The organism is Bombella pollinis, assembly GCF_026385485.1.
In the GTDB taxonomy this organism is placed as follows: Bacteria; Pseudomonadota; Alphaproteobacteria; order Acetobacterales; family Acetobacteraceae; genus Bombella; species Bombella pollinis.
Map to the genome: position 1 here is coordinate 114006 of NZ_JANIDX010000006.1, position 57074 is coordinate 171079.

Genomic DNA, 57074 nt, shown 5'->3' on the forward strand with positions numbered 1-57074 from the left:
GATGGTTTGGCCTGTAATGGTTTTGAGCGATGAAGGCAGTTGAGCGGGGACATCATGATCCATCCCATCGGTAAGGAGGAGGATACCAGCAGGGTTGTTGAGGGTCAGGGTGGCACGGTCTATGGCCTCAAATAAGCGTGTGCCTTGCCCATTGCCGCCTGCAACATCAATTTGATGGAGTGTTAACCCATGGAGGGCCTGCCCTTGTGCGAGCAGCTGGCTGCGGGCGCGCTCAATGAGGGCACGGCGCGTCCCAACCTCCATAGAGGGGGAGAGGTCCACCACAAGGAGGGCATCTTGGGGTTGGATTTGTTTATGTGGGTGCGTTTGCTGTGGGTTAGCCAACCATAAAAGGCCGATGATGATAGCCCCAGCGCGCCATAATAGACCACGAGCATGGCGGATGAGGCCATAAAGCCCCATGATGATGCTGAGTCCTGCTACGGTAAGAAGGAGCCAAAGGGGAAGGACAGGCATCCAGATGAGAGATGGTAGAGGGAACATCATGGGGCCTCGCCTTCATCTGTTGGGCCTTCCATTGTGTCATCAGCACTATTTTTGAGGCGTTTGAGCATTTCGGGATAGTGGCGTTGGTCGTTTTTATAATTGCCTGTTAGCGCGTAGATGATGGTGTTGAAGCCAAAGCGATAGGCCAAGGTGCGTTGTGTTTCACTATCGGGAATGACGGCAAAAGGATGTTCGCCATGGCTATCCACCGCCCAAGCATGAGCCCAATCGCCATTACCGATAATAACGGGGCTGACGCTCTCACTCTCATCATTTTCCTCTTGGCGGGCGACATAAACAGTTTGGCCTGCAATCCGTCCGGGGAAGTCATGCAAAAGATAGAATGTGTGGGAGAGTGTATGTTGCTCCCCCAAAGGCATGAGGGGGGGGATAGGCAAACCAGATGTTGCGGCTTTGAGGGCCGAACGGGTGGCGTGGCCATCGCTCCCATCAAGGGGGCTTCCTGCACCCATTTCATCAATTAGAATCATACCATCATGTTGAATATAGTTGCTGAGGGCCTGACGGCCCGCCTCATCAAGTTGCGTGCTGGGGAGGATGGGCCAGTAAAGCAATGGGTAAAAGGCGAGGTCATCACGCCCCGGCACCACCCCGACAGGGCTATCCAAATGGGTGGTGCTGCGTTGGTTGAGAAAGCGCGTTAAGCCTTCTAACCCTTGCTGGACGGCGTCATCTGTTGCGGCATCGCCTGTTTGGATATGCGCAAGGCGAATGGCAAGGGCGGCCGGGGGGACGTTTTGCTCTGTTGGGGGGGCGGCATGGCTTATGGGGGAGAGGCTAGCAATGAGCAGGCTAAGCCCTATGGTAAGAATCGTGCCTCCCCGGCGAGGAAGGCGGAGGATACCGGCGCGGGCGAGGGATAAAAACATATCGAGGAGGAGGAAGCCTATGGCAAGGAGCATCAAACCCGGCCAGAAGGGGCGTTCAACCACGGCACGACCTGCTTGTTGGAGGGAGCCAAGGGCGGGTTCTTCCGCTAGAGGGGGCTGATGGTCTGCTAGATTTAGGGGGTGCCGTTGCGCCGCCCCACCATAGAAGCCAACAGGATGAAGGGCATCGGCGGTTTGTTCTGCCGTAGTGAGGAGAGGGCGGACGGTTGTGGGCGGTGTTATGAGGGTTTTCTCTGCATCTAAAAGCCGCCATGGGGCCAGAGTATCGGCCGAACTATGCGCTGTTGTATCATGATGTTGTATGAAAGGCGTACGCGTGATGAGGCGTTCCATCATCTGCGGGAATAGGCCAGAGAGGGGAAGGCTGGACCAATCCGCTGTCGCGGTGATGTGGAAGAGGATGAGCAGCCCGTTGCCCTCTTGCCGGGCAGTGACGAGGGGGGTGCCGTCTGTCAGCGTGGCCCATACATGGCGGGAGAGGTCATCTGTCGGTTGGGCCAGTAATTGGCGGGATATTGTGGCATCATGCGGGATGGTAAGCCCTGCAAATGGCGTATTGGGGGGAAAAGGTGCCAGTGGTTGAGGGTTCCCCCACGACATGGGGCCGCCGAGTTGACGCATCCCAGAGAGGAGCGGCACAGGTAGGAGGGCCGCCGCATCGCCCTGTATCCCTTGTTGGTTTTGATGAGCGAGGTCTGGCCCTGCAAAGCGGATGAGGATACCGCCCTCCCGCACCCAATGGAGCATATCGTTGAGGGAAGCTTCTGGAAGGCTCCCATCCGTAGCGATGATGATGGTGGGATGTTGGGGGAGGAGGCTATCGACTGTCCCTTCTTGGTACGGGGTGATGTCGTGGAGGGCATGTTCTAGGTAAAAGCTGCCCCCTGTTAAGGGGCGGTCATCCCCATTGAGATGCAATAAGCCGACCCGTCTTTGGGCGGCTGTGCCGGGGAGCAGAACCATCCCCGCCGGGCCTGCAATAGCCGGGAGAGAGAGCGCATCATAGGCTATATTATGTGGTAGTTGTGTGTTGAAGGGCCGAGGCGTGTTGGTGGGGATAAGCGTACTGGCTTGGAGGGCAAAATGCCCGTTGGGGGTGAGCTTCATGCCCATTAAATGGAGCATTTGTGGCGGGCAGCTGGGTAAAGTTTCGGCGAGGATTGTGGTGGGGGTGCCATGTTGGAGGGAGAGGCGTGTTAGCGCACAACGGGGCCAGCGTATATCATGACGGGACGCCGCATCTTGTAAGGCTGTGCGTAAGGCGTCATCGCCCGGTTGGGCTAAGCCATCGGAGAGAAGCATAACGCTTGCTGTACGCAGGATGTCGTGCATCGCTGGGTTTTGTAACTGCCGAGCCAGAGCGAGCCGGTCACTAGGCCATAGCTGTGGCTTTAGGGTGGCTAAGCTTTGTTTAAGGGAGGCTGGGCTACTAGGATGGAGCGGGCTTGGCATATGCCCATCAGCCTCCGGTGCACTGAGGAAGAGCGTAATCCTCCCCCCAGCGCGTAATGTTGCTTCCCCTAAAGCGAGGGCTTGCTCTGTACGCTCTGCCCAATGTGTTGTAGCGGCCCAGCCATTATCAAGAATGAGTATGAGGTTATGGGGCACATGGCTGGAGCGCGGCGGAATATAAAGCGGGCGGCTAAAGGCAAGGATGAGTAGTGCCAAAGCTGCCAAGCGGAGCAAGAGCAGCCAGAGCGGCGTATGAGCGGCATTCTGCCGGGTTGTGGTTAATTGACGCAGCAGAATCAGGGAGGGGAAGCGTTGCTCACGCGGTTGGGGAGGGATAGCCCGGACGAGCCACCATACCCCCGGTAGAATGAGCAAAAAGAGCAGAAGATAGGGGGAGAGAAGGGTCATGCGCGCCCCCGGAGGAAGTGATGACATTCAGCCAAGACCGGGCGGGCAGGCTGGCTTGTGATATGGAAGCGGAAGAAGGACCGTGCCCCCCCAAAGCCTTGTTGAAGCTGCGCGAAATGCGCCTTCAAGCGTGTCTGATACGCATCATGAAGGCTCTCAGTGGCGGGGAGGGTGAGGTTAGGCTCTGCCTCGCAGCTGGTAAAGCGGATGGAGCCGTGGAAGGGGATTCGTTCCTCTTGTGGGTCTAAGATGGCCAGTAGGGCAGTTGGGCCGGGATGGGTAGCTAAAGCGGTGAGGCATTGGTCCATCATGGCATTATCCCATAAAAAATCACTCACCAAGAGCAGTGGTGCATGGGGGGGCAGGCCCGCAAAGGAGGGGAATGTCTGCATGGTATCGGCAGGATTATGCGGTGCATGATTTATGAGGTTATGGGCCAGTCTTGGTAAAGCTTGCCGCCCGTTAAAGTGGGATTTTAAGCCGAGGATACCAACATCCTCCCCCCCTAAGAGGGCCGCTTGGCCGAGGGCGAGGGCATCGGTAAGGGCTGTGTTATATTTGCTGGGGAGTGTTTTGGTTGATTGCCAGCGCATGGAGGCTGAAGAATCCACCCATAGGAAAAGCGGGCGCGGGGCATGTTGCTCTTGCTCGCGAACCCATAGGAGGTCTGGCGAAGGGGAGCGGGCAGATTGCTTCCAGTCGATGAGGGAAGCAGGCTCGTTGGGTTGATGGGGGCGGAACTGCCAAAACTCATGCCCATCTCCTGCGCGGCGGTTGCCATGTGGGCCACTACGCAGGCTTTGTGCGAGGGCTTGTGCGGCGATTATCAGCTCCGGCAAGGCCGGCGGTTGAGCCGGTGCGTCTTGCGCCTGAGCGGGCTTAAATAAACGCTGGAAGAATGATGAGGCCATATCCGTACCCAAAACCGCCAAATGATGGCCTAGCGGAGGCGTTTTAGCTGGTCGGCAATCAGGCTTTCAGCCGTTATGCCCTGCGTTTGGGCGGTAAAGCTTATGCCAAGACGATGGGCGAGGCTTGGCTCTGCCACATGGTGGAGGTCCTCCATAGAGGGGGCTAAGCGACCATGCAGCATAGCCCGGGCGCGTGTTGCAATCATCAAAGCCTGTGCGGCACGGGGGCCGGGGCCGTAATCAAGCGCATGGCGGACCTCCTTACTGGCGGTCTCATCTTGGGGGCGGAGGCTGCGCACAAGGGTGAGGATGGCGTCTAGGATGGTCTCTCCAACAGGGAGGGTACGGACCAATTTTTGAGCGGTGATGAGCTCTGAGGCAGAGAAAAGACTCTCGGCAGTTTTATGTGTTGCGCCAGTTGTTTGGAGGAGCATATGACGCTCAGCTTCCCGCGTGGGGAAGGTGAGGGGGATACGCATCATAAACCGGTCGAGCTGCGCTTCTGGCAGGGGGTAGGTGCCTTCTTGCTCAATGGGATTTTGTGTAGCAAGCACATGGAAAGGCTTTGGTAAGGCCCATGTCTTGCCCCCTTGGGTGACGTGCCCTTCTGCCATAGCTTGGAGGAGGGCAGATTGTGTGCGTGGGCTGGCGCGGTTAATCTCATCAGCAAGGACTAATTGGCCAAATAGCGGGCCGGGGAGGAAGCGGAAATGCCGTTGCCCATTTTCATCTTGCTCAAGAATCTCAGCCCCGGTGATGTCTGAGGGCATGAGGTCTGGCGTAAATTGGATGCGGCTATCACCAAGGCCCATAACCCGCGCACAAGTGGTGACAAGCAGTGTTTTCCCAAGGCCCGGTGCCCCCAATAACAAGGCATGACCTGCCCCTAAAAGGGTTGTGAGGACATGGTCGATGACGGTCTCCTGCCCGAGGACGATTCGGCCAATTTCTTGCTGTAGGGCTTTTAGCCGGGGGGAGAGAGCATCAAAATGGCGCATAGTGTCTTCATGATGGGAGAGGTCTTCTTGAGAGGCAGGCTGGGGTGCCGAGGAGGAATGTTGAGTCATGATTCTGTTTTAGAAACGCAGGCTAGGGGGTTTTAACAGGCCAAGTTCATCCCCAACTTTGGGGTGGATAGCCCAAGCTATCATGTAAATGGTTCCTTTAAAACGGACCATCGCAGGAAAGTAGCGAGGATGTTATGAGCATCGAGCCTTATGAGACCTTAGCCCCCTCTCCCATAGGGCTAGATGACGTTGCATTATGTGATGACGAGGCTGCTCTGCCGCATTTGCCCTTTCATATTCAGCGCGATGGAACGTGGTTATATCGGGGGACGCCTATTCGCCGTAAGGCTATGTTATGCTTGTTTGCTTCTTGTTTGGATCGTGACCAGCAAGGTCGCTATTGGCTCCAAACACCAACTGAAGCCGGAATCATTGGGGTGGAGGATGTTCCCTTCCTCGCGGTGGAGTTGGATTTTAAGGGCTGCTCCCAACGTGACCAAACGCTTTGCTTACGGACAAATTTGGATGAGGTCTTTTGTATAGGAGAGGATCATCCTTTGCTGTGTGAGTGGGACCGCCCCGCAGATGTAGCGACCGTTCCCTATATTCATATGCGTGCAGGGACAGGCGGGCAGCCTATCATGGCGCGTATTAGCCGGGCTGTGTTGTTCGAGCTTGCTGCACTTGCCGTACCTGGTTGTGTAGCGGGGGAGCCGTGCTTAGGGGTGTGGAGCCGGGGCATGTTCTTCCCCCTCTCACGCTTGCCGGAGGAAGGATGTGCCGAGGCTGAGGGGGTATGTGGGTGAGTACGTCCCTAAAAGAGGCTGTTGAAAAACTTCCCGGTTATGAGGGGTTAGAGCGTATTTGGGCGGCTATACCACAAACACGGCTTGTGGGGGGCTGTGTGCGGGATGTGCTGTGCGGTCATAATGTGCATGACCTCGACCTCGCCAGCCCTTTACCGCCAGAGGAGGCGCAACAGAGGCTAGAGGCGGCTGGGGCGAAGGTCATTCCCACAGGGTTGGAGCATGGGACCATCACAGCGGTGATAAATCACCGGCCTTATGAGGTGACCACCTTGCGGCGGGATGTCAGCACGGATGGCCGTCATGCTGTTGTGGCATGGACGGATGATTGGCAAGAGGATGCCCAACGGCGTGACTTTACCATCAATGCGTTATCGTTGGACCAAGAAGGCAGGCTTTACGATTATTTCGGCGGGGAAGAGGATTTACGCGCGGGGCGGGTGCGTTTTGTAGGGCGGGCAGCACAACGTATTGAGGAAGATGCTCTACGGTGCTTACGCTTCTTCCGCTTTTTTGCGCGTTATGGGCAAGGCACGCCAGATGAGGAAGCCTGCCAGGCCATCACGCAGCTTAGGGAGAGGATGACCCGTCTTTCTATCGAGCGTGTGGCGATGGAATTATTGAAGATTCTTGCAGGGCCACAGCTCTTGCGCACGATGAAGTTAATGGAACAAACAGGCAGCCTTGCTGTTTTATTGCCTCATCATGCGCCGCTTTCGGCTTTAGAGCGGTTATTAGCGTGCAAGGACCCGGCCGAGCCATTGCACCGCTTAGCTGTGTTGTATCCCCCCGGTGGGGGTGATGGGCAGGGTTTTGATGATATTGGGGCGCATTTAAAGCTCTCTAATGATAATCGCGCCCTTTTAGCCGCTTTTGCACGGCCAGAGCCGTCTTTAGCGGTCACAATGGATGATGATGCGCTAAGGCGGGTGCGGTTTGTACAAGAGTTGCCTATTTTGTTAGGGCGCAGCTGGCTGATACAGGCCCGCCAATTAGGCCGCCCTGATGCTGAATGGAGCATGTTGCGCCATCGTCTGGCAGAGATGGCCCAACCGGTTTTCCCCCTCGCAGGGCGGGATATGATGGCTCTAGGTGTAAAGCCGGGGCCGGAGATGGGGCGGTGGTTAAAGCGCGTGCAACAATGGTGGTTGGAGCAAGGCTGCCGAGCAGATGGGGCGGCTTGTCGGGCGTGGCTTTTGGCGCAACTTCCCCCTTGTTAAAGAGCCTGCTAAGACGGGGGAATGACACATCCCACCGCCAAACAGCCTGACCCTAAAGCACGCGAGGCCAGCCTCTCTCTCATGCGGCGATTATGGCGGGAGGATATTGCTCATAATAAACTCCAGCTTTTAGCGGTGTTGGTGTTGACCCTTGCTATGGCCTTGCTGACAGCGGCTTATCCGCTCGTCATCAAAAAGGCGATTGACATGTTCACCGCGCATGATCGCCGTATTCTCTACCAAATCCCTCTTTTGGTGGTTGTGGTTACGGGGGCGAAGGCTCTTGCCCAATATGGGCAGAATGTATGTGTGCAAACATTAGTGTTGCAGATTGTGCGGCGGTTGCAGGAGCGGATGTTTACCCATGTTCTGGGGGCCGATATTGCACAGATAGAGCAAGACGCCCCCGCCCGTTGGGCAGCACGTTTTACAACAGATGCTTTGGCCATGCGGGAAGCCTTAACACGCTCGGTCAACGCGTTGGGGGATGTGGTGACCATCATCGGGCTTGTTGCCTCGATGATTTGGACGGATTGGGAGTTGAGCGTTATCGCTGTTATCCTCTATCCGCTGGCGATTATCCCGGTGCAGAAATTAGGCCGGCGCGTGCGGCGTGCCTCTGGGGGGATGCAAGAGCAAGTGGGGGATGCTGCTGCCCTTTTGACAGAGAGCCTCTCTCTGGCGCGGCAAATCCGTATTTATCGGATGGAGGGGCATGAGCATCGCCGTATCGGCAAAGCCTTGGACCGGCTGCATGATACATTCCTGCATATTGCGTGTTATCGGGCGCGTCTGGACCCGATGTTGGAGGTTATTGGCGGGGTAGCGATTGCCTTCGTGCTGGGTTTTGCGGGCTGGCGTGCGGCTATGGGTGGGGCCAGTTTGGGCGATTTTACAGCCTTTATCGCGGCGTTATTCGCTGCGTCTCGCCCTTTGCGGGCATTAGGGTCGCTCAATACCTCCATGCAGGAGGGACTAGCGGGGTTAGGGCGTATTTTTGCCGTGTTAGATGAGCCTATCAAGATAAGCGATGCCCCCCATGCGCGTATGTTACCAGAGGGGCCGGGGCATCTCATTTTTAAAGATGTAGCCTATCGTTATGCTGATGGTCATTACGGGGTGCAGCATATCACGTTAGAGATTCAACCGGGTCAAAGCGTAGCTCTTGTAGGGCCAAGCGGGGGGGGGAAGTCCACCATGTTGGCCCTTATCCCGCGGTTATTTGATGTCACAGAAGGGGCTATCACCCTAGAGGGTGTGGATATACGCGGCTTAACTTTGGCTAGCTTGCGGGACCATGTGGGCTATGTCAGCCAAGAGACATCCTTATTTGATATGAGTGTGCGGGAGAACATCCATATCGGCCGCCCGTCTGCCACAAAAGCGGAGCTTGATGCGCTTTGCCAAATAGACGCGTTGGATTTTGTGCACCAGCTTCCCCAAGGGTTAGAGACGGTCATCGGCCCCGGTGGGTTGAGGCTCTCTGGTGGGCAGCGGCAACGTATCATGCTGGCACGGGCTTTGCTGCGTAATCCGCGCTTGCTTTTGCTGGATGAAGCCACAAGCGCGCTGGATTCCGAGAATGAGGCCCGCGTGCAACACGCTTTAGCTCAGCTTCGGCAGGGGCGCACAACGGTGATGGTGGCTCATCGTCTCTCTACCGTGCAAACGGCGGATCTTATCGTGGTGATGGACCAAGGCCGCATCATAGAGCAAGGAACACATACCCAGCTTATGGCTAAAGCCGGACTTTATGCCCGGCTTGTGAAGGCTCAAATGTTAGAAGATGCCTGATAAAGGGCAAGTACATCGGGTAAGAGACGCTCATAAACCTCTTTTTTAAAGCCCAAATTATACTGGCCGCTTAGAATATCCTGCGGGGGCACCCATCGCCATGTGGTGAACTCGACCTCATCAAATGTATCAAGCTTGATGTCGCTGTCTTGCCCGGTAAAGCGGAATAGGAACCATTGCTGCTTTTGCCCTCGATATTGCCCGCCAAGGGCTTTACCGATGAGATGGTCGGGAAGGTCGTAGAGGAGCCAACCATCCCGTTTGCCAAGCATAACGGCCTTATTCGTGCCGATTTCCTCTTTCATTTCGCGCCAAACGGCTGTCTCGGGGCTTTCCCCTTCATCAATCCCCCCTTGGGGGAATTGCCAAATCCCCTCCGCAAGGTCAGCGCGACGGCCCATAAAAATCTCGCCCTTATCGTTAAAAAGGACAATGCCGACATTAGGCCGATAAGCGAGGGCGTCTCTGTTAATCATGATGCTCTTTCCCCGGTTTGGCAGCGTCATTTTTAGCCGTTGGTGTGGCCTCATGCGCTTGAGCAGGCACTTGCGGGTGGGCTAGCAAGCTAGCCTCATGGGCGGCATCGGCCCCGCCAGCCATCGCATTGAGGAGATGTAGGGCTTGCTGAAGCTGGAAGTCCGTCTCTGGTTTTGTGGGGTCAAAACTCGGCCATTTTGCGGGGGGCAGTCGTTCGACTGTCTTCGCAAGGGCGGGGAGGTCCGTACGGGGGGTCTCTTTGGGTAATTTGCCATCTGTGTTGGTGATGGTATGGGCGAGGTCTGCCTCATGGAAGGTGAATAGCGTATCATCATCCCGGCTGGCTAAAACGGGGATATCTGGCGTAATGCCCAACCCCTGAATCGAGCGGCCAGAGGGTGTGTAATAACGCGCTGTTGTCAGGCGGATGGCCCCTTGGTCGGCAATAGGGATGATGGTTTGGACGGAGCCCTTCCCAAAGGTGCGCTCCCCCATGATCATCCCACGATGATGGTCTTTTAACGCCCCAGAGACAATCTCACTGGCTGAGGCCGAGCCTGCATTGGTGAGGACGATAATCGGCAAGCCGTGGGTAATATCTTTACCCACACCATCCCAATGCTGGTTCCCCTCTGGATGGCGGCCACGGATGGAGACAATCTCCCCATCTTTCACAAAATCGCGGGAGACGGCAATGGCTTGGTCGAGCTTCCCACCAGGGTCGGAGCGGAGGTCTAAAATCAGCCCGCTTAGTGTTTTACCGGGTGTTTTAGCAACGGATTGTACGAGCTTTACATAGGCTTTATGGAGCTCTTTTTCCGCATCATCATCAAACTCACTCAAGCGGATATAGCCCACGCGCCCATAAAGAGCAGAGCGGACAATCTGGACATGAATAATCTCTCGCTTAAGGGTGATGGTCTGCACTTTGCCCGTTTTGGGGCGCAAGATGGTGAGGATAATTTGCGTCCCTGGTTTACCGCGCATCTTGCGGACGGCTTGGTCTAAAGTGAGGTCGGCAATGCTTTTATTATCCACCATGGTGATAACATCGCCTGATTGAATCCCCGCCCGTGCTGCAGGTGTATCATCAATGGGGGAGACAACGCGTACATGCCCCGCATCCCCTTGGACTTGCAAGCCGAGGCCGCCAAATTGACCGGACATCTCATCCTGCATGTCTTTAAGCTGCTGTGCATCCATGTAGGAGGAGTGAGGGTCGAGGTTGCTAATCATCCCATCAATGGCATTGCGGATGAGCTTCTTATTCGGCAAAGGGGTGACATATTCGGAATGAGCAATATCCATCACCGTGCCGAGTAAGGTCAGCATACGGACTGTCTCAGCATTGTTGGAATCGCTGTTACTCGCGGCGTTGGAGGCGTCTTTATGGGCACTATCTTCCGCCCATGCAGGGGGAAGTAGGGCTGGACGGCTGGCAAGAAACACGCCAGAGGCAACACCTATTGTCGAACAGGCAAGACCTAGCATAAGGCCAGCACGGAAGTTCATGGTCGGTCTATTCCTTTTAAGTCGTAACGTAACCATCATGTTGGGACGTCGCAGTGTAAGGGTGCTACGCCCGAAGAGAGTGTTAATAACCTTACAGTGTTTTGCGTTATGGTGAAACTCCCAAGAGGGGCTTCCGTTACAGGAGGGTTACCGTCTTTAGAAAAACGCTGCTGGGTTGATGAGCTTCGTCCCATGGCGGAGTTGGACAAATAACAAAGGATGTTGTGTAGGCATATGCCCAATAAGCGCACCTTGCTGTACGGCCTGCCCTGTATGGAGGGCGATTGTCCCTAACCCTGCGAGGACAAGCCGTTGTTTTTGCCCACAATCTAAAATCACCATTGGCCCAAAGGAGCGGAACGCCCCTGTAAAGAGCATCTGCCCTGTGCAGGGGGCTATAACTGGGGCAGAGGGGGCAGTTTGATAGGTTAAGCCTGTTGCAGGGCCAGCCTCGGTTGGTTGGGCCCATTGGGTGACGATGCGGCCTTGAACAGGGGCATGAGCGGCCCCGTGCTGCAAGCCTTTACCGGGGTTGGATAGGGTGCGGGTTTGTTCATCCACCATTTGTTCTTTATGATGTTGATGCAGCTTATGGAAATGCTGTTTCTCCGCTTTTAAACGGCGGCGTGTGTTGGCCTCTTGTTGGGCTAATTTTGTGATGATGGCTGTAAGGGCCTCCGTACTTTGGCGTGCTTGTGTGAGGAGGGCTTGTTGGCGCAGGAGAGCTTGTTGGGCTTGCTCTGAAAGTTTTTCAGCATGTTGGGTGCGATTTTCTGCCAGAGTTTGGCGGGTTTGGAGGCGGCCTTCCTGCACGGCCATGGTGCGGCTTTGGGTGGTTAATGTTTTTTGTTGGTCATGAAGTTGCGCTTCTTGTTGGAGGGCATGGGTCATGGCCTCTTGGTTTTGCTGTTGACGCAGCGTGAGAAGCGCGAAAGGGAGGGCGGGGTTATCTGCTGGGCCATCTGTAGGCATAAGCAAAGCGAGTTCGGGCGTTGTATCAAGCTGCCGTAATGCGGGCAGGCGTGTGGCTTCATCGGCTAAAATGGCATGTTCTTGGGCTTGGATATGCGTCTCTCCCGATGTGAGTTGAGCCAGCTGTTGCGAGAGGGCTGCTAAACGAGCCTCCACACGGGCATGTTGATGGGCTAGGAGAGCTTGTTTTTGGCGGAGTTGGGCCAGTTGACGGGCTGTTAAATGCGCTTGGGTTTCGGCTTTGCGGGTATTGTCCTCCTCTTGTTGGAGGAGGCGTGCCTTACGGGCAAGAAGCTGCTGCAAAGCTTGGCGTTTAGTTTGTATCGCGCTGGTGGAGGCCCGCACTGCCTTGGAGGCGGCTGCATGGAAGGGACAGCACATTATGATTGCCGCGAAGCCAACCAGCCAGAAACGGGAGATGTATTTTAAAAGCATAGCTCTGCGGAGTTTATCATAGGGCTTGTAAAAGTAAGAATGCGTTATGACATCATGCCGGTGATTATGGAGCAGGTAGCTCTAATCTGGTGGAGGCGGGTTGGTCTGTCCAGAGTATGGGGGAATGAGATTATGAAAGAGCATAACAAGACTTCGGCTCATCATTGTGGTTGTGGCCCGTTAAGTGAGGCGCAGAAGCATATTTTGCATGAGCGCGGCACCGAGCCTCCCGGCTCCAGCCCGTTGAATGATGAAAAACGCCCCGGACATTATGAATGTGCCGCCTGTGGGGCTCGGCTATTTAACGCGAACACAAAATATGAGAGCGGCTCTGGTTGGCCCTCCTTCTTCCACGCAGAACCTGGTGCCGTGGGGGAACGAAGCGATTTTAGCCTAGGGATGCAGCGGGTCGAGATTTATTGCACGGGCTGTCATGGTCATCTCGGCCATGTTTTTCCCGATGGCCCCCAACCAACGGGATTACGTTATTGCACAAACGGCTTAGCCCTACATTTTGTGCCAGAAGCGCAATAAGGAATCCCGTGTTATAAAATGCGTGTGGGGAAGGGGTTAATCCCGCTCCACATGATAATGGCGGGAGAGTTCACGCTCAATCTCGAGAGCATGTTCTGTATCCCGGGCTTCAATCATCACAACGAGTTCCGCTGTCTGCACAGAAGGGGCAGCAAAGAGGCGATGGTGGGAGACCTCAATGATGTTGCCGCCATAGCTGCCAATCTTCTCGGAGATAGCGGCAAGGAGGCCGGGGCGGTCGGGAATTTGGAAGATAAGCCGCAGGATGCGCCCTTCCCGCAGGAGGGAGCGGAGGATGACATGGGCAAGAATACGGGCATTGATGTTCCCACCAGAGATGGGGAAGCCGACCCGCTTGCCTTTAAAGAGGTCATGATGGGCTAAAATCGCAGCGAGGGGAGCCGCGCCAGCCCCTTCGCCCACTTGGCGGGCTTTTTCGGCAAGGGTGGTGATGGCCCCTTCTACTTGGAGCTCATTAACAACAAATACGCCATCAATATGTTTGCCGATGACATCCAAACAATGGTTGCCTGGCTGCACAACAGCGATCCCTTCTGCAATGGTCGGGCCACCGGGAACAGAGCGTAGTGGGGCAGGGTAGGCCCCAAGGGGGGAATATCCCTCTACCTGTACGCCATAAAGCTTGGTGTTGGGGCTGAGTTGCTTGAGTACGGTGACAAAGCCTGCCATGAGGCCACCACCACCAATAGGCACGACAATAGCATCAAGCGGAGGGGCGTCCTCAATCATCTCCAAAGCGCAGGTGCCTTGCCCTGCGATGACGGCAGGGTCATTGAAGGGATGGACGAGCGTTTGGCCTTCTTCGTGGCGAATTTTTTCTGCCGTTTGTACGGCTTCATCAAAATTATCACCGGCTAATACAACGCGTGCGCCCCAACTTTTTGTGGCGGCGACTTTTGTGGCAGGGGTGAAGCGCGGCATCACAATGGTCGCTTGGATGCCAAGCAAGCTGGCTTGCCGCCCCACACCCTGAGCATGATTACCCGCCGAGACGGTGATAACCCCGTGCTTGCGCTCTTCCTGGGTGAGGAGGGCCATGCGGTTTGCGGCCCCGCGCTCTTTAAAGGAGCCAATGGCTTGGAGGTTCTCTAGCTTGATAATAATCTCTGCTTCTGTCAGCCGGGAGAGTGCCACATTGCTAATGGTGGGGGTACGAGCAATGGTGCTGGCAATGCGCTTTTGGGCGTCTTGGACGTCAGTAAAGCTGAGGCTGGGATGAGAAGCAGAGTCCGGCATTATTTATACGTCACTTTCAAAACTTCGTAAGTGCGGTCACCCCCCGGTGCGGGGACGGAGACGCTCTCCCCAACTTCCTTCCCAATGAGGGCTTTGGCAAGGGGGGAGGAGATAGAAATACGGTTCTGCTTAATGTCAGCTTCGTGAGCACCGACAATTTGATAGGTTTTTTCTTGGTCGGTTTCCTCATCCACAAGCTCTACTGTGGCACCGAACTGGATGCGGTCACCAGAGAGGGTGGATGGGTCGATCACTTCTGCGGTGGAGATGAGGCTCTCTAGCTCCAACACCCGGCCTTCGATAAAGGATTGACGCTCGCGCGCGGCATGATACTCGGCATTTTCGGAGAGGTCGCCATGAGAGCGAGCCTCAGCAATGGCACGAATGACAGCGGGGCGTTCTTCAGATTTTAATTGGCGTAATTCATCCTCAAGGCGTTTTAATCCTTGGGCGGTCATAGGGCTTTTCTGCACGGAGGGTATCCTCACATTAGGGTCAATTTACAATGAATGGCACACCGCCCCTTCCATCACGCGGGAGGAAAGGGGCGGTGTACGCTGTAAGAGGTAGGATAAACAGCAGGGCGGGCGTGCTGCAAGCCTTCTCTTGCGATTAAAAGCTGCTATGGAAGTAAGATTGCAGCGGGGCTACATCAGCTTCCTTCTGTTTTAGGACGGAAATAGCATAGGTTGCTGCTCGCGCCCCCGCGATGGTGGTGTAGTGGGGGATGTTCATCGTCAAAGCCGAGCGGCGGATGTCGAAGCTATCGCGCACGGATTGCCCACCTTGTGCGGTATTGATGACCATCTGCACCTCGTTAGAGTGGATGGCATCCACACAATGAGGGCGGCCCTCCAACACTTTATTAACCTGTGTAACGGGGATACCAGCCTCTTTTAAGCGGTCTGCCGTGCCGCGTGTGGCAAGGATGGTAAAGCCCATCTCCACCAATTTACGCGCAAGCGGCTGCACATGGGCTTTATCACTCTCCCGTACGGAGAGGAACACCGCCCCCTCCCGTGGGAGATTTACCCCAGCGGCAAGCTGTGCTTTAGCAAAGGCCATCTCGAAGTTAGCATCCAGCCCCATGACCTCCCCCGTAGAGCGCATCTCTGGCCCAAGGATGGTATCAACCCCAGAGAAGCGGCTGAAGGGGAACACAGCTTCTTTCACCGCAACATGCGGGGCGACGGAGCGGCCCTCAAGCGGGAAGTCGGCTAATTTTGCCCCAGCCATGATGCGCGCACCAATCTTAGCGACAGGCACACCTGTGGCCTTAGCCACGAAGGGCACAGTACGGGAGGCGCGCGGATTGACCTCTAGCACAAAGACTTCATCATCCTTGATGGCGAATTGCACATTCATCAGCCCACGGATGCCGAGCTCGCGCGCCATGGCTTCAGTTTGTTCCCGCAACTCGGTGACGAGAGCGGGGGAGAGGGTATAGGGCGGCAATGAGCAGGCAGAATCACCGGAATGAATCCCGGCTTCCTCAATATGCTCCATCACCCCGGCGACATAAACATCTTGCCCATCGGCAATGCAGTCCACATCAGCTTCGATGGCGTCATTGAGGTAATGGTCTAACAGGACGGGCCCCGTAGCGACCTCCTCGCCCGCAGCGCGTAGCACGGTGTTGAGATAATGGGAGAGGCCTGCCTTGTCATAAACAATCTCCATCGCACGGCCACCTAATACATAAGATGGACGCGCCACGACGGGATAGCCGACCTCCTCAGCAATCTTCAAAGCTTCATCAGGATTGCGGGCGATGCCGTTGCGCGGCTGGCGTAGGCCCAGCTTGCGGAGCATAGCTTGGAAGCGTTCCCGGTCCTCGGCCCGGTCAATCGCATCTGCGGGAGTACCGAGGAGGGTGATGCCGGCTTTCTCCAACGCGCGGGAGAGTTTAAGGGGGGTCTGCCCCCCATATTGCACGATGCAGCCCAGAACGGTGCCGTTCGTCATTTCCGTTTTTACAAGGCTGATGACATCTTCAGCCGTCAGCGGCTCGAAATAGAGGCGGTCGGACGTATCGTAATCGGTGGAGACAGTCTCCGGGTTGCAGTTGACCATGATGGTCTCAAAGCCAGCTTCCCGCAGGGCGTAAGCGGCATGGACGCAGCAATAGTCGAACTCAATACCCTGCCCAATACGGTTGGGGCCACCACCGAGGATGACAATCTTCGTTTTGTCAGTCGGGCGGCTTTCGCATTCTGGCGTGCCGAAGCCGCCTTCATAGGTGGAGTATAGATAAGGCGTATCGGAGGAGAACTCCGCTGCGCAGGTGTCAATCCGCCGATAAACGGGCAACACGCCGAGCTTGCTGCGCAGGGCGGTAACATCCTCTACGCTTTTGCCGCTGAGGCGTGCAAGTTGCCGGTCGGAGAAGCCTTGCGCTTTGACCTGCCGTAGGGCGATGGCCTCTTGTGGCAAGCCGTTTGCTTCGATGTCACGTTCCGTTGCGATGATGGCTTCTAGCTGGCGGAGGAACCATGGCTCAAAATGGCATGCCTTTTGAATATCCTCTAATGAAAGCCCAGCCCGGAAGGCCTGCGCTGCCATGAGGATGCGCTCCGGCCGCGGCTCGGAGAGAGCAGCGCGGTAAGCATCTGGAGAGCCATCACCGGGGGCTTCCACAGGGTCGAGACCTGTTAGGCCTGTCTCCATAGAGCGCAGACCTTTTTGGAGGGATTCTGCAAAGCTACGGCCCACAGCCATGGCTTCCCCAACGGACTTCATAGAGGTGGAGAGTAGGGCTGGCGTGCTGGGGAACTTCTCGAAGGTGAAGCGCGGAATCTTCGTGACGACATAATCGATGGTCGGCTCGAAGCTGGCGGGGATGGTGCCGGTGATGTCGTTTGTTAACTCATCAAGCGTATAGCCAACGGCAAGTTTGGCTGCGATTTTAGCAATCGGGAAGCCGGTGGCTTTAGAAGCCAGAGCAGAGGAGCGCGATACACGGGGGTTCATCTCAATGACGACCATGCGGCCATCTTTTGGGTTCACGCCGAACTGCACATTAGAGCCACCCGTCTCCACCCCAATGGCCCGCAAGCAGGCGATGGAGACATCACGCATGCGTTGATATTCTTTATCCGTCAGCGTCATAGCTGGGGCAACGGTGATGGAATCCCCCGTATGGACGCCCATCGGGTCGATATTCTCGATGGAGCAGACGATGATGCAGTTATCGGCTACGTCACGGACGACCTCCATCTCATATTCTTTCCACCCGATGACGGATTCTTCAATCAGCACCTCAGTGGTAGGGGAGGCGTCCAAACCGCTCGCGACAATTTGGGAGAATTCCTCACGATTATAGGCAATCCCGCCGCCAGAGCCGCCCATGGTGAAGGAGGGGCGAATGATGGCCGGTAAGCCGATATGCTCCAGAGCCGTACGAGCCTCATCCAGCGTGTGGGCAATGGCACTGCGGGGGCTTTCCACCCCGATAGCATCCATGGCCTCACGGAACTTTAGGCGATCCTCAGCACGGTCAATCACATCAGCCCGCGCACCAATCAGCTCCACCTTATGCTTGGTAAGGAAGCCGGATTTATCCAACGCCATCGCCGCATTGAGGGCCGTTTGGCCGCCCATAGTGGGGAGGATGGCATCGGGCTTTTCTTTGAGGATGATGCGCTCAACAAACTCTGGCGTGATAGGCTCGATGTAAGTCGCATCGGCCAAGCCGGGGTCGGTCATGATGGTGGCGGGGTTGGAGTTTAGCAGGATGACGCGATAGCCTTCCTCCTTGAGGGCCTTACAGGCCTGCGCGCCGGAATAGTCGAACTCACAAGCCTGCCCGATGACAATCGGACCAGCACCAATGATGAGGATGGAGCGGATATCTGTGCGTTTGGGCATGGTTCAGGCTCCTGCCTTGCTGGTTGTGCGGGCTGCGGCGCGGCGGTCCATCACAGCGACAAACCGCTCAAAGAGGTAAAAACTATCAGTCGGGCCGGGGCTGGCCTCTGGGTGATATTGGACGGAGAAGGCTTCCTTCACAGTGGAGGCTAGCCCTTCATTAGAGCCATCAAACAAGCTGACATGCGTCACCTTCACTGTATCGGGTAGGGATTTCTCATCCACAGCGAAGCCGTGATTCTGGCTGGTGATTTCTACCCGGCCCGTTGTGAGGTCCTTAACTGGTTGATTAGCCCCACGATGGCCACGCTCTAGCTTATAAGTCGTCCCGCCCAAAGCGCGGGCGAGGAGCTGATGGCCTAAGCAAATCCCAAAGACAGGAATATCAGCTTCCATCACCGCTTGGATGGCCGGGACAGCATAAACAGCCGTAGCGGCGGGGTCTGCCGGACCATTGGAGAGAAAGACGCCTTCAGGTTTTAAGGCCAGGATTTCCTCACCCGTGGCCGTGCCGGGGAGGACATGCACCTCACAGCCAGCGGCTACGAGGCTGCGGAGGATGTTATCCTTCGCGCCGTAATCCAGAGCCACGACACGGCGTTTTACGGCGCGTTCTGGCCGGGTATTGTGCCATGTGGTTTTCGTCCAGCTGCGTGCGGGTTGGGCGACTTCCTTTACAAGGTCCATCCCCTCCAAGCCGGGCCATTCTGCGGCTTTTTTGCGGAGAGAGGCGAGGTCAAATTGGCCATCTTTTGGGTAAAAGAGCAGGGCATTTTGTGGCCCCTTATCCCGCAATAGCCGTGTAATACCGCGTGTATCGACCCCACTAATGCCAGCGCGCTTATGGGCTTTTAACCACTCTTGTAACGCTTGAGTGGACCGCCAATTTGCCGGAGCGGTAACATCTTCCTTTACCACAAGGCCGAGGGCTGCCATGGTAGGAGCTTCATCATCATCCCCATTCGTGCCGACATTACCAATATGAGGGAAGGTGAAGGTGATGATTTGACCGGCAAAGGAGGGGTCCGTCAATGTTTCTTGATACCCCGTCATCCCGGTGGAGAAGCAGAGTTCCCCCACGGCACCCTCATTAAAAGCCCCAAAGCCACGGCCCCAGAAATGGGAGCCATCTGCTAGTACGAGGACGGCTGTTGCCCCTTTTGGAGGTGTATCATCAGTCGGATGGGTCATGGCGGATGTCTCCTCGGAGGTCTCATTTAGGTCGGCTAGGGTGATCCCCGGCACATGGAGCAGGGCAGGCCAATGCTTGGTGGGTACCATACCAGCTTGCCGCCATTTGCGCACGGCCTCGGTCGTGACACCTGTAAGCTGGGCAATTTCAGCCGCACCGCCCGCTTTTGTGATGAGTGAATCGATGTTCATGCGTTGATACTCCGGCACATGCCTTGCGCGTTATGACATTATCATAAGCGAGTTGGAGCGTAATGGGAAGTTTTTTCCCATTACGGAGATGAGGAGGTGGCGACTGTGATATTGGGAAGTTTTTTCCCATATGTGGCTCTAAGCCTTTCAAAATGGCTCTTATCGACAGGAGAGAGCGAGACTGATACCAGTTAACACCCCTTTTGGGTGATTAGAAACTCATAATTAAGAGAGGACCATCATGACACTTCGTACCCGTATCATGGATGATCTCAAAGCCGCGATGAAGGCTGGCCAGTCTGAGCGTGTGGCGCAGATTCGGGCCATTTCTGCCAAGATTAAGGACCTCGATGTTGCTGCTCGTGCCAAAAGCGGCGAGGTGAGCGAGGATGATATTCTTCTGGCGTTGCGCTCTATGATTAAGACACGCACGGAGTCCGCAGCGATGTATCATCAGGGCAACCGCCCAGAACTTGCCGCAAAGGAGGAAGCCGAAATTGAGACGATTCGCTCTTACCTCCCTGCTGAATTGTCAGAAGATGCCCTCAAAGCTGCGATTGTTGAGGCCGTGAAGGCAACAGATGCTCAAAGCATGAAGGATATGGGCAAGGTTATGGGCGTGTTGAAAAGCCGTTTCGGCGCGGCTTTGGATGCGGGCCGGGCCAGCGGCCTTGTTAAGGCCCATTTAGGCTGAGAACTTTGCCCTTTATAGGCATTTTTACATCCCCGTCCGTTCATAGCGGGCGGGGGTGTGTTTATCAGTGGTAGGAGTGGGACGCTTCGTTGTTTTTATGGGCCCGGACGCATGCCAGAACCCCGCTGACAGAGAGTAGGAAGGCCGCCGCCTCCCACAGGGTGGGCAGGCGTTGCTCCCATAAGAAGCCATAGATGAGCGAGAATAATGTCTCAAAAAGAATCATCTGCCCTACCATGGTGAGGGGGAGCAGATGGGTCATGCGGTTCCAGAACGCATTGGCAATGGTGGAGGAGAACAACCCTACACCGCAGGAAATGAGGAAGAAGCGCACCCAACCTGTTGTCGGTAAATGAGCAGGCCAGAAGAAGGCCGCAGGCAGAAGGATGAGGAGCGAGAGTGCCCCAGCGACCACGCCGGTCAGTAAGTTCCATTCATCACTCGTAATATGCTCAAGTTTTTTCAGCCAGTCGGAATTAATGACATTAAACAGCGTCCAACCTAGCAGGGAGCCAATAGCCATGAGCAAGCCGACAGCTTGAAGGAGGGGGCCGGTATGATGCAAGGCGGAGCCGATGAAGAAGTTCTGCCATGAGATGCAGAGGATGCCCGCCGTGCTGAGCAGGATGGAGGGGATAAGCTGGCGGAGTGTGACTACAGCATTATGGCGGCAGATACCGGCTAATGTTACCGTTACAGGGATAAAGCCGATGATGAGAGAGGGCATTGCCACGCCACTAAGCTGAATGGCGACACCCATCATGCTGTAATAGCCTACGCTGCCGAGTATCGCGAGCAGCACAAGAGCCCGAAATGCCGCCCCGTTAATGTGAGGGAGCAGCTTACCCAGCCGTGGGAGCAGGATGAGCAGGGAGACGATCCCGAAGGTTAGATAACGTAATGTTGCCAGTTGGAAGGGCGTGAAGGGAGCGACAAGCTCCGGGGCAAGGAAGGTAATACCCCAGAAGGCTCCTGCCATGGCACCATAGGCGGTGCCAATGAGAATGGACCGTGTCATGCAGGCTCGTTGTTATGTTGTTAATATGTGAGTTGGGCCTGTGTTGTCGTAACGGGTCTTCTGCGTCAAGAGGGGTGGTGTGATTTACCCATGTTTAGCAGGGCCATGGGCACGCACGCAGGAGATGACCCCACTAATGGCCAGAATAATGGCACAGCCCTCCAACAAGGTGGGGAAACGCTGCTCCCAGAGGAAGCCGTAAAAGAGGGAAAAGAGTGTCTCAAAAAGGATCATCTGCCCTACCATGGTGAGGGGCAGCAAGCGTGTCATATTGTTCCAAAACGCATTGGCGACAATGGAGGCCAATAAGCCCATCCCACACGCAATGAGGAAGAAACGCCCCCAGCCTGCCACTGGCAGATGATGGGGCAGAAGGAAGGCAAGTGGGAGCATCAGCAACGCTAGCCCGCCAGTGACGAGACCGGTGAGGAGGTTCCAATCATTATGGGAGAGCGGGGCAATGCGTTTGAGCCAATTAGCGTTTTTAACAACAAAGCCTGTCCAGCTTAGCAATGCCGCTGTTGCCATAAGCAACCCGCCAAGCTGAAGCCATAAACTATTATGATGCTGAGGAGAGGCGTTATGGAAGTTCTGCCACGCAATGCAGATAATCCCCCCCGCACTGAGCAGCATAGAGGGGATAAGCTGGCGAATATGCAAGGCGGAATCCGCTCGCAAGGCCCCTACGACTGTAACTGTTACAGGGATGAAGCCGACAATAAGGGACGGCATCGCCACCCCGCAAAGCTGCACGGCTGTGCTGAGCAGGCTATAATAAATGATATTGCCCATCAGGCTAAGGCCCAGCAGCCCGAGCCACTCCGCTTTGCCAAGATGGGGGAGGAGCGTCTTTAAGCGTGGGGCCAGCAAGAACAGGGCAATCACCCCATATGTGACAAACCGCACCGAGGCGAGTTGGAGCGGAGCAAAGGGGCCAATAAGTTCTGGCGCGAGAAGGGAGAGGCCCCATAAGGCCCCCGCTGCTGCACCGCATGCAATACCGCTGATTGTGGAACGTGTCATAAAAGGCCCGCTCTTTGCTTTGGAAGAACTGAAAAGATGCCTTTGTGTGTTGAGGCTCTGGCGGCTTTCGTCAAGGGGGAATCGGGAGGTATCTTCCCTTTTAAGGGGGGGGATGTCAGAGTAGTGCTATGGCTTTAGATACTGCATTTTTGGATGAGCTGCGCCAGCGTACATCCCTTACGTCACTTTTTAGCCGGCGGAATAAGCTTGTCCGCTCTGGGCGGAACTGGAAGGCATGCTGCCCTTTTCATGGTGAGAAAACGCCATCCCTATATATTTATGACGACCATTATCATTGCTTTGGCTGTGGCGCACATGGCGATGCGATAACTTATGTCATGCAAAGTGAGGGGGCTAATTTTCGTGAGGCGGTAGAACGTCTTGCAGGGGAGGCGGGGATGGACATCCCCGCTGATGACCCCCAACAGGTGGAAAAAGCCCGCGTCAGGCAAACGCTTTATGATGTGATGGAGGCTGTACAAGCCATTTATCGCCGCAGGCTCTACCAGCCAGAAGGGCGCGCTGGGCTTGATTATCTACAAAAACGGGGGTTAAGCGCGGAGACGCTGGAGCGTTTTGGCCTTGGCTGGTCTGGTGATGGGCGGTCCCTTCTCAATGCGTTAGCCGCGCAGAATATCACAGCGGAGACGCTGGTGCAGGTCGGGCTTATGCGGGTGGATGAGGCAGGGCGTCCTAAGGGAGAATTATTCTTTAACCGTGTGATGTTCCCCATTCGGGACCGGAAGGGGCGCATCATCTCCTTTGGGGGGCGTGTGCTGGGGGATGGGCAACCTAAATATCTGAATGGGCCGGAGACGGATATTTTCTCCAAAAGGCGGACGCTTTTTAACATCGACCAAGCCCGCCAAGCCATTCATAAAGGGGCTAAGGCCGTTGTGGTGGAAGGCTATATGGATGTCATCGCGATGGCACAGGCTGGCTTTGGGGGGGCCGTAGCTCCCTTAGGCACAGCCTTGGGAGAGGAGCAGATGGAACTCCTCTGGCGGATGACCGATGGGCCTATCATCTGTTTTGATGGTGATGGTGCAGGCCAACGTGCCGCCTTGCGTTCTTGCGAGGTGGCCTTACCGTTGCTCAAAATAGGGCGAACAGTGCGCTTTTGCCGCTTAGATGGGGGGGATGACCCGGACTCCCTCATCCAGCGCGAGGGCGCAAAGGGGATGGAAGCGCGTCTCGCCCAAGCCCGCCCTATGGAGGAGGAATTGTTCAGCCTGCTTACGGCGCAGGAGAGCAACCCCACGCCAGAACGCCGCGCCGCTTTGCGGGAGAAGCTATATGCACTCGCGCGGATGATCCCTGATAAATTGCTCGCTGGTGAATATCGTAGCACCTTTAGCGAGATGTTTTTTGCACGCTATCGCCGCGTTAGAGGCGGGCGTGGCGGGTATGGGCAGCGTAGTACGGAGTATACATCTGTCGTCCCCATAGCAGGGGAGCGGCAGGTCGAGGAAGGCAGTAAAGAGCGGTTAAACCTGCTAACACTCCTTCTTTTACGCTATCCAGAGATATTACCGGGGGTTGATAAAGATTATAATACCCTTTCCCTCCCCGCGCCTTTGGCAGATATCCGCACAGCCTTGCTTAGTTGGATGGATGAATGGACAGGCCCTCTTACAGCGGAGGCGTGTCAGCAATGGATGGATGAGCATGGGTTAAAAGAGACTATTACGCAGTTGCAAAACAGCCCTATGCCCCGGCAGATTAAGGTAGAGGAGGGTGAAGACCATTTGCAAATGGCCATGACGCTATGGTGGCATTTTTATGCTTTGGAGACTCTGAAATCCTTACAAGAGAATGTAGAGGAGGAGGTCCGCAAAACCGTGGAGTTTTTGTTGAGCGCACCTGCCGACTCGGACGAAGCGACCCAACGGGCCCGTTTTGCGGCTATGAAAGCCCGGCAGGCTGTCCTTTTTGCTTTGCGCCGAGGGGAAAAACCTGTCTTAGAGGGTGATACCTAGTGCAGTTTATATGGTAGAAGACCCAAAAATGGCTGAATAGAACAAGGAATTGTAAGTTTCTCGTGTTCAGTCCTTGACTTGGGGAGCAGGATTAACCAATTCCATGCTGCCCCATTACTGGCTTTACGAGTAAAGTTGACGGAGAGACGCATGGCCATCAAATCAGCCTCTGGATCAGACCGGAATGCACCAGAGCAAGATAGCTCTCCGCTTGATGTGCAGTCTGTCGCTGTTAAGAAGCTGATTGCTAAAGGGCGCGCTGGCGGGCACATCACATTTGATGAACTTAATGCTGTCCTCCCACAGGATAAGATGTCCTCTGAGCAGATTGAGGACATTATGGCCGCATTCTCCGAGATGGGGATTCAGGTCGTTGAGAGTGCGGATAAGGATGAAGATGGCAATAGCGAGGAAGGCGACAGCTCTGCCTCTGAAGATTCGGCAGAAGATGACAATGCGGGCGGTAATATTGATGCCGTAGCAGCAAGCCGTACCGATGACCCCGTGCGGATGTATCTGCGCGAGATGGGAGCTGTGGAGCTGCTTTCCCGCGAGGGGGAAATTGCCATTGCCAAGCGCATTGAGGCTGGGCGTGGGGAAATGATAGGCGGTTTATGCCGCAGCCCGCTGACCTTCCAATCTATTTTAGGGTGGTATGAACAGCTAAAGAATGAAACGCTGCCTCTGCGTGAGGTGATTGACCTTGAGGCCAGCCAAAGCGACCCCGAATCTCCCGAAGATATGGAGGATCTCGCCTCTGAGGAGGACGATGATGATTCCGAGGATGACGCTGAGGATGGCGAAGGCGAGGGTAATGGCGGTGAGGGCAGCGGCCTCTCTCTCTCTGCGCTAGAGGAGAAGCTGCGCCCAGATATTATGTTGATGTTTGAGGCTTTTGAGCCGCTATATCAAAAGCTGGTCAAGATGCAGAGCCAACGTCTCGCTGCTCTGATGGAGGGGCGTGAGGCTTCGGCTACGGATGAGAAGAAATATAACAAGCTACGGACAGAGCTTGTCGCCCTTGTGGAGCGGATGCATCTGCATAATAACCGTATTGAGGAGCTAGTTCAGTCCCTTAAAGCTCATGTGCAGAAGCTGAACACTGTTGAGGGGCGGATGCTGCGTTTAGCAGAGAGTTGTAAAATCCCGCGTGAGGATTTTATGAATCATTATCGTCATCATGAGTTGGCCCCGGATTGGATAGAGAGCATCTGCCAGCTGACCGGTAAGGGATGGAAGACTCTGACCGGCAAGCATCTCTCAACACTTGAGAAAATGCGTGGAGAGGTCGCTGCTCTCTCTAAAGAAACAGGGTTGCCTGTTGGTGAGTTCCGCCTTGTGTATCAGACCATTTCGCGTGGGGAGCGTGATTCCACCCGCGCGAAGAAGGAGATGATTGAGGCTAATCTGCGTTTGGTGATTTCGATTGCCAAGAAATATACAAATCGCGGGTTGCAGTTCTTGGATTTGATTCAGGAAGGCAATATCGGGCTGATGAAGGCGGTTGATAAGTTTGAATATCGCCGTGGTTATAAGTTCTCCACCTATGCCACATGGTGGATTCGGCAGGCGATTACACGCTCTATTGCTGACCAAGCCAAGACCATCCGCATCCCTGTCCATATGATTGAGACGATCAACAAGTTGGTGCGGACATCACGGCAGATGCTCCATGAGATTGGCCGTGAGCCTGCCCCGGAGGAGTTAGCCGAGAAGCTTGGCATGCCGCTGGAGAAGGTGCGGAAGGTCCTCAAGATCGCTAAAGAGCCGATTTCTCTTGAGACCCCCATTGGGGATGAGGAAGATAGCCATCTCGGTGATTTTATTGAGGATAAAACAGCCGTTATCCCGCTAGATGCAGCGATTCAAACAAACTTGCGGGAGGCCACAACGCGCGTTCTGGCATCTTTGACCCCGCGTGAGGAACGAGTGCTGCGTATGCGCTTCGGTATTGGTATGAACACCGACCATACGTTGGAGGAAGTCGGCCAGCAGTTCAACGTGACGCGCGAGCGTATCCGCCAAATTGAGGCGAAAGCTCTGCGTAAGTTGAAGCACCCAAGCCGTAGCCGTAAGCTACGTTCCTTCTTGGATGATTAAGTCGTCACTTGCTTTTAAGCGGTTTTTATGGTCTAAGGCCGCTTTCCCTGCCGTGCGCTATGGCGGCGCAACGGCTATACCCGGCATTGCCCTATAGGGGTGGTGTGTTCAGGCCAGCACTGGGTTGGTCCGGGTTGACCTTATCCGAAGGGAGTTTTCATGCCACTTTATGAGACCGTGTTGATTGCACGTAATGATGTCTCTCAGGCTCAGGTTGAAGCCTTGGTCGAGACCATCTCAACACTTCTTGGCGAGCATGGCGGCACAATCCGCAAGCGCGAGTTCTGGGGCCTGCGGACCCTGGCTTATCGTATCAAGAAGAACCGTAAGGGCCATTACGTCCTGCTGGGGATTGAAGCCCCGGTCGAGGCGATGAATGAGCTGACACGTCAAATGGGCCTGAACGAGGATGTTCTCCGCCTGATGACGCTGCGTGTGGATGAGATTGACGAGACGCCGTCTCCGATTCTGTCCCGCAAGGATGATCGCGGTGGTGAGCGTGGGGCCCGTGGGGGTTCCCGCAGCGGTGGCCGTTATGAGAGTGGCCGTGGCGGCCGCCGTCAGAACGAGTCTTCCGAGGCGCGTGATCACGTGGATGAAGCGGAGTAAGAGAGCATGTCAGAAACAAACACGACACAGGCCGTTAACCCTGCGACACGCCGTTTGGCTGTGGGGGCACGCCGTCCTTTCTATCGCCGCCGTAAATCCTGCCCGTTCTCCGGGGCGAATGCACCGAAGATCGATTATAAGGATGTACGCTTGCTGAGCCGCTTCCTTTCCGAGCGTGGCAAGATTGTCCCCAGCCGCATCACGGCAGTGTCGGCTAAAAAGCAGCGTGAACTGGCGCAGGCGATTAAGCGCGCCCGCTTCCTCGCTCTGCTCCCCTATGTTGTAAACTGAGGAGCGCGACATGTCCCAGACATCATTGATTCTGCTTCAACGTGTGGAAAATCTTGGCCAGATGGGCGATGTCGTCCATGTGAAGCCGGGTTATGCGCGTAACTTCCTGTTGCCTAAGGGTAAGGCTCTGCGTGCAACAGAGGCTAACCGTGCGCGTTTTGAGACAGAGCGCGCTCAGCTGGAAGCTCAGAACATCCGTAAGCGTGAGGAGGCCGAGCGTCTTTCCGAGCGTATGCACGGCTTGAGCGTGACGTTGATCCGTCAGGCAGGTGATAGTGGCAGCCTTTATGGCTCTGTTACCCCGCGTGATATTGCAGCCGCTGCTACAGCAGCTGGTTTGACGGTGTCCCGTCAGCAAGTTGTGTTGGATGAGCCCATTAAGGTGCTTGGCCTGGTAGAGGCACGCATTATCCTTCACCCAGAAGTGTCCATTCAGGTGACTGTTAATGTGGCACGCTCTGAGGAGGAAGCTGAGCGTCAGGCACGCGGTGAGGTTATCGGTCAGGAAGAAGAAGAGGATAACATCCTTGGTGAGCTTCATGCCGAGCAAGCCGCTGAAGAAGCTGCCGCTGAGGCCGCCGAAGCTGCTGCTAAAGCCGCTCAGGGTGAAGTGGCAGAGGGCACAGGTCACGAGGGCTAATAGGCTTTCGGCTCTTTTAAGAGACCTTATAGAAACCCGGCAGAGTTCATTCTGCCGGGTTTTTTAGTGCGCGGGGATGGTAAGGGGGGCTTGTTATCTCCCCATATTGTGCAAATATTAACATCTAGAGGTGGCCATTAGGTCCCTACAAAATAAACCTATTTTGAGCCATGTTGGGATGGAATAGCGCGATGAAGTCGGTTCTTGATGCCTTACTAAAGCGGTTCATCTATTTTGGGAGCTTAACCGTCACTTACAGTGATGGAACACAACGCTATTATCCCGGTGAAAAGCCCGGGCGTAAGTCGGCTATTCGCATCCTCTCATCAGCGGCGGAGCGCGCTCTTGCTTTAAAACCGGCCCTAGCCTTTGGGGAAGAATATATGAATGGGACGGTTGTCCCTGATGGTTGTTCCCTAGAGGATGTGATGTGGACGCTCATGCCGAATATTGAGCGTGGCGGGCTATTGAGTGAGGATATTAGTGGTAAATTGCGGTATGTTAGCCGCGTTTTGCGCCCTCTTAATTCGCTAAAACGCTCTCGTACAAATGTGGCGCATCATTATGATTTGAATGGCAGCTTATATGAGCTGTTTTTGGATAAAGACCGGCAATATTCCTGCGCTTATTTTGAGCATGATGATATGTCGCTAGATGACGCACAAATTGCTAAGAAGCGTCATATCGCCGCAAAATTGAAGCTCGATCATGCCGGGCTGGAGGTCTTAGATATTGGCTGCGGTTGGGGTGGGATGGCCCTCACGCTTGCGCGTGATTACGGTGTGAAGGTAACGGGCATTACCCTCTCAGTTGAGCAACTGCAAGTAGCGCGGCAACGGGCGAAAGAGGAAGGGCTAGAGGGCTTGGTCTCTTTCGAGCTGCTGGATTATCGGACGCTGAATAGGCAGTTTGATCGTATCGTCTCCGTGGGGATGTTCGAGCATGTGGGGGTACGGCAGTACGAGAGCTTCTTCAACCATATCAAGCGGTTATTACGACCAGAAGGTGTTGCGGTTATTCATTCCATCGGGCGGATGGATGGGCCGGGTATGACCAATCCGTGGATTACGAAATATATCTTCCCCGGTGGTTATTCTCCCGCTTTAAGCGAGACGCTTGCCGCGTTGGAGCAGACAGGCTTGTGGCTGACAGATTGTGAGGTCTGGCGGTTGCATTATGCGAAAACACTCGCTCATTGGCGTGTGCGCTTCGAGACGAATAAGGACAAGGTGCGAGCCTTATATGATGAGCGTTTTGTGCGGATGTTCGAGCTTTATTTGCTCGCCAGTGAGCTTGCTTTCCGCATTCAAGGCCATATGAACTTTCAACTTCAAATCACACGGGATATTGAAGCCGTGCCTCTTACGCGGGATTATATGTTTGTAGCCGAGCAAGCCCAGCGAGCAAAGGACGAGGCTTAAGCGCGTGCCCTCCGGTTTAGGAGGGGCCTTGTTGCTGGCGTAAATGGCAGCGGGCGAGTGTGTCAAACTCGGCAATGGTGAGGGTTTCGGCCCGGCGTGTTGGGTCGATGCCTGCTTCTTCTAGCAAGATGCTCCCTTTGATGGGTTTGAGAGCCGCCCGTAGCATTTTGCGCCGTTGGCCGAAGGCAGCAGCCGTTACTTGCTCCATGGCTTTAAAGAGGGCGGGTGCGGGCTGCTCAGCATGGGGGATGATGAGGGCCACAGCAGAATGAACCTTTGGCGGAGGGGAGAAGGCCCCCGGCGGCAATGTCAGCGCGATGGAACATTCTGCGCACCATTGGGCGAGTACGGCTAACCGCCCATAAGCGGCACTGCCCGGCGCGGCGCAAATGCGCTCTGCGACCTCTTTTTGGAACATCAAGACCATGCGTGACCATTGCGCGGCTTGGCGTAGCCAATTTACTAAAAGGGGTGTGGCGACATTATAGGGTAAGTTAGCGATAATTTGCCGTGGTGCGGGGGTAAGCTGGGTAGCATCTAGCCTTAGGGCATCTTGCCGGACAATATGTAGCTGCTCAGGATAATGGGCCTGTAGCTCCTCAAGGAGAGGCCAAGCGCGGCGGTCAATCTCTACAGCATGAACACTTTGTGCGTTGGAGTCTAGCAACGCACGGGTCAGCCCACCGGGGCCGGGGCCTACCTCTATAACATGCGTTTTGGCGAGGTTACCCCCCAAAGCCGCAATACGCATACAAAGGGTCGGGTCGAGCAAAAAATGTTGCCCTAGCGATTTAAGAGCATCCAACCCATGATGGCGGATGCTCTCGCGTAAGGAAGGGAGCGCGGTTGGTACTGCCATCAAGGAGCGAGGACAGTTTTAGCCGCCGGGCGGATTTTGATGATAGCTGTCCGGCGTAATGCGCGTTGGAGCTGCTGGGAGGCTTGCTCAACACGCTCATTCATCAACTGGTCCGCAATTTGACCAGGAGTTTGCTGGGCAAGGTTGCGTTGCTCGCGAGAGCAGACCATGAGCAAAGCAATGCCATCTGGGGCGACAAGAGGGTGGGATGAATGGCCCGTGGCGATTTTATCAACAACAGCCTTCATTTGGGGGGCGAGACGCTCCTCAACTTGTAAACCCGGATTGCTAGGGCGGCTATTGCCCAATGAGGTGTTGAGAGCCTCCATCTCCTCGCATGTTTTGATGGTCTGTGATTCATGAATCGCTTTCTGCAAAGCGAGTTTTTGTTGGTCCGTGGGGTTGGAGGGGTCTAGCTGAGTGCTGAAGGGGAAGAAGGCCTGCCGCATATTGAGGATTGTGCCCATTTGCTTACCAATCGTCCGGCGGTCCAGAACAGTCACAATCTCATAGCCCCCCGGTACTTTAATAGGGTTAGAGATAGCATTCTCCGGCATTTTTTGAACGATAGGGAGGACTTCTGGCTCGATATTATCTTCCTGCATCCAACCGCGAGAGCCGCCTTGTAGGGCGGATTGGTCTTGGGAGAACTGCGCCGCTACAATCGCAAACGGAGCCCCATTACGCAGTTGATTGATGATAGTTTGGGTAAAGGCCAGCTCTGTAGCGTCATGGCGAGGGTCATTCACAGGGACGAAGATCTCGCTGATGAGATATTGCGGACGTCCAGCCTCGCGTTGCAGAGCTTCTTCACGCTGGGTGATTTGCAGTGGTGTAACGCGGCTGCGTGTCCCGAGCTCCTCACGCAGTACTTGCATCCAGCCAATTTGGACGCGGATTTGGTCGATTAAGGTTGTAAGAGATACGCCATCAGCTTTAAGCCGGTTGCGAAGGGCGTTTTCTGGCATGCCATTGCGCGTCTCGATGGTGCGGATGGCTTCGGCAATTTGCTCTGGTTCGACATTGATATGTCGGCGGAGGATTTCCTGCATTTTCAGCCGCTCGTTAATGAGCTGCTGGATGAGCTGCCCACGTAGACGCTCCATAACTTCTGCATTAGGGGTCAGACCGGTGGAGATGACAAAAAGCCGAGCGCGGTCTTCAACATCGCGTTGGGTGAGGATTTGCCCATTCACGATGATAATAATCTGGTCTTCCGTAGCGGGGGTATTTGCTGCTTTTCCATGTTCATGAGGGGTGGCGGCTGGGATATGCGATTTCGCCATTGCCTGCCCTCCGACCATAAGGGCGGTGCATGTTGTTAGGGAAAATAGTGCAATGCGCGAGAGACGAGAGTAAAAAGCCATAACCAGATTAGTTTCCGAAGGTACCAAGAGAATTGAACGTGACGCTGAAGCCAACCGTTACGTTAGGCCGCCGACCGCCGATATAGGTGTTCTGACGTGAGGCGTAAACATTGAGGGTGAAACATTCATTAGAATACCCAACTGTGCCCCCATTTGCCACAAATTGCTTACGGGCAATGCTACGGCGCGTGTAATAAGCGAAGGAATATTCTTTCCACCGCCCAGTCACTCCGCCGGTAAGCTCGCTGACTTTACCAAGGAAGGGGTTGTTGACGCGAGACTGGTCCATGCGGTTTGTATGAGGGGTATAGTAATAGTAATAAGGGGTTCTAGGCTCATACACATAGCCTGCCATGACACGGAAGATGGGTATCCCCGCCGAGACGAGCCCCTCACCATAGTCAAAATGTTTACTATAAGGGTTAAAGCGTCCGCGCGCCGTGACATCAACAAAGCGAGAGGGCGTCATCTGAATGCGGCCGACAGGGTCGGAGAATGTATGATTAACGCCGGAATAGCGCATATAAGCCGGCCCCCCACGGTTGGGATGCTGGATGAAGCTTTCCCCAATGAGAACATCTACCGAGCGGCCATTCCAGCTCCAATTTTGATGCAGGCCTACATTGGCGCGTAAGCCACCATCAAGCCTGTCCGTCCCCATATAACGATTGAGGGAGAAAAGTGTCGCATCAGTAAACTCGTAAGCGAAGCTATCCTCATTAGGGAGTTGTCGATGCAGAGCACTGCCTGTGTTGGGGGCAGCAATCAGCTGAATGATGGGCTCAAAAATCTGCGTGGCATGGCCTTTGGCAAAGCTGCGGAGGAAAGGCCAGTTCATCTTTAATGCAAGGGTTGGTTGGACTTGCCCACTTACATGCGATCCAGATTCCTCATAGAGAGGTTGCTCATGCATACGTGTGGCATGATACACCATAGAATCAACACGGGCGGTTAAAACCCATTGTTGGCCCCAATTATTGGTCCAAGGGCGATCCCATTGGAAGGCAAGTTCCCCGCGTTGGTCATTCGCACCGCGATCGCGCAGAATGACAAAATCGGTCGTATGGACTGTGAGACGCCCGCCTAAAGCATCTGGCTCACCTTGGAAGTCATATGTAAAACGAGGGAGGGAGTAGGGGAGGTCCTTATTGTTAATAATACCTTGGTTAAGACCCTGATAAATCTGGGTATCTAAGCGTAGGTAGGAGCCAACACCAAAGCCCTCTAAATAGGCATTGGTATTGAGCGCATCACTACCATATCCCGGCACACTATAGTCACGCATATAGTTTGCTGCTGTTGTACGGTTAGCATTAAACCCAACGCGCCAATGAGGTGAGAGGTTAAATTCGCCTCGGCCTGCAATATAGGCTTGGGCACCATGCTCCTTCCCACCATAGCTGGGCTCACCAAAGGCATTATAGAAAGGTTGGTTACGTAGTGAGTCGTAAGCGACAGCACCGGTGAGGTTTAAATAACCGTTATTGAAGCGATTGCGGTAATTAACTGTTAATTGAGGTCCGGATTTTGTCCCTACGAGGGGCGTAAAAGTAGCGTCTTGATGGCCATCAATTACCCAAAAATAAGGGATGCTAAAGACCGTACCAAGATAATGGTCATGGGGTTTCGCATAGAAATTAAGAAACCCACTATGACGTTTTGAGCTGGGGTCAGTAATCGGCAAGTAGGGGAAATAGGCGACAGGCACCCCTAAGATACGTAACCACGCATGATTAAACTCAAGATTTTGATTATCTTTATCTTGTGTCGCATTACGCGCCGTTATGGACCAAAAAGGTGCTCGCTCGGGATGCTGTGCGCAAACAGGGCAGGCTGTATAAACAGCGTTGGAGAAATCTGTCACGCGGCCATTGTTACGCCGCGTCCCGCTGCTGGATATTTTGACATTATTTTTCATACGGGCATAAGAGGCCGTGCTAACATCATCCTTCATTCCGTGGGAGAACTCGGCCCGCTCTGTATAAGCAATTGTGCCATCTGGTTGGGTGAGCGCGACATGATGAAGTGCTGTGATTGTACCAGCAGCGCGGTCGTAAATAACCTTATCAGCCCGCATAGCTTGGCCACCCTGCCAAATACGGACATTGCCTTCTAAGACAAGAAGGCCTGTTTTATCATAGCTCTCATGGTTGGCGAGGTAAGTAACAGGCTCAGAGTCTGACACGCCGCCATTGGAGGATAGGTTGGGCGGTGTACCTGCGGGGAGAGGGCGAGCATTAGCAGGTGGTTTTGGCGCGTTAGAGGGAGTCTTTTGTGTATCTTGTGGGGGCTGCTGCGCGGGGATGGTTGTAGGAGCGGCTGTGGCGGGAACAATTTGCAAAAAGGCCCCTAGCGCACTCCCGGCGAGGGCTTGGCTTAGCAGCGACCAGGGCTTTCCAACACGGTGTGGCTTAGCCTGTAATGGCCCAGCGCGTAACGGAAAGTCAGCAGACAGTGGCATTAGCCATCCTCCAAATGCAACAACAAGGCCGCCGCGAGACATAACCCGATACCTGCTGGTGCCCAAGCAGCAGGCAACGGGGGTAAAGCACCAGATTTTCCCAGTTGCTCAGCGATTTTAGAGACCGCGAACAAAGTAAAGCCTGCTGTTACACCAATGCCGAGCATCCGCGCAATGCCACCACGCCCTGCCGGACGAATGGAAAAACCGGCCGCAACGAGCACCATAGTAACCGCAAGCATGGGAAGGGCTAAAAGCCCTTGAAAGTGGAGTTGATAGGGTATCGTAGAAAAACCGGAATGATGCAACAATTTAATGATATGAGGCAGGGCCCAAAGTGAGAGTGTATCGGCAGGGATAGCCCGCCGATTGAGGATTTTTGGTGTAAAATCAGACGGTAAAGTAAGGTCATGTGGTGTATGAGGCATGCGCGTATTAGAGAGGGTAAGCGCGTTATGGATGTTCCAATACCCATGGGAGAGAGTGCCTTCTGGGGCTTCAATCCGTTCTAAAAGATTCATAGCGCGGTCTAGTCGGAAGATGGTCAACTGTTGCGCTATCAACACAGTATTTTGTTGGTGGAGTGTCCCGATATGGAAGATAATATCCCCCCCAAGGCCGGGAATATTATCGCTACTGCGAAGCCATAAATCGGTAAAGAGCGTGCGTGGCTGGGGGGTAGGGCCTTGTAGCCACTGGGCCTCTAATGCGACAGCATGGCGGTAGCTTGCGGAGGATAGGGGCGACAAAGCAGCACTCATAAAGGCCCCTAAAAGGGCTGCACACAAGCTCGGGCTGAGGAGAAGTTGCCATACGGAGAGGCCAGCGGCACGGGTTACCACAAGCTCGGAGGAGCGCGCCAGGCGAGAGAAGCAGATCATCCCGCCCAATAAAACGGCAAAGGGAAGGATGTAGAGGCTGTAATAAGGGATGTGAAGTGCGGCGATGTGTAGAACAGGTTGTATGCCCGCCTCTGGGTGGGCCGCGGCGCGGCGGAGGAGGTCGATAAAATCAAAGAGGGAAATGAGTCCGGTGAGGGCGCATAGGGTCAGTATTGTGGTGAGGGTAAATGCCCGCCCTACATAACGGGCTAATGTGGTGGAAAAGCCAGTATGAACCATAAAATGCCCTACCTAGCCATGGAGGTGGATGGGGTTTTATGGCGCATACTCGCCCATAAGAGGCTTCCCCCGCCCATGAGGCTAGGGAGTAGAACCTCAGCCCATAAAAGAGGCACAAAAGCAGGATTTCCCTCTGCAAGATGTTTTAGGATGAGGGAGAGAATCATCAATAACATCACAATGAGGACAGCGAGCGTGGGACGAAGGAATGTCGCATGACGGCTGAAGCGGCTTTGTAAGACGCAGAGGAGGGCTATCATAGCATAAGAGAGGCAAGCGAGCGGGTTTGTCAGGCGCGTCCAACCCTCAATGAGCAATTTATTACGGCTATGGCGGGAGAGATTACCTTGTGGGAAAAAGAGAGCCGAGAGGGGAAGCTCTGCGACATCAGGGGCAAAGGTTTGATGATGAGCAGACCCAATATCGACTGTTTCGAGCTGGAAATAAAGTGTGCTGATCTGGCCTGTATGGCGGTTTAGCGTATGGCGAGACCCATTATGAAGGACTAAGCGTAAAAGGTCGCCTTGTGGTGTGGTCAGGCCATCTTCAGCGAGAATAGTGACGGGATAAGCGGGGTTACGGTCATCCTCAATCATAATGCCGTCAAAGCTATCATCGCTGCGGCGTTCATGGATATATACGGTCATCCCCTTACTTACGGGGGTAAAGACGCCTTCCTCCAGCAAGAAAGCTGCTGCGCGATTGCGGATTTCTAGCTCATAGCGGTGGAAGTGATGATAAGCGATCGGTGCGGCCCAAAGGCTAAGCCCGTACCCGGTGAGGCAGGCCAGCCCCGCCCCAATTAGTCCCGGCCGGGCGAGGCGGAGGGGGGAGAGGCCCATAGCCTGCAAGACGGTGAGTTCCCGGTCTCCTGCGAGCCGATGGTAGAACCATAAGGTGATAAGAAATGTCGTGACGGGGAGAATGACACTGATGAAGGAAGGCACCATTAGGAGGGTGAGATGCAAAAAGGCGAGTAGGGAAAGCCCATGTTGCACCACCATACCGATAAAATGGAGCGATTGTGTTAGCCAGATTAAAGCTGTGGCCCCGCCCGTGAGGGCAATAAGCCCCATGAGGAGATGATGGAGGATGTAGCGGTCCAATAACGCTAAGGATGTAACATGGCGAAATAGGGGGGGTGGAGTGTGCTGTAGGGCCATGTTTTAGGCAGGGCGCGGGGCCGCAGCACGTTTAAGCCTATCCTGCAAAGCACGGCCTAACCCATCATGCGGCAGGGGAGCTACAGCGATGGCCGTGAGGTTATGGCGTGCAGCAGAACGATCTATCTGCCGTAAGGCTGCAAAGAGACGGTGAGCGGCTTCTTCCACATTACCTTCTAGGCTGAGATTGACGTTAAGAGCTGGGGCGGCTCCCTCGGCTATATAGTCGCCAAAGGTAAGAAAGGCCTCACCCGGGGAGAGATGCGTTGCATTTAGGCGGACTGGTAAAGAGGGGGCATAATGGGACGCTGCTTGCCCCGGCGCGTTGGGCTGGCTGTGTGCGCTCATATGGTCCGCTACGTTAATTGGGCCACAAAGGCCCTCTAAAGCTTCTAAGGTGATGCCACCGGGGCGGCGGAGGATGGGTTGTGTGCCGGTAAGGTCTAGCACGGTGCTTTCTATCCCCACAGCGCAAGGGCCAGTATCCAAAACAGCATCAATCCGGCCATCCAGCTCTTCCAAAACATGCGATGCTTGGGAAGGGCTCACTCTACCAGAGCGATTGGCAGAGGGTGCAGCGATAGGCTGCCCAACATGTTGGAGTAGCTCCTCCACCGCACGGCCTTTAGGAACACGAATGGCCAGAGTCTTTAAGCCCGCTGTGGCAGCAGGGCAGATGCGGCTTTCTGCATGGCGGGGGAGGATGAGGGTTAGCGGGCCGGGCCAGAAGGCTTTGGCGAGTGAGCGAGCCATTTCATAAAGAGGGGCTGTCTCATCAATCTCTGCAAATGCGGCATCAGCAGTGGCAAAATGGCAGATAAGCGGGTTAGAGCTTGGCCTGCCCTTGGCTTGGAAGATGCGCTCTACCGTATGAGGGGAGGTCGCAAGCCCACCCAGCCCATAGACGGTCTCCGTCCCGAAGGCGACAAGCCCCCCTTGTTGTAACAAGCGGGCAGCACGGCGGATGCCGTCATAATCATGGTCGAGCCGTTCTGTCGTGTGGGAGGGGGCGTGAGGCATAGGCATAATATGTGGTACCAAGATGTAAGAAAGGGCGGGGATTAATGTGGGGTATAGCCTGTACAGAAGAAGGGTGGGTTCAACCATCCTTTCTTCCCATAACGGAGGGGTTGGCCTGTTTCATCCAATAAATGACCGCCCGCAGCTTCTAAAATCGCGTGCGGGGCAGCGGTGTCCCATTCCATCGTAGGGCCAAACCGGGGATAGAAATCCGCTTTCCCCTCGGCAATATGGATGATTTTTGCCGCAGAGCCTAACCGTGTGATGCAATGAATGTGACGGCCATCTGACCATTTACGCAATAGGTCTTCTGATGTATGGTGGGAGGAGGCCATAACGCGTAAGCCTTCTTTCCCCACTGGGGCCGTTTTAATGGGGTGGCGTTGCTCCCCAATAAGTTGAAAAGCCCCTAAGCCTCTGCCCCCACCGTAAATCCCATATTGAGCAGGCAGGGCAACCGCCCCAAGAACGGGCTGATGGTCGCGAATCAACCCGATATTGATGGTAAAATTATGGCCCCCAGCGGCAAATCCGCGCGTGCCATCTAGCGGGTCTATCAACCAATAGCTGTTGCCCGGCTGGATATGCGTGCCTGCGGCATGTTCTTCTTCAGCAATAGCGGGGATGGTGGGGCAGGCATCCCGCAACCGTTTGAGAATATGCGCCTCGGAGGCTTTATCAGCCTCTGTTACAGGGGAGGAATCCTCTTTTATATCGGTCTGAAACCCACGCGCGCGGACATCACGCACAATCGCGGCGGCTTCATCAATGACCTCTAGGGCGAGGTTTAAGAGGTCATAATCTTGCGGGACAGGGGCGGAGGAAGCGTTCATGTGGGTGATAGTAGCGTATTATTGCTCATTCGTCACTTCTCCTCTTCTCTGATATAAGAGGGGAATAAGGGTCTTCGTCCTAGTCTCATAGGGGGCAGGCGGGCCAGTTTTGAGAGATAATGATTTAGGTAGGGGCATGATGTTTACTATTTCTTTCACCACAAAGCGACAAGGGCAGGATAAAGCCGGTCTTTCTGCGTTGTTATTGTGCCATGGGGCAGAGTTTACCAAGGGCGCGTTATTTCAGCATTATGATAAGATGTTAGGCGGGGCTTTAGCGCGAGCGGCCTCTTTGCGGGCATTTGCGGGGAAGGTGGGGGAGAGTGTTAGCCTCATCGCCCCAGAAGACTCGATAGCGCAATTCCATCTCATCGGTTGTGCCCCGTGTGATGATGAGCCTCAAACAACAGCGCAGGCGATGCAGTTGGCAGGAGGCAATGCGCTGCGTCTTTTAGCCCATAGTAAAATTAAAGCGGATAAGGCCAGCTTGTTGGTCGAGGCAGAGCAAGCCTCTCTTGCTGCGGAGCTTGCTTTAGGTGCTCGTTTGGGGGGGTATCGGTTTGACCGTTACAAAACAGTGAGCCAAAAACCGCAAAGCCTTAAGGTACTTCACATCGTTGTGCCCTCCACAGGGGCGATAAAGGAGCTTGAGGCACGTTGGGCCGAGCTGGAAGGCTTAGGGGAAAGTGTGTTCCTTACGCGTGACCTCGTTAATGAGCCTGCAAATCGTTTAACGCCGGCCGTGTTTAAGGACCGGATTCAGGAGCTCTCCGCCCTTGGTTTGGAGATTGAAGTGCTGGACCGCGCACAGATGGAAGCCCTCGGCTTTGGGGCTTTGTTGGGTGTAGCACAAGGCAGTGAGCAACCGCCCTTTACGGTGATTATGCGCTATCAGGGGGCCGCTAAAGCAGAGACGGCACCGCTGGCTTTTATCGGTAAGGGCGTGACATTTGATTCTGGCGGTATTTCCATCAAGCCTGCAGCGGGGATGGATGAGATGAAGATGGATATGGGCGGGGCTGCTGCCGTTGTGGGTGTGATGAGCGCATTAGCCCGCCGTAAGGCCGCAGTGAATGCCATTGGGGTTGTTGGGCTGGTGGAGAATATGCTCTCCGGTGCGGCGCAACGTCCGGGTGATATTGTTAAAAGCCATAGTGGCCAGACCATTGAGGTGCTGAATACGGATGCAGAAGGCCGCCTTGTTTTAGCAGACCTCCTCTCTTATACGCGCCAAACTTATAAGCCTGCGCTGATGGTGAATCTCGCGACCCTAACCGGGGCCATCGTTGTAGCGTTGGGGAATGATATTGCCGGCTTATTTAGCAATAATGACCAGCTTGCTCAGGCTTTAACGAAAGCAGGGGATGAAACAGGAGAGGCTTTATGGCGTATGCCGATGGGGCCTGCTTATAACCGGCGTATTGATTCCGACATTGCCGATATGAAGAATATCGGTGGCCGGCCGGGTAGCTCTAGCTTGGCAGCGGAGTTCCTCAAACGCTTTGTCGGTGAGACTCCTTGGGCGCATCTGGATATTGCCGGTACGGCATGGGCTGAAAAAGCAACAGCCTTAACCCCTAAGGGGGCGAGCGGCTTTGGGGTGCGTCTGTTGGACCGCTTTGTTCAGCTTTACAGCGATACAGCGTCATAAGGTAAGGGACGCGTTATGGAGCATCAGGCGGAGGGGATGGGTGAGAGCGCACCGTCAGAGCGTGCGATGGTCGGGTTCTACCACCTTACCCGCACCACTTTGGAGGAAGCCTTACCTGCTTTGTTGGAACGCACCTTAGAGAGCGGGGCGCGGGCGGTTGTGCGCTGTGAGGATGCCGCTCAGGTTAAGGCCTTGGATGAAGTGTTGTGGAAAGTCCCTCCCTTGATGTGGCTCCCGCATGGTTATGCAAAAACAGGCCAGGCACATCGCCAACCCATCTGGCTTACAGAGTCTGACGAGCGACCGAATGAAGGGACGTTCCTCTTTCGGCTCAACGGGGCGTGGGATGGCGATTTGGTAGGTTTTCAACGTGTGTTCGACCTCTTTGATGGTCGTGATGAGCAAGCGGTTCAGCAAGCACGCCAGCGGTGGAAAAGCCTGAAACAAGCCGGTTACGGCATGACCTATTGGCAGCAGCAGGCCAAAGGTTGGGCGAAGAAGGGGTAGAATAGTCTATGCCGTTTCATGATCCCTTTTTGCTCTGCTTGCTGGCATTATTAGCCCTATTGCTTTGTGGTGATGGGGCTGTGCGCGTGTTTGTCCGTGGGTTATGGCGGTCTGTTCCTGTTGTTACATGGCGGCAAGGGGGCTGCCATATGGCGGGGTTCCTCATGGCCTTTGCCGCTTTGGGGGTGGTTGGGCATGCGGGGGCTGCGGCGTGTTTGGTGGCTCTAGCCCTGCTCTTTTTTGGCGGCGGGGCGGCTTTTCGCCCTATATGGGGGGTACCTGCGTTATTAGGGTATGGTCTCTCTCCAACCGGGCTAGGCGGACTGGGGTTGATGGCCTTGTGCCTTTGGGCGGCAGGCCAAGCGCAGATGAGCCGGGTAGGGCAGGTTGTAGCGATAGTGCTGCTTATAGGGTTGGGTCATGGGGGCGCATCAGCTCATCCATTATTATGGCTGGGTGGGAGTGTTGCCCTCGTAGCGATAGGCCTTTTAGTAGAATTAGGGCGCGATTGGGAGGTTTTGTTACGCTCTTGCCGTTTGCTGCGGCCGTTAATGCTTTTAGGTCTTATGGAAATCTCCCGCCAGCAAGGCCTATCAATAGGGGTAGAAACAGCATTTTGCGCCTTGCTGTTGGATGTAACTTGCCAAACTATCGCGGCTATTTGGCCATTTGCTGTGTGTTTGAGCATCCCCGCTCCACCCTTGCCGGGCTTTGTTGTTGGGTGGATGGGGTTGCATACCGCATTGGGTTTGAGCGGAGGAACCGAAGGCTGGGCAGTGATAGGGTGTATTCTAGCCATTATGGTGATGGGCTTATCATTAGGGGATGGTATGGTTAGCCTCCGTGAGGCTGCCTCTATTCAACCATGTAAGCGGGTGGAATGGGGGATAGGCCTTATCATAGCGGCTCTTTTACCATCCCTATGTGGGTTTGTGACGCAATGGATGCCCGGTGCAGCAGGTCATAGAGGGGCGTGGTTTTATCGCCTCCCCGGTGGGGATGGGAGCATGATAGCCCTCCCTCTTTTCTGGCTGGCATTATTTGTGGTGTGGCGGGGCCTCTCACGCGGGCATGTTAAGACGTGGCAGTCGCGTATTAGGATGGACGTATTAGCGGTAGGTATGCAGGCTCCCCCGCTGCGTTTATGGCCTATAAAACGCTTGGTCGTGCGAGGGCAGCAGCATATAGGCGTGGTGCAATCATCTGGCCGCGCACTTTTATCATCTCTCCCGTTGCGGGATTCTAGTGCTGTCTTTTGGCTGGTCTTTTTGGGTGGCGTTTTGGTTATGTTGGGGCTTGCCCAGTGAAGAACGCTATTATGCCATACTTTATAGATGGCGTGCGCCTAGGGTTAGAGCTTGTGTGCCAAAGTGTAGCATTGCTTGCAGTAGTGCCACTTATGGTTTGGGTGATGGAGGATGTTCCAGCCTTTTTGGTAGGGCGCGCAGTAGCCCCATTGGGTAGTCGTTATCGGCGTTTCGGGCATTTTGGGCGGGAGATTTTACGGCACGGTATTGATGTAGAAAGCGGGTTGATGCTGACGCTTGCCCTGTTAGCCCTTCTTATTTTGGCGGGGATGTCTTTTATAATGCCCTCCTGCTTAGGGCTGGTAGGGGCATGGCTTGCAGACCCGCTTTTGGTGGGGAGCCTTATTTTAACGGGGGCTTTATGGGCTGCGCCTTCTTATTTTGGGCAAGTGGTGCGGTGTTGGTTTGTTCTGTGCTTGATGGAATCTTTCCTCGTCCTTGCTGCACCGGGCGTGACGGGTTTTTTGGGGGTGCATCATCTCCTTATTGCCGCCCCTGGCTCTAGTTTGGCAGGGACAGCTTTATGCTGTGCTGTGGCATTGGCGTTCCTCACCCCTGTGCCGCGCCGTGAGGTTCTGGTTGCTGAGATGATAGAGCAGGCTTGGCCGCCTAGCCGTGCAGAGCGTGACCAAAAACAGAGGATTTTAGAGCTTTATCGTCTAGGGTGGGTGCTGCTTGTGGGGGATAGTCTTTTACCGGTGCTATTCGGGCTAGAAGGGCTGGGAAGTGTGGCCGGTTTCATTGGGCGGTTTATGGGCGGGGCAGCCCTTATCATCATAGGGCGGGCTACGGGGCTGAGCCGATACCGTCATTTTGTTGCGTTATTACTTGGCCTAGCAGGCTTAATGGCTTTGGCGGGACGATTTGCCGTATGATGGCGGGATTTGCATGCGCTTTGGTCTTGTTATTGATGTCGCTAGGGCGGGATGGTCGCTGGTTGCCGCTTTATGGCGTTGTATGTGCGGCGATTGCTGGAACATCAGGGACGGGATGGATCGCTGGGTTAGCTGTTATAGTTTTACCTGTCGCGAACCTATTGCTATGGGGCGTGATATGGCATTTTACTGTTGGGCAGCGGCGTGTTTCTAACGGTGGGCGTGAGATTTTGCCTGTGGTGCTGACGCTATTATTGCAATTTGTATTGGCTTTTTTTGGAGCAGGATTGGGTTTGGTCCCCACATTTGGCATCGGGCTGGTCCTAGCGGGGTTATGTGCAGCGGTATGTGGAGAAGCTCTGTCCCAATTTTGCGGGCTTGCTATGGCGGTGGATGGGCTGTTGGTTATGGCGAGTCTTTTGTCGTCTTGGGGCGTATTTGTAACGGGGTTAGCCCTGTGGGGTGTATTGGTGTTTTTGGCTCTGGTCCTGCTGCCGCGTTTAGCGTGGTGGCGTGTGGGGGATGATTAATGGCCTTCGCCGCTGCGGCCTTTGCGCCGGGCTTATTCGCCTCACCTATTTTATTAGGGTTATTTTGTTGGCCTTTTCTGGTGGTGTGGGTGCTTTGGGCCGCAAAACGACCAGAGGAAGCTGGGGCCATGGCGTGGCTTGGCGCGGGGTTGAGTACGCTAGCTTTGCTAGGGTGCTCCTCCCATATAAGCTGGGGGCAAGCGGTTTGTTTGGGGCTGGAAGCCTGCATAGCTGTCATTATTTTGGCTGGGCGTAAGGGCGAGGCGCACTCTCTAAATGATCAACATAGCGCGTCTTTTCGTGCGGGGATGGAGCAGTATGTCCCCCTCTTGGTGACGGGTTGTATTTTTATGGCGTTATTATTGCGCCCGCCTTTAGCTGCGCTGTTTTTTGATGCTGCCGGGACGGTCTTACTTGCATGGTGGGATGGGCGTGCCACGCGGCGCGCTATGCCTGCATGGGAGGTGGTGCGCTTACGGCTAAGTGGTGTGGTGCTTGCCAGTGTGGGGCTGATGGTTATGCGCGGGGGGAGCGTTTTTGCCACGGCGGACACGGCTTTGCAGGTCGGGCAGGTGTTCGCTTTAACCGGGTTGTGCATGATGGCAGGCTTGGGCCATAGGGCTTCTAGCCGGGCAGAGTTAGCATTGTTGGATGTCGGGTTGCGATTTGTCCCGCTTTTTTTGCTGCCTTTGGTGATGGTGACCCCACTGGCACGGTCTTTGATGGTACTTGCTGGGCTTTTAGCCCTCGGGAGTGTGGTTTTAGGAAAGCAAGGGCGCGTACCGTCATTAACATGGGTGCTTGGCTTTGCTGTACTTGCGGCGGGGACGGGGCAAAGGCTGGTGCTTTTATGGCTCTATAGCGCAGTTTTACTCGCCGCATCGTTGCGTGTGGTGTGCGAGAGGGAGGCGGTTATAAGAGGCGAGGCGGGTTATACCAGACTACCCCCCGGAGGGTTAACGGTTTTACCCATGCAGATGATGCTCCCTCTCCTTATGATGGTGTCTATTGTGCTAGCGGCATCATTAGGGAGGGCAGCTTGCGTGGGGCTGTTTATCTGCCTTTGTATGGGGCTGCGCGGGTTGGAGCTGGAGAGCTTGCCGCAAACATTCTTAGCGGTGTGGCGATGGCATGATACCCTTATAAGGCTGTTATTGGTGCTGTTAGGGGCCTTAACATTGTTGGGGATTGCTCTGTTCGCTATGGGGCTTATGCCAGAGCCAGCCATTCAAATGGTGAGAGGGGTTGGACGATGATGGAGGACCCTATTTTAGAGGGAGGGGAACGGGTAGGGCTGTTCCATTATCGTGTATCCTCGGCAGGTTGGCTGCATTTCCTCCAACAAAATGAGCGCAGAGTGGCTTTATTGGCCTTTTGGGCCGATGAGTCTTGGGCAACAGCTTTGTTCCTATGTGCGGGGGAGCAACCTTTGCTGGTGAGTACGGCTATAGAGCAGGGACATTATCAAGCTGTGTCGCCTTATTTTCCCGCAGCACAATGGGGCGAGCGCATGGCGCGGGATTTATGGGGGGTAGAAGCATGGTCCGCTCGGGATGATAGTCCTGCGCTTGATGATGGGAGTTGGTCCCTAATAACACCATTAGCGGCTCATCCGTTGCCTGTAGCTGATGGTATGGGGCAGCCGTTGCCTGCCTGCCGGATGGAGCCATCACAGACGCAAGTGCCGGGTTTGCTGGGGATTGATTATGCCCTCTCTGAAGGTGCGATGCAGCAAATAGAGGTGCAGATTGCCGCTGGGCATCGCGGTGTGCTTTCCCGTTTGATGGGGTTGTCCCCCCAAGAGGCATTGCCGCTGATAAGCCGCATCACAGCGAGCGGATTTGTAGCGCATCCTTTGGCATTTATACGGGCCATAGAGCAAGCTGAAGGCCGCCGCCCTAACCCATATGAGCGGGATAGGCGGCTCCTTCTATTGGAGGTAGAGCGCATCGGGGTGCATCTTTTTGACCTCAGCCAAACAGCGCAACACGTGGGTGCGGGTTTGCTTGGAAGCATATGTGAGCATGCGCGGGAAGCTCTAGCGGCTCTATGCGCGGATTATGGCTTCTCTCGGCGTTTGACCAATAGCATCACACTAGAAGGGCAGAGTGAGGGGGGAGAGATTTTGCCTTTCATGCAGGCTTTATCATCAATGTTGCGGCCACGTCTTATACAGATAAAACAGCTTATGGGACTGTTTAATAATAGGCTGAAAAATATTGCTATTATTCCGACAGCTTTGGCGTGGGATTACGCTTTAGGGGGTGCGGTTGGTCGAGCTAGCGGGCGATATGTGGATTTTCGCTTCATGGATGAAGGCATGCGTGTGCAGGCTTTAGGCGGTGCGGTACGGCATGAGGGTGATGCTTGGGCGCGCCATCGTCAACGCATGACAGAATGTGAGGAATCGTTGCGTATTATAGGGCAGATTATGGCGTCCTTTGGGCAGGAGCGGGACGGGAATGTCATCCCGCGGACGGATGAAGGGCTTGGGGTCGCAGAGGGCGCGCGCGGGGATGTTTGGTATCATCTTCAGCTTGAAGCGGGGCGTATTACAAAGATACAGATACGCGACCCGGCTTTGCCACTTTTGGCTATTTTGGGCCTCGTGTTGGAGGGGCAATCGCCAGAGCAGCTAGGGATGATGTTAGCATCCCTAGGTTTATCGCCTGCCGCTATTGCGCTTTGAGAGGGAAGGCTCCCGTGGTTGGGGGGGAGCGATAATCTTTAAAAGGGTTGGTGCGCTAGTAATTTGGAGTGGCGTGGTGCCGCGGAAGTCCCCATCACTTTGGGCGGGGATAGGGCTGGTATGGTCGCAGGTGATTTTCTCCCCTGTGAGGATGGTAAAAGCAGTGTTGGAATATGTTTTCCGTCTGAGGCGCATCATGATGAGCTGCCAGATGATGAGCAACGGGTTAAGCCGGTGGAGCAGTAGGACGGAAAAAGCAGGCTGCCGATGGAGCTTGTGAGGAAAAAGCGCAAAAGGCCCCCCATATAGCCGCCCTTTGGAGATAATGCTTAAAACGGTGCGGTAAGAGACGCCATCTACACGCGTTTTGAAGGGGGGAAGCCGTTTGGAGATAGCAAGCTGTAAGGCTGTAAGAACATAGGCTGTGCGCCCTATGCGTTTTTTAAGTACGGGTGAAAGATTCTGGACAATCCATCCATCAAGGCCGACCCCTGCCATTTGGAGGAACAGGGTCGGGGTTGTGTTGTCCGCTGTTGTTATTTGCCCCGGCCAGACGCTACAGCGCGTGCCACGGGCGAGGAGGGTTACATTCTCGGCATCATCAAAGGGGATATTAAGCTCGCGTGCTAGGACATTAGCCGAGCCGATAGGCCAAAGGGCAAGGGTGCAAGAGGCCTTCATCATCGCTTGAGCAATTTCAGCAATGGTGCCATCGCCGCCACCAGCGATGATGATATCTGGTACGTTTTGTTCATCTCGTTCTAAATAAGCTCGCACAATATCCGCCGCATGGCCTTGGGCACGGGTGAGTTCCACCTGTACATCACAGCCTGTTTGCTCCAACTGCTCGACAAAATGTGTGAGTCGCTCTTTTGTGTAATGGCCAGCAATAGGGTTGGCGATAAGCAAAATATGGCGGCGAGATGAGGGGTTCATAAGGCTAGAGAGTTCCTTTTGGGAGAGATGGCCTTTCGGTGTATAGGATAATCTTATACGCTGTTTTGAAGGAGTACGACTAGATCATGCAACCAGCACCATTGACAATGCTCCTTGCTTTTCTGGATGTACAAAAATGGCGGCCCCACTCTAAGCGGCGTGGCGGACGAGATATTCGTCTTTTTACGTTAGAGACAGGCAGTTGTGAAGGCTGCGCGATGGAGCTGATCACTCTGGGGGGGAGTGCTTATCCGCTGGAGGGGAGTGGCTTTGAGCGCGTACAACATCCTCAAGATGCTGATTGGTTGCTCGTAACAGGGGCAGTGACGCGCTCTAGCGCGGGGGGATTAGCTAGCGTATGGGAGGCTATGCCCCCCGGGCGCAGCCTGATTGCTATAGGGGATTGCGCTTATAATGGCGGGCTGTGGGGAAGTAACTACACAACGCTAGGTGGGATTGCTGCCCTTAGCCGTGTATATAGCACTATCCCCGGTTGCCCGCCTTCACCAGAGGCTATTCTTCACGCCTTGGTGGAATTAGCAGAGGGCGGGTCATCCTCTACAGTCTCCCAAGAATCCTCTGCCTCGCGGCGTAGCCGCCAATAAGAACGGCGTGAGAGAGGGATCATAATAAGGTAAATTATGCCCGCAGCGGCTAAGGCCCCCCAAGGCTCTGCAATCAGAATAGCCGCATAAGCACCCGTGCCGACCAGCATAGGTAGAATATAGCGGGAGGGGACCTTAAAGTTCTTAAACGACCAAATAGGCAAGGTCGAGACAAGGAGGAACGCCGTTACAATCAAGCAGGTAGCGGCCAACCACGGGGAGTGAGCAAAACGAGCAACCCCCTCTAAGTGATTGCGATGGGCTTCTAACCCTAAAAAGACGGGGAAAAGTGCAAGCCCCGCCCCGGCAGGAGCCGGCACACCGGAGAAGAAGTTAGCGGCATATTCCGGCGCGGTATCATCATCCAAAGCAGAATTAAACCGTGCAAGGCGTAAGGCCATGCACACGGTGAATAAAATGAAAGGGATGAAGGAGAGCCGCTCTGTCGCAGGTAAGGCCCATAGCATGAGGATAAAGGGCGGGACGACACCAAAACACACAAAGTCCGAAAGGCTATCAAACTCCGCCCCAAAACGGGATGTTCCTTTTAAGAGGCGGGCAATGCGGCCATCTAGCCCATCCATACAAGCGGCGATGAGCAAAGCCGCTGCTGCGTGGGTGAAGTGCCCCGTCATGGAGAATTTAATCGCGCTTAGCCCCGCGCAGAGGCCGAGCATGGTAAGGATGTTCGGCACTAGGCGATTGAAGGAACGGCCATGAACACGGCGGCGTTTGCGCCGGTAACGGCGGACCATGACTTTACCAGATGTAGGTTTTTGCATGGCGATGGCTCAGAGCCGTGCGATGATGGTTTCACCACCAATCATCGTCTGTCCTTCCAAGACTTCAGGGGTGATGCCGGGGGGAAGGTAGATATCCGTGCGGGAGCCAAAGCGGATGAGACCGAAAAGCTCGCCCGCTTTTACACGTTCACCTTCTTGCACATCACAGAGGATACGCCGTGCGATGAGGCCAGCAATTTGGACAACGGCAAGCTGACGGCCATCATCAAGTGTAATACGCAGCTCGTTCCGCTCATTATGCTCGGAGGCTTTATCTAAGCTGGCATTGAGGAACCGGCCTGCATGATAGGCAATTTTAGAGACAGTCCCGCTAACGGGCATACGATTTACATGGACATCTAAGACAGAGAGGAAGGTAGAAACCCGCCATACGGGGGTATTGCCCATCTCCAAAGCAGCTGGAGGCGCAACAAGAGAAACGCCCGTTACGCGACCATCAGCACTAGAGAGGACGAGATTATCCCCCTGTGGGGATGTTCGGCGTGGGTTGCGGAAGAAATAGAGGCAGAATCCCGTAAAGGCGAATCCGACCGTGCCTACCGCGCGGGTGAGACGCCACGGTGTCAGCCGCCCGAGAATGGCTGTCAGCAGGCCCGCTGTCAGGAATGGAGTAGCCGCACGGTGGGGCGGCGCAAGAACGAGTTTGAATGATTTGATAAGTGACATATCATTACTCATACGTCACCTATCGGGTGGGTCAAGTCTTTCTATGAGGTACGCTGCATAAAACAATGGTGGAGCGGGTGTTGCCACCTAGGGAGGCGACATCCATTTTAAGGGCTGATGGTTTTGGAGAGGTAAGGGCCTTATGACGGTAGAGATTAAGCCGCTTTGCGCGTTTAAAGATAATTATGTGTGGTGTGTGCGTCAGAGTGCGATCATGCCTTGGGTGGTGATTGACCCCGGCGAGGCAGCCCCTGTGATGACCTTGTTGGGAGAGCAGCCTCCCGCTGCCATTTTATTAACGCATCATCATAATGATCATATCGGTGGGGTGGCGGTATTGCGGGAGCGTTATCATGCGCCCATTTATGGTCCCGCTGATATTGCCGAGATTGATCATCCCTTAAAGGGTGGGGAGAAGCTCTCATTAGCGGGGCTGAGCTTCCATGTTTTTGCAACGCCGGGGCATACGCTGGATCATCTTTGTTATGAGCTAGAAGGGGAGCGTCCTGCCCTTTTTAGTGGGGATACGCTCTTTAGCGGGGGGAGTGGTCGCCTCTTTGAGGGCACAGCCGAGCAGCTTTTTAAAAGCTTTCGGCAGTTTGATGCCCTCCCTGATGAGACCATGCTATGCCCCGGTCATGAATATACGCAGGGTAATTTAAAGTTCATCGCCTCTCTTGGGCAGGATAGCCCTGCCTTTCAGGCGCGTGTGGCGGAGGTTGCCCGTCTGCGCGAGGCTGGGCGGCCATCTGTCCCAGTAACGTTAGGGGTAGAGCGGCAGACAAACCCTTTCCTTACCGCTCCATCGGTAGAGGCCTTAGCGCAGTTACGACAGCAGAAGGACCAATTCTAACAAAAGGGGTTAGGCGGTGGTGATGTCGAGCCCAATATCAAGGGCGGTGACGCTATGGGTCAACCAGCCGAGGGAGAGACAATCCACCCCGCTTTCTGCCATGCTACGGGCTGTAGCTGGTGTAATCCCGCCGGAAGCCTCGGTAATAGCGCGGCCTTGGACCATACGCACAGCCTCGCGCAGCATGTCCGGTGTCATATTATCCAGCAAATACGCATCCGGCCCATAAGGGCATGCAAGGGCCTCGGCCAGTTGAGCGAGGGAGTCGACCTCTAATTCAATCTTCATGAGATGCCCAGCCCGTTGGCGTGCTGCTTTTAGGGCTGCGGGAATGGTGCTGCCAAAAAGGGCAAGGTGATTATCTTTGAGCATAATCGCATCATCAAGCCTATGGCGGTGATTGCTCCCCCCACCAGCGCGGACGGCATATTTTTGCAAAGCGCGTAAGCCGGGGAGTGTTTTGCGTGTGCAGCATACCCGCACGCCTGTACCCTCAACGGCTTCGACAATCTGCCCTGTCATGGTTGCAATGCCACTAAGGTGAGAGAGGAGGTTAAGGGCGACGCGCTCACCCCCTAGCACGGCACTAGCAGGGCCTTCTACCTCGGCAAGGACATCGCCTTTTGCAATGTGGTCACCGTCTTGCTTGAGCGGGGTGAAGCGTGTGTCCTTATCTAGCAAGGAGAAGGCCAAGCGGGCACCGGGGAGACCGGCTAATCGTCCTGCTTGCCGAGCAACAAAGCTGGCCCGTAAGGATGGTTGTCCGGCAAGGAGTGATTGGGTCGTTACATCGCCCCCCGTGCCGAAATCCTCCCGTAGGGCGGTGGTAATGACAGGTTCCCAAAGGAGGTCGGGTAGAAAGAGAGTTTCAAGAGCCATGAGGAAATCCGTTTTATAAGGGGAGGTCGTGTAAGTGCCAGTCATAATGGCGGGCAGGTTGGAGGCCGGGGGCATCATCACGCCAATGCGCGCCGCGTTGCTCTAGGCGGTGCAAAGCCCCCCACGCGATGAAAGAGGCTGTAAGGGCACATAGATTATGCCGTGCAAGAGGGAGGGTCCGCTCTAAGAGTTGCTCTATCCCTGTACGGGTGCGGAGGATACCAAGATGATGCTGCATCTCCACCCGCAAAGGCCAATCCGTTGAGGCGGTAGGGCAGGGTGGTGCGGCCACGATGGTAGGGGACGCATCCGCTACACACGCATTGACATCCTGCCCTGCCCATTGCCCGCATAAGAGAGCCTCGAGCAATGAATTGCTGGCAAGCCTATTGGCCCCATGTAGCCCCGTGCAGGCCACTTCCCCACAGGCCCAGAGGCCGGGAAGCGTGGTCCGGCCTTTATGATCCACCTTTAGCCCGCCCATGTGATAATGCATGGCCGGTTGAACAGGCAGCATTTGGTTATCAGGGTCGTATCCTGCGGCGTGACATGCCTGCGTAATAGCGGGGAAGTGCGCACTAAAGGCCCCGCCCGGTAGGGTGCGGCCATCCAAAAACACGCGGTGGCCTTGCTGGAGCTGTGCAGCGATAGCACGGCTAACAACATCGCGCGGGGCGAGTTCTTCTGTAAAGCGGGAACCATCTTCCAAACGCAGTACGGCTCCCGCCCCGCGTGCGGCTTCGCTAATGAGGGCGAGGCGGTGCGTGGGTTCTGCTGCGATAAGAGCGGTGGGGTGGAATTGCGTAAACTCCATATCCCGTAATGTGGCCCCTGCCTGAGCGGCAAGAGCGAGTGTAATGCCACGATTTGCTAATGGGCTGGTGGTATGTTGATACAACCCGCCGCAACCACCGCTGGCTAAAATACACCGGCCTGTTGGGATAAACCCGGCGGAACTCCATACCCCTTGGAGGCTGCCATCAGGTGCGTAAAACCCTTCTAGCGTGCCTTCAAGCCAATGGATGGTCTCTTTTTTGCGGGCGGCTTGGAGTGTGTGATGCAACATCACGTGCCCGCTACGGTCGCCCCCGGCAAAGACAATTCGCTTACGGCTATGGGCGGCCTCTAAATGCAGGGCGAGTTGACCTGCCTCATCACGTGCGAGGGGGACATCAAGGCGGAGCAGCGTTTCAACAGCGTGCGGCCCGGCCTCGGTGATGCGCTGGACCATGGCGGGGTCACATAAGCCTGCCCCGGCTTTGAGTGTATCTGCGGCATGGAGGGCGGGGCTATCCTCTGGGCCAATAGCGGCGGCCATGCCTCCTTGGGCAAGGGTGCTGGCTGTGCCTTCCCCTGTGAAGCTGGGGGCGAGGATGAGGCATGGCTCCTCAAGCTCCAACGCGGCCATAAGCCCCGCCAGACCGGCCCCGATGATGATGGGCCAGCCAGCATAGCGGGAGAGGCTATCTCCCTGCATGGGACGTGCCCTCACTTAATGGCCAACATGCGCTCGACTGAACGGCGCGCCGGGGCTTGGAGGTTGGCTGGGATGGTGACTTCTGTGCTCATGGTCTCTAGGGCCTGACGAATATTTTTGAGCGTGATGCGCTTCATATGCGGGCAAAGATTACAGGGGCGGATGAAGTTGGTTTGTGGGTGCATCGCAGCGAGATTATCGCTCATCGAACATTCGGTGATGAGCATGACCTTTTCGGGCTTATGTTGGGCGATATAGTCCATCATGCTGGCAGTGGAGCCTGCATGATCGGCCTCAGCCACAACATCGGGGGAACATTCTGGATGGGCGATGATATGGAGCGGGCCATGCATACGCCGATATTGGCGGATTTCCTGCGGGGTGAAACGCTCATGCACCTCACAACGGGCGGACCATGTATGCATCTTAATGCCCGTCTCCCGCTCGATGTTCCGTGCGAGGAACTCATCGGGAATCATGATGACTTCTGGCACGCCGAGGCTCTCCACAACACGCCGCGCATTGCCAGAGGTACAGCAAACATCCGTCTCAGCCTTTACTGCGGCGGAGCTATTTACATAGGTTACAACGGGCACACCGGGGTGACGTTCCCGCAAGGTGCGGACATTTTCTGCTGTGATGCCTTCAGCTAAGGAGCACCCCGCCAAAGCATCGGGGATGAGGACGGTTTTTGTAGGGTTCAACAGCTTGACCGTCTCAGCCATGAAGTGAACACCAGCCATGATGATGACATCTTGCTCCAGATTTTGGGCTTCACGAGCAAGGGCTAAGCTATCCCCACGAATATCGGACACGCAGTGAAAGATTTCCGGCGTTTGATAATTATGAGCGAGAATGACCGCATTATGTTTGCGTTTGAGCTCTAAGATCGCCTCAATATCCTCGGCAAAGAGCCGTTCCCAGTCCTGCCGCGCCATAAGAGAGGCCACAGGGCTGTATAACGCCGCACGAGAGGGAGACGTAGCAACGGCCTGCATCATGGAGAGGTCCTTATATGATTTATACTCACTATGAGCATAATAGGGGGCGCAATAGCTTCCTTGCAAGTGTTTTATAGGATTTTATGGTGTGATTAATGCGCTGCCTCTATGGGGAGGAAGGCCGACCCCAGGTAACAAGAGGCCATTGCCGCAGGGCGAAACTGGTAGAGCTTGGCAGGTCGTCCGGCAGTAAAACGCTCATAAGCTCCGGTTTCTTCCACGAGGTTTTGATGCAGCACAAGGCGGCGGAAGTTTGGCTTATGCATAAACCGGCCAGAGAGTGTTTCTATCGCTTGTTGGAGTTGTAAGAGTGTGAAGGCCTTAGGGAGGAGCTCAAACACTGCAGGGCTATAGCGGATGCGGGCGCGCAAGCGGGAAAGAGCCGTAGCGAGGAGGCGGCGGTCATCCCCGTGTGGTGTGGTGTGTGCTGTAGGGAGTGTGCGTGGCACAAGGCCGGATTCCCACAGCAGTTCGTAGCGTTCTAGGACGCGTGTATCATCCCAGGGCAGGTCATATAGCCCAAAGGCGGGGGCGATGCGGCTTTGGCGGTCTGGGTGGTGTGTGGCCCATTGCTCAATAGCGGTGATGAATTGCGCAAGTTGAGCATTGCCCGTTTCACTCCGGCGGTCCTCCCACGGGAAATGTTGATAGAGGGAGCCGTGGCAGGCGTGGGGATGGCTGGGGCTGAGGGCGAGATAAGTAATGTGAATATGCGGTATCGCCCCCTGCATGGGAAAGGAGCTGAAGGTATAAAGCTGCTCCATATAGCCAATCGGGCAGTGTGTTAAGGTTTCTGCCCAATGGCATAGGCTTTGTTGGAGGGAGTGATGGCTTTCTTCAAAAGTGGGGGTGTTTTGGTCATGCCGTAATAATGCGACATGAGGGGCTTCATGGCCGAGGGTCATTAAAACAGTGATGAGGTCAGTCGGGCAGAGGGTTTGGTATGTCATCAAGGGGTCGGGTCTAATTTGCGTAAATGCTCTGCGAGGGAATGTAGCCTCGTAGAGGAGGATGATAAACCAGGGGGTACGCCATGGTCGAGCGGGATACTCACAGTAAGCGGGCGGGTGGCTAAGGTTTCCATCCGTGGGTTTGTCATCAGCTCGTGGCATAGAGAGCGTAAGCTCATCGGCACATTTTGTTGGAACCATTGGCTTTGTATGAGCAGATGTAGCGGGCTTTGCCAATTTGTTAGGCTGACAGATATGACCCCAGAGAATGAAGGAACATAGAGTGTCCCCCCAAGGGAGAGATGCGGGGGTGGGGTGTTTTGTTCACTAGCAGCGAGGGGGCGGAATGTCGCGCTGAGTTCATGTAAGCGTAAGCGGAGGAGTAAATTGGGTTGGGCTGTTTGGGAGGGTGTGTGTGACGCAGCAGAATATAGGTTGGGTAAAAGGGCAAACAGAGTGCGTAAATGCGTGATGTCGAACTCTTTGAGCATAGTATCGGGGTAGGATAAACGCTCTGCTGTGATAGAGGCGGAGAGCAGGGCTCTATCTTGTAAAGCAGGGTCTGGCCTTACGAGGGATTGCGGGGCGAAGCGAATACTGCCTGTAGGGCGCGATAGGGTTACGGTATAAGGAAGATGCGAGGCGGCGATCTCTAATTGCGCTATATGAAAATAAGCGTGGTAGAGGGGCATTGTGTGGTTGTGGCAGCGCGCCGTTAAAGCAGGGCAGGGCATCATGCTTTTGCTGATGAGCAGGCGCGTTTTGTTAAGCCGTAATGTCAAGCTTTCCCCATTACGCACGAGGCGTAGAATGGTGCTTTGTGGCATACGGAGGGGGAGTTTGGTTTGCGTGGTGATGGTCCGCGCCCAGTCTAGCCAATTGCCTCCGAGGATGAGGGTCGGGGTCGCCCCTACAACATCCGCCCCATTCAGATGAGTATGGAAGGAAACGCCAGAGAGCTCCCGCCACGCGCCAAAAGGCCAGCCCTTAGCGCGGGAGAGGCGTATGTTTAGCGTAGGGTCTGGTCCATCCGAGGGCAGGGATTGCACAGCAAGTTGGTCAAGCTGGCGGGAGAGGATGGTCTGTGTACGGTGATATAACCCCCAAGTGCATAGTAGAAGCGCGATGAAACCATAGCAGAGCAAACGCACCGCTCGCCAAGAAGGCCGTATCGGGTAGAGCTTCTTGAAATAGCGATGAAGATAAGGTGGGGTGTTCATTTGTCCCCAGCCTCTTTGTCAGGGGTTATACAGCAATCTATTGGTTGTGGATTGCTGTGGAAAAGGAGAAAGAGAGGCATGAATCTGACAAAAAAGTTTATATTTCATGATGTTATGTAAGGATGCCCCTTTTATTTTGGCAAGGGGCATTATTTCATCTATGACGCTGATTATGAAGGGGAGCTTTTCACATCCACAGAGTTTTCCACAGGGCTTAGGGGAAGGTTATGCTCTTGGGAAAGGTGCGTCCATGCGTCTGTTATAGCTGGTATTAAAGCGCGCCCTGCCATTGTGGGGGAAAGAGGCGGGCCGATGATGACCTTCAACGTGCCGGGATATTTCCGCCATGGGGAGCGAGGCCAAAATAGGCCCGAATTTGTAACAACAGGGATGATAGGAGCTGTTGCTTGGCGGGCAAGAGCGACCACACCATTTTGGAGGGGAGCTGTCTGGCCGGGTTGGGTGCGCGTACCCTGGGGGAAGATGATAATCTGCCGCCCTGCTGTTTGGGCTTTGGCAACAGTCTCCATCATCCCACGCAGAGCTTTGGAGCCACCTGCGCGATTAACGGGGATCATCCCGCTCAACACAAGCATAGGGCCAACAAGGGGGATGGAGGTGAGTTCTTTTTTGATGACATAAGCAGGTAAGGGGACGAGATTCATCCACACAAATCCATCAAAGAAGGATTGATGCTGGGAGGCAATCAAAGCCGGGCCATCAGGCAGATTCTCTTGCCCCGTAATGACAATGCGGATGGAGCAAAGCCGTTCTAACCCCCATAGGACGGCACGCGACCATAGTTTTGCGTAAGCAAGGGCCGCATCGCGCCGGTTGAGCAGGCGGATAGGGAAGGCCACAACCCCCATAAGGAGGGTGAGGACCAACAAATAGAGATTAAACAAAAAGCCGCGTAAGAAACTCATCATGATTCTTGTTCATGACGTAGAATCTCCCTTTAGAGCAAGGGAAATATGCATCCCTCATCACGTAAGGAGCAGATTATGAAGGTGGGGGCGGGCGGAATCCTTCTTGGGCGTAGTCTGTTTGGCGTAAAATTATAACGCGGAGCAACGCCCCAATTAATTTGCTATATTGGTTCATCATGAGGAGAACCGTATGGAAATGCAATGGCGGACTCATCGCAGGGGGCTGCACCCAGTAAGGGGTTAAGCGTAATTGTGGGGCAATATCGTGGAACTCCAACAAAGAGCGGCGCATATGATAGCCCGCTGTGACGATGATGAGATGATGGAGATGCTTTTGCGTAGCCCATTGCGCTGTCTCCCACGCATTGCCAATGGTGGTTACCGCTTGGTGGCCTAAGCTGATATGCTGGGCTAAAGTAGGTGGGAGTGGTCCTGTCCCTGTGGCAGAGAGGATATGGCCTAGCTCCGTATGCGGTGAGACGCCTGAGATAAGCAGTAAGCGTTGTGGTTGTTGTTTAAGCAGCGCAATCCCGGCTTCAATACGGTTCTTTCCTCCCGTAAGGGCGACAATCCCGTCACAATCCGCAGGGATGTTTTGGAGGTCCGGCGGGGGGCGGAGTGCATCGGCACAAAAATAGACAAACCCGCCAATCAACACCCAGCTTACGATAGTGGCCACGGCAAAACAGCCGCGCCCTATTATGGCGAGGGCTTGCTTCATGATGTTGTGCGGTCCTGCATGCGGCAAAGCAGGTAAACGAGGCCCCCGCTAAGGCACATTATAAGGACCGGCAAAAGGGCTAGACTTCCCCATAATATAGGGGGAAGCAGGGTTGTAAAATGGAGTGGGTCTGTAAGGGGGGGCAGACGCAGGAGAGGGCGTAATGCCCTAGTGAGGGCTATGAAGGTCGGCAGGAGCAGGGCTATGCCTATGAGGCTCCCAAGACCGGAGATGAGGGCAAGACGCCGCGCAAATATATGATGCAGCGTGGTGGGGTTACCGCCTAATGAGAGCAGCAAGAGGCGTTGTTGAGCATTAGCGAAGGCGGTCGTGCGTGCCATGAGGTACAATAAGGCTGGGGCGATAAGGGCAATAGCACCGCCCATAGCGAGCGCAATATGGCAAGCTGCTTGGCGGATATTT

Annotated in this window: 51 protein-coding genes (2 of these 51 cut by a window edge); 20 read left to right on the forward strand and 31 right to left on the reverse strand. The window is 54.9% G+C overall.

Annotated elements, in window-relative coordinates; all coding sequences use genetic code 11:
• The 4 genes in view from NQF89_RS07225 to NQF89_RS07240 are tightly spaced (at most 29 nt apart) and all read right to left on the reverse strand, a layout consistent with a single transcriptional unit that may run on beyond the window.
• Window positions 1–507, reverse strand: partial view of a glutamine amidotransferase gene (locus NQF89_RS07225; RefSeq protein ID WP_266137860.1) — the 5' end (the start) only. It extends 1599 nt beyond the left edge of the window; the window shows 507 of its 2106 coding nt (coding positions 1–507); the start codon lies at window positions 505–507; its stop codon lies beyond the left edge, outside the window.
• Window positions 504–3278 carry a DUF4159 domain-containing protein gene (locus NQF89_RS07230; RefSeq protein ID WP_266137861.1) on the reverse strand — a complete coding sequence of 925 codons (2775 nt, stop codon included), beginning with the start codon at window positions 3276–3278 and terminating at the stop codon, window positions 504–506. Before NQF89_RS07230 ends, NQF89_RS07225 begins: the two co-directional genes overlap by 4 nt.
• Entirely contained in the window at window positions 3275–4189 is a 915-nt protein-coding gene (locus NQF89_RS07235; protein ID WP_266137862.1) for a DUF58 domain-containing protein, read from the reverse strand. The genes NQF89_RS07230 and NQF89_RS07235 overlap by 4 nt, the downstream gene beginning before the upstream one ends.
• A 29-nt stretch (window positions 4190–4218) precedes the next feature.
• Window positions 4219–5256 (reverse strand): AAA family ATPase, encoded by a 1038-nt coding sequence (locus tag NQF89_RS07240; protein WP_407652359.1) that lies wholly within the window; start codon window positions 5254–5256, stop codon window positions 4219–4221.
• 134 nt (window positions 5257–5390) lie between these two features.
• Between NQF89_RS07240 and NQF89_RS07245 the strand changes: the two genes are divergently transcribed.
• Genes NQF89_RS07245 through NQF89_RS07255 form a run of 3 tightly spaced genes read left to right on the forward strand, consistent with a single transcriptional unit; the run spans window position 5391 to window position 9016 of the window.
• A complete protein-coding gene (locus NQF89_RS07245; protein WP_155579538.1) occupies window positions 5391–6002 on the forward strand; it encodes a DUF1285 domain-containing protein in 612 nt (203 codons plus the stop codon).
• The gene (locus NQF89_RS07250) at window positions 5993–7222 is read left to right on the forward strand and encodes a CCA tRNA nucleotidyltransferase (protein WP_155579537.1); all 1230 of its coding nucleotides are present in this window, start codon (window positions 5993–5995) and stop codon (window positions 7220–7222) included. The genes NQF89_RS07245 and NQF89_RS07250 overlap by 10 nt, the downstream gene beginning before the upstream one ends.
• A gap of 21 nt (window positions 7223–7243) precedes the next feature.
• Window positions 7244–9016, forward strand: coding sequence for an ABC transporter ATP-binding protein (locus NQF89_RS07255; RefSeq protein ID WP_266137863.1), 1773 nt, complete (start codon window positions 7244–7246; stop codon window positions 9014–9016).
• On the opposite strand, the gene NQF89_RS07260 is transcribed toward NQF89_RS07255, so the two are convergent.
• The 3 genes from NQF89_RS07260 to NQF89_RS07270 all read right to left on the reverse strand — a co-directional run bounded on the left by NQF89_RS07260 (window position 8995) and on the right by NQF89_RS07270 (window position 12412).
• Window positions 8995–9492, reverse strand: a complete 498-nt coding sequence (locus NQF89_RS07260) for an RNA pyrophosphohydrolase (RefSeq protein WP_266106960.1) — start codon at window positions 9490–9492, stop codon at window positions 8995–8997. The genes NQF89_RS07255 and NQF89_RS07260 overlap by 22 nt on opposite strands.
• Window positions 9485–11005: a S41 family peptidase gene (locus NQF89_RS07265; protein ID WP_266137864.1), complete on the reverse strand. Its 1521-nt coding sequence runs from the start codon at window positions 11003–11005 to the stop codon at window positions 9485–9487. Before NQF89_RS07265 ends, NQF89_RS07260 begins: the two co-directional genes overlap by 8 nt.
• A gap of 156 nt (window positions 11006–11161) precedes the next feature.
• Window positions 11162–12412, reverse strand: a complete 1251-nt coding sequence (locus NQF89_RS07270; protein WP_266137865.1) for a murein hydrolase activator EnvC family protein — start codon at window positions 12410–12412, stop codon at window positions 11162–11164.
• Between the two features lie 132 nt (window positions 12413–12544).
• Between NQF89_RS07270 and msrB the strand changes: the two genes are divergently transcribed.
• A complete protein-coding gene (msrB, locus tag NQF89_RS07275; protein WP_266137866.1) occupies window positions 12545–12946 on the forward strand; it encodes a peptide-methionine (R)-S-oxide reductase MsrB in 402 nt (133 codons plus the stop codon).
• 36 nt (window positions 12947–12982) lie between these two features.
• On the opposite strand, the gene NQF89_RS07280 is transcribed toward msrB, so the two are convergent.
• The 4 genes from NQF89_RS07280 to carA all read right to left on the reverse strand — a co-directional run bounded on the left by NQF89_RS07280 (window position 12983) and on the right by carA (window position 19453).
• The gene (locus NQF89_RS07280) at window positions 12983–14203 is read right to left on the reverse strand and encodes a threonine ammonia-lyase (protein WP_266137867.1); all 1221 of its coding nucleotides are present in this window, start codon (window positions 14201–14203) and stop codon (window positions 12983–12985) included.
• The gene (gene greA, locus NQF89_RS07285; RefSeq protein ID WP_099026795.1) at window positions 14203–14676 is read right to left on the reverse strand and encodes a transcription elongation factor GreA; all 474 of its coding nucleotides are present in this window, start codon (window positions 14674–14676) and stop codon (window positions 14203–14205) included. The genes NQF89_RS07280 and greA overlap by 1 nt, the downstream gene beginning before the upstream one ends.
• 139 nt (window positions 14677–14815) lie before the next feature.
• Window positions 14816–18070 carry a carbamoyl-phosphate synthase large subunit gene (carB, locus tag NQF89_RS07290; RefSeq protein ID WP_099026794.1) on the reverse strand — a complete coding sequence of 1085 codons (3255 nt, stop codon included), beginning with the start codon at window positions 18068–18070 and terminating at the stop codon, window positions 14816–14818.
• A 3-nt stretch (window positions 18071–18073) separates the two neighbouring features.
• Window positions 18074–19453: a glutamine-hydrolyzing carbamoyl-phosphate synthase small subunit gene (gene carA, locus NQF89_RS07295; protein WP_099026793.1), complete on the reverse strand. Its 1380-nt coding sequence runs from the start codon at window positions 19451–19453 to the stop codon at window positions 18074–18076.
• A gap of 241 nt (window positions 19454–19694) precedes the next feature.
• On the opposite strand from carA, the gene NQF89_RS07300 reads away from it, so the two are divergent.
• Window positions 19695–20147, forward strand: coding sequence for a GatB/YqeY domain-containing protein (locus tag NQF89_RS07300; RefSeq protein WP_099026792.1), 453 nt, complete (start codon window positions 19695–19697; stop codon window positions 20145–20147).
• A gap of 64 nt (window positions 20148–20211) precedes the next feature.
• Here the strand turns inward: NQF89_RS07300 and NQF89_RS07305 are convergent, their stop codons facing one another.
• Both NQF89_RS07305 and NQF89_RS07310 read right to left on the reverse strand, forming a co-directional pair.
• Complete coding sequence (locus NQF89_RS07305) at window positions 20212–21165, reverse strand: DMT family transporter (RefSeq protein WP_155573607.1); 954 nt, start codon at window positions 21163–21165, stop codon at window positions 20212–20214.
• An 84-nt stretch (window positions 21166–21249) separates the two neighbouring features.
• Window positions 21250–22188 (reverse strand): DMT family transporter, encoded by a 939-nt coding sequence (locus tag NQF89_RS07310; protein WP_155579529.1) that lies wholly within the window; start codon window positions 22186–22188, stop codon window positions 21250–21252.
• A gap of 128 nt (window positions 22189–22316) precedes the next feature.
• Here NQF89_RS07310 and dnaG point away from each other — a divergent pair, with 128 nt between their 5' ends.
• The 6 genes from dnaG to NQF89_RS07340 all read left to right on the forward strand — a co-directional run bounded on the left by dnaG (window position 22317) and on the right by NQF89_RS07340 (window position 29228).
• Window positions 22317–24167, forward strand: a complete 1851-nt coding sequence (gene dnaG / locus NQF89_RS07315) for a DNA primase (RefSeq protein WP_266137868.1) — start codon at window positions 22317–22319, stop codon at window positions 24165–24167.
• A 150-nt stretch (window positions 24168–24317) separates the two neighbouring features.
• The gene (rpoD, locus tag NQF89_RS07320) at window positions 24318–26267 is read left to right on the forward strand and encodes an RNA polymerase sigma factor RpoD (RefSeq protein ID WP_266137869.1); all 1950 of its coding nucleotides are present in this window, start codon (window positions 24318–24320) and stop codon (window positions 26265–26267) included.
• A 159-nt stretch (window positions 26268–26426) separates the two neighbouring features.
• Entirely contained in the window at window positions 26427–26876 is a 450-nt protein-coding gene (gene rpsF, locus NQF89_RS07325) for a 30S ribosomal protein S6 (protein ID WP_155579526.1), read from the forward strand.
• A 6-nt stretch (window positions 26877–26882) separates the two neighbouring features.
• Window positions 26883–27167: a 30S ribosomal protein S18 gene (rpsR, locus tag NQF89_RS07330; protein WP_155573602.1), complete on the forward strand. Its 285-nt coding sequence runs from the start codon at window positions 26883–26885 to the stop codon at window positions 27165–27167.
• A gap of 10 nt (window positions 27168–27177) precedes the next feature.
• The gene (rplI, locus tag NQF89_RS07335) at window positions 27178–27807 is read left to right on the forward strand and encodes a 50S ribosomal protein L9 (RefSeq protein ID WP_099026785.1); all 630 of its coding nucleotides are present in this window, start codon (window positions 27178–27180) and stop codon (window positions 27805–27807) included.
• A gap of 191 nt (window positions 27808–27998) precedes the next feature.
• Window positions 27999–29228 carry an SAM-dependent methyltransferase gene (locus NQF89_RS07340; RefSeq protein ID WP_155573601.1) on the forward strand — a complete coding sequence of 410 codons (1230 nt, stop codon included), beginning with the start codon at window positions 27999–28001 and terminating at the stop codon, window positions 29226–29228.
• A 16-nt stretch (window positions 29229–29244) separates the two neighbouring features.
• Here the strand turns inward: NQF89_RS07340 and rsmA are convergent, their stop codons facing one another.
• The 7 genes from rsmA to NQF89_RS07375 are packed head-to-tail and all read right to left on the reverse strand — an operon-like array spanning window position 29245 to window position 38052.
• Window positions 29245–30087: a 16S rRNA (adenine(1518)-N(6)/adenine(1519)-N(6))-dimethyltransferase RsmA gene (gene rsmA, locus NQF89_RS07345; protein ID WP_266137870.1), complete on the reverse strand. Its 843-nt coding sequence runs from the start codon at window positions 30085–30087 to the stop codon at window positions 29245–29247.
• Entirely contained in the window at window positions 30087–31454 is a 1368-nt protein-coding gene (locus NQF89_RS07350; protein ID WP_266137871.1) for a peptidylprolyl isomerase, read from the reverse strand. The genes rsmA and NQF89_RS07350 overlap by 1 nt, the downstream gene beginning before the upstream one ends.
• Before the next feature lie 7 nt (window positions 31455–31461).
• Entirely contained in the window at window positions 31462–33915 is a 2454-nt protein-coding gene (locus tag NQF89_RS07355; protein WP_266137872.1) for an LPS-assembly protein LptD, read from the reverse strand.
• Window positions 33915–35036: an LPS export ABC transporter permease LptG gene (lptG, locus tag NQF89_RS07360; RefSeq protein WP_155573598.1), complete on the reverse strand. Its 1122-nt coding sequence runs from the start codon at window positions 35034–35036 to the stop codon at window positions 33915–33917. Before lptG ends, NQF89_RS07355 begins: the two co-directional genes overlap by 1 nt.
• Before the next feature lie 8 nt (window positions 35037–35044).
• The gene (locus NQF89_RS07365; protein WP_266137873.1) at window positions 35045–36199 is read right to left on the reverse strand and encodes an LptF/LptG family permease; all 1155 of its coding nucleotides are present in this window, start codon (window positions 36197–36199) and stop codon (window positions 35045–35047) included.
• 3 nt (window positions 36200–36202) lie between these two features.
• The gene (locus tag NQF89_RS07370) at window positions 36203–37225 is read right to left on the reverse strand and encodes an L-threonylcarbamoyladenylate synthase (RefSeq protein ID WP_266137874.1); all 1023 of its coding nucleotides are present in this window, start codon (window positions 37223–37225) and stop codon (window positions 36203–36205) included.
• A gap of 35 nt (window positions 37226–37260) precedes the next feature.
• The gene (locus NQF89_RS07375; protein WP_266137875.1) at window positions 37261–38052 is read right to left on the reverse strand and encodes a 3'(2'),5'-bisphosphate nucleotidase CysQ family protein; all 792 of its coding nucleotides are present in this window, start codon (window positions 38050–38052) and stop codon (window positions 37261–37263) included.
• A 139-nt stretch (window positions 38053–38191) separates the two neighbouring features.
• On the opposite strand from NQF89_RS07375, the gene NQF89_RS07380 reads away from it, so the two are divergent.
• From NQF89_RS07380 to NQF89_RS07410, 7 genes are read left to right on the forward strand one after another with little or no spacing between them, the layout of a single operon-like run.
• On the forward strand, window positions 38192–39703 hold the full coding sequence (locus tag NQF89_RS07380; protein ID WP_266137896.1) for a leucyl aminopeptidase: 1512 nt from the start codon (window positions 38192–38194) through the stop codon (window positions 39701–39703).
• Window positions 39704–39718: 15 nt separating this feature from the next.
• Window positions 39719–40210, forward strand: coding sequence for a DNA polymerase III subunit chi (locus NQF89_RS07385; RefSeq protein ID WP_230880634.1), 492 nt, complete (start codon window positions 39719–39721; stop codon window positions 40208–40210).
• An 8-nt stretch (window positions 40211–40218) separates the two neighbouring features.
• A complete protein-coding gene (locus tag NQF89_RS07390) occupies window positions 40219–41517 on the forward strand; it encodes a hypothetical protein (protein WP_155579518.1) in 1299 nt (432 codons plus the stop codon).
• Between the two features lie 11 nt (window positions 41518–41528).
• Window positions 41529–42392, forward strand: a complete 864-nt coding sequence (locus NQF89_RS07395) for a hypothetical protein (RefSeq protein ID WP_266137876.1) — start codon at window positions 41529–41531, stop codon at window positions 42390–42392.
• Window positions 42389–42922: a hypothetical protein gene (locus NQF89_RS07400; RefSeq protein ID WP_155573593.1), complete on the forward strand. Its 534-nt coding sequence runs from the start codon at window positions 42389–42391 to the stop codon at window positions 42920–42922. Before NQF89_RS07395 ends, NQF89_RS07400 begins: the two co-directional genes overlap by 4 nt.
• Complete coding sequence (locus NQF89_RS07405) at window positions 42922–44178, forward strand: hypothetical protein (RefSeq protein ID WP_266137877.1); 1257 nt, start codon at window positions 42922–42924, stop codon at window positions 44176–44178. The genes NQF89_RS07400 and NQF89_RS07405 overlap by 1 nt, the downstream gene beginning before the upstream one ends.
• Complete coding sequence (locus NQF89_RS07410; RefSeq protein WP_266137878.1) at window positions 44175–45611, forward strand: NADH-quinone oxidoreductase subunit D-related protein; 1437 nt, start codon at window positions 44175–44177, stop codon at window positions 45609–45611. The genes NQF89_RS07405 and NQF89_RS07410 overlap by 4 nt, the downstream gene beginning before the upstream one ends.
• Here the strand turns inward: NQF89_RS07410 and NQF89_RS07415 are convergent.
• Window positions 45585–46547, reverse strand: coding sequence for a diacylglycerol/lipid kinase family protein (locus tag NQF89_RS07415; RefSeq protein ID WP_155573590.1), 963 nt, complete (start codon window positions 46545–46547; stop codon window positions 45585–45587). The genes NQF89_RS07410 and NQF89_RS07415 overlap by 27 nt on opposite strands.
• Window positions 46548–46633: 86 nt before the next feature.
• On the opposite strand from NQF89_RS07415, the gene NQF89_RS07420 reads away from it, so the two are divergent.
• The gene (locus NQF89_RS07420; RefSeq protein WP_266137879.1) at window positions 46634–47152 is read left to right on the forward strand and encodes an NADH-quinone oxidoreductase subunit B family protein; all 519 of its coding nucleotides are present in this window, start codon (window positions 46634–46636) and stop codon (window positions 47150–47152) included.
• Here the strand turns inward: NQF89_RS07420 and NQF89_RS07425 are convergent.
• Both NQF89_RS07425 and NQF89_RS07430 read right to left on the reverse strand, forming a co-directional pair.
• The gene (locus tag NQF89_RS07425; protein WP_266137880.1) at window positions 47068–47934 is read right to left on the reverse strand and encodes a CDP-alcohol phosphatidyltransferase family protein; all 867 of its coding nucleotides are present in this window, start codon (window positions 47932–47934) and stop codon (window positions 47068–47070) included. The two genes, NQF89_RS07420 and NQF89_RS07425, sit on opposite strands and share 85 nt — an antisense overlap.
• A 9-nt stretch (window positions 47935–47943) precedes the next feature.
• Window positions 47944–48621 (reverse strand): phosphatidylserine decarboxylase, encoded by a 678-nt coding sequence (locus NQF89_RS07430; RefSeq protein ID WP_155573588.1) that lies wholly within the window; start codon window positions 48619–48621, stop codon window positions 47944–47946.
• A 142-nt stretch (window positions 48622–48763) separates the two neighbouring features.
• Between NQF89_RS07430 and gloB the strand changes: the two genes are divergently transcribed.
• Complete coding sequence (gloB, locus tag NQF89_RS07435; protein WP_266137881.1) at window positions 48764–49474, forward strand: hydroxyacylglutathione hydrolase; 711 nt, start codon at window positions 48764–48766, stop codon at window positions 49472–49474.
• 9 nt (window positions 49475–49483) lie between these two features.
• On the opposite strand, the gene nadC is transcribed toward gloB, so the two are convergent.
• The 8 genes from nadC to NQF89_RS07475 form a co-directional block, all read right to left on the reverse strand.
• Window positions 49484–50353 (reverse strand): carboxylating nicotinate-nucleotide diphosphorylase, encoded by an 870-nt coding sequence (gene nadC, locus NQF89_RS07440; RefSeq protein WP_155573586.1) that lies wholly within the window; start codon window positions 50351–50353, stop codon window positions 49484–49486.
• Window positions 50354–50366: 13 nt separating this feature from the next.
• Window positions 50367–51830, reverse strand: a complete 1464-nt coding sequence (locus tag NQF89_RS07445) for an L-aspartate oxidase (protein WP_266137882.1) — start codon at window positions 51828–51830, stop codon at window positions 50367–50369.
• A gap of 11 nt (window positions 51831–51841) precedes the next feature.
• Window positions 51842–52828, reverse strand: a complete 987-nt coding sequence (nadA, locus tag NQF89_RS07450; RefSeq protein ID WP_407652361.1) for a quinolinate synthase NadA — start codon at window positions 52826–52828, stop codon at window positions 51842–51844.
• Window positions 52829–52923: 95 nt separating this feature from the next.
• Window positions 52924–53781 (reverse strand): NUDIX hydrolase, encoded by an 858-nt coding sequence (locus NQF89_RS07455; RefSeq protein WP_155573584.1) that lies wholly within the window; start codon window positions 53779–53781, stop codon window positions 52924–52926.
• A complete protein-coding gene (locus NQF89_RS07460) occupies window positions 53781–55001 on the reverse strand; it encodes a hypothetical protein (protein WP_266137884.1) in 1221 nt (406 codons plus the stop codon). Before NQF89_RS07460 ends, NQF89_RS07455 begins: the two co-directional genes overlap by 1 nt.
• Window positions 55002–55171: 170 nt before the next feature.
• On the reverse strand, window positions 55172–55927 hold the full coding sequence (locus NQF89_RS07465; RefSeq protein ID WP_155573729.1) for a lysophospholipid acyltransferase family protein: 756 nt from the start codon (window positions 55925–55927) through the stop codon (window positions 55172–55174).
• Between the two features lie 76 nt (window positions 55928–56003).
• Window positions 56004–56651, reverse strand: coding sequence for a YdcF family protein (locus tag NQF89_RS07470; RefSeq protein WP_155579506.1), 648 nt, complete (start codon window positions 56649–56651; stop codon window positions 56004–56006).
• A protein-coding gene (locus NQF89_RS07475; RefSeq protein WP_266137885.1) for a hypothetical protein crosses the window boundary here: on the reverse strand, window positions 56648–57074 show its end. Its footprint extends 434 nt past the window's final position; the window shows 427 of its 861 coding nt (coding positions 435–861); the start codon falls outside the window, past its right edge; it ends in the stop codon at window positions 56648–56650. The genes NQF89_RS07470 and NQF89_RS07475 overlap by 4 nt, the downstream gene beginning before the upstream one ends.

Bases quoted from the DNA above. Each gene is read 5' to 3' on its own strand.
- NQF89_RS07230 (WP_266137861.1), bottom strand. From the start codon at position 3,278: ATGACCCTTCTCTCCCCCTATCTTCTGCTCTTTTTGCTCATTCTACCG.
- NQF89_RS07235 (WP_266137862.1), bottom strand. From the start codon at position 4,189: ATGGCCTCATCATTCTTCCAGCGTTTATTTAAGCCCGCTCAGGCGCAA.
- NQF89_RS07240 (WP_407652359.1), bottom strand. From the start codon at position 5,256: ATGACTCAACATTCCTCCTCGGCACCCCAGCCTGCCTCTCAAGAAGAC.
- NQF89_RS07245 (WP_155579538.1), top strand. From the start codon at position 5,391: ATGAGCATCGAGCCTTATGAGACCTTAGCCCCCTCTCCCATAGGGCTA.
- NQF89_RS07250 (WP_155579537.1), top strand. From the start codon at position 5,993: ATGTGGGTGAGTACGTCCCTAAAAGAGGCTGTTGAAAAACTTCCCGGT.
- NQF89_RS07255 (WP_266137863.1), top strand. From the start codon at position 7,244: ATGACACATCCCACCGCCAAACAGCCTGACCCTAAAGCACGCGAGGCC.
- NQF89_RS07260 (WP_266106960.1), bottom strand. From the start codon at position 9,492: ATGATTAACAGAGACGCCCTCGCTTATCGGCCTAATGTCGGCATTGTC.
- NQF89_RS07265 (WP_266137864.1), bottom strand. From the start codon at position 11,005: ATGAACTTCCGTGCTGGCCTTATGCTAGGTCTTGCCTGTTCGACAATA.
- NQF89_RS07270 (WP_266137865.1), bottom strand. From the start codon at position 12,412: ATGCTTTTAAAATACATCTCCCGTTTCTGGCTGGTTGGCTTCGCGGCA.
- msrB (WP_266137866.1), top strand. From the start codon at position 12,545: ATGAAAGAGCATAACAAGACTTCGGCTCATCATTGTGGTTGTGGCCCG.
- NQF89_RS07280 (WP_266137867.1), bottom strand. From the start codon at position 14,203: ATGCCGGACTCTGCTTCTCATCCCAGCCTCAGCTTTACTGACGTCCAA.
- carB (WP_099026794.1), bottom strand. From the start codon at position 18,070: ATGCCCAAACGCACAGATATCCGCTCCATCCTCATCATTGGTGCTGGT.
- carA (WP_099026793.1), bottom strand. From the start codon at position 19,453: ATGAACATCGATTCACTCATCACAAAAGCGGGCGGTGCGGCTGAAATT.
- NQF89_RS07300 (WP_099026792.1), top strand. From the start codon at position 19,695: ATGACACTTCGTACCCGTATCATGGATGATCTCAAAGCCGCGATGAAG.
- NQF89_RS07305 (WP_155573607.1), bottom strand. From the start codon at position 21,165: ATGACACGGTCCATTCTCATTGGCACCGCCTATGGTGCCATGGCAGGA.
- NQF89_RS07310 (WP_155579529.1), bottom strand. From the start codon at position 22,188: ATGACACGTTCCACAATCAGCGGTATTGCATGCGGTGCAGCAGCGGGG.
- dnaG (WP_266137868.1), top strand. From the start codon at position 22,317: ATGGCTTTAGATACTGCATTTTTGGATGAGCTGCGCCAGCGTACATCC.
- rpoD (WP_266137869.1), top strand. From the start codon at position 24,318: ATGGCCATCAAATCAGCCTCTGGATCAGACCGGAATGCACCAGAGCAA.
- rpsF (WP_155579526.1), top strand. From the start codon at position 26,427: ATGCCACTTTATGAGACCGTGTTGATTGCACGTAATGATGTCTCTCAG.
- rpsR (WP_155573602.1), top strand. From the start codon at position 26,883: ATGTCAGAAACAAACACGACACAGGCCGTTAACCCTGCGACACGCCGT.
- rplI (WP_099026785.1), top strand. From the start codon at position 27,178: ATGTCCCAGACATCATTGATTCTGCTTCAACGTGTGGAAAATCTTGGC.
- NQF89_RS07340 (WP_155573601.1), top strand. From the start codon at position 27,999: ATGAAGTCGGTTCTTGATGCCTTACTAAAGCGGTTCATCTATTTTGGG.
- rsmA (WP_266137870.1), bottom strand. From the start codon at position 30,087: ATGGCAGTACCAACCGCGCTCCCTTCCTTACGCGAGAGCATCCGCCAT.
- NQF89_RS07350 (WP_266137871.1), bottom strand. From the start codon at position 31,454: ATGGCTTTTTACTCTCGTCTCTCGCGCATTGCACTATTTTCCCTAACA.
- NQF89_RS07355 (WP_266137872.1), bottom strand. From the start codon at position 33,915: ATGCCACTGTCTGCTGACTTTCCGTTACGCGCTGGGCCATTACAGGCT.
- lptG (WP_155573598.1), bottom strand. From the start codon at position 35,036: ATGGTTCATACTGGCTTTTCCACCACATTAGCCCGTTATGTAGGGCGG.
- NQF89_RS07365 (WP_266137873.1), bottom strand. From the start codon at position 36,199: ATGGCCCTACAGCACACTCCACCCCCCCTATTTCGCCATGTTACATCC.
- NQF89_RS07370 (WP_266137874.1), bottom strand. From the start codon at position 37,225: ATGCCTATGCCTCACGCCCCCTCCCACACGACAGAACGGCTCGACCAT.
- NQF89_RS07375 (WP_266137875.1), bottom strand. From the start codon at position 38,052: ATGAACGCTTCCTCCGCCCCTGTCCCGCAAGATTATGACCTCTTAAAC.
- NQF89_RS07380 (WP_266137896.1), top strand. From the start codon at position 38,192: ATGTTTACTATTTCTTTCACCACAAAGCGACAAGGGCAGGATAAAGCC.
- NQF89_RS07385 (WP_230880634.1), top strand. From the start codon at position 39,719: ATGGAGCATCAGGCGGAGGGGATGGGTGAGAGCGCACCGTCAGAGCGT.
- NQF89_RS07390 (WP_155579518.1), top strand. From the start codon at position 40,219: ATGCCGTTTCATGATCCCTTTTTGCTCTGCTTGCTGGCATTATTAGCC.
- NQF89_RS07395 (WP_266137876.1), top strand. From the start codon at position 41,529: ATGCCATACTTTATAGATGGCGTGCGCCTAGGGTTAGAGCTTGTGTGC.
- NQF89_RS07400 (WP_155573593.1), top strand. From the start codon at position 42,389: ATGATGGCGGGATTTGCATGCGCTTTGGTCTTGTTATTGATGTCGCTA.
- NQF89_RS07405 (WP_266137877.1), top strand. From the start codon at position 42,922: ATGGCCTTCGCCGCTGCGGCCTTTGCGCCGGGCTTATTCGCCTCACCT.
- NQF89_RS07410 (WP_266137878.1), top strand. From the start codon at position 44,175: ATGATGGAGGACCCTATTTTAGAGGGAGGGGAACGGGTAGGGCTGTTC.
- NQF89_RS07415 (WP_155573590.1), bottom strand. From the start codon at position 46,547: ATGAACCCCTCATCTCGCCGCCATATTTTGCTTATCGCCAACCCTATT.
- NQF89_RS07420 (WP_266137879.1), top strand. From the start codon at position 46,634: ATGCAACCAGCACCATTGACAATGCTCCTTGCTTTTCTGGATGTACAA.
- NQF89_RS07425 (WP_266137880.1), bottom strand. From the start codon at position 47,934: ATGCAAAAACCTACATCTGGTAAAGTCATGGTCCGCCGTTACCGGCGC.
- NQF89_RS07430 (WP_155573588.1), bottom strand. From the start codon at position 48,621: ATGTCACTTATCAAATCATTCAAACTCGTTCTTGCGCCGCCCCACCGT.
- gloB (WP_266137881.1), top strand. From the start codon at position 48,764: ATGACGGTAGAGATTAAGCCGCTTTGCGCGTTTAAAGATAATTATGTG.
- nadC (WP_155573586.1), bottom strand. From the start codon at position 50,353: ATGGCTCTTGAAACTCTCTTTCTACCCGACCTCCTTTGGGAACCTGTC.
- NQF89_RS07445 (WP_266137882.1), bottom strand. From the start codon at position 51,830: ATGCAGGGAGATAGCCTCTCCCGCTATGCTGGCTGGCCCATCATCATC.
- nadA (WP_407652361.1), bottom strand. From the start codon at position 52,828: ATGCAGGCCGTTGCTACGTCTCCCTCTCGTGCGGCGTTATACAGCCCT.
- NQF89_RS07455 (WP_155573584.1), bottom strand. From the start codon at position 53,781: ATGACATACCAAACCCTCTGCCCGACTGACCTCATCACTGTTTTAATG.
- NQF89_RS07460 (WP_266137884.1), bottom strand. From the start codon at position 55,001: ATGAACACCCCACCTTATCTTCATCGCTATTTCAAGAAGCTCTACCCG.
- NQF89_RS07465 (WP_155573729.1), bottom strand. From the start codon at position 55,927: ATGAGTTTCTTACGCGGCTTTTTGTTTAATCTCTATTTGTTGGTCCTC.
- NQF89_RS07470 (WP_155579506.1), bottom strand. From the start codon at position 56,651: ATGAAGCAAGCCCTCGCCATAATAGGGCGCGGCTGTTTTGCCGTGGCC.